Source organism: Pseudomonas sp. G34 (assembly GCF_031119625.1).
GTDB lineage: Bacteria > Pseudomonadota > Gammaproteobacteria > Pseudomonadales > Pseudomonadaceae > Aquipseudomonas.
The window spans coordinates 1-56374 of record NZ_JAVHZV010000018.1 but is presented as its reverse complement, the minus strand read 5'-3'; the positions used below and the strand labels follow the sequence as shown (position 1 = coordinate 56374).

At 59.8% G+C, this 56374-nt stretch carries 61 protein-coding genes (1 of these 61 cut by a window edge); 57 read left to right on the top strand and 4 right to left on the bottom strand.

Annotated elements, in window-relative coordinates; translation table 11 throughout:
• The 12 genes from QYS36_RS12775 to flhB form a co-directional block, all read left to right on the top strand.
• Positions 1-233 carry the 3' portion of an STAS domain-containing protein gene (locus QYS36_RS12775; protein ID WP_013791031.1) on the top strand. Its footprint begins 73 nt before the window's first position, so only the last 233 of its 306 coding nucleotides appear in the window; the start codon falls outside the window, past its left edge; the stop codon is at positions 231-233.
• 6 nt (positions 234-239) lie between these two features.
• On the top strand, positions 240-1937 hold the full coding sequence (locus QYS36_RS12770; RefSeq protein WP_308839832.1) for a fused response regulator/phosphatase: 1698 nt from the start codon (positions 240-242) through the stop codon (positions 1935-1937).
• A 76-nt stretch (positions 1938-2013) separates the two neighbouring features.
• Positions 2014-2370 carry an Hpt domain-containing protein gene (locus QYS36_RS12765; RefSeq protein ID WP_308839831.1) on the top strand — a complete coding sequence of 119 codons (357 nt, stop codon included), beginning with the start codon at positions 2014-2016 and terminating at the stop codon, positions 2368-2370.
• A 70-nt stretch (positions 2371-2440) separates the two neighbouring features.
• Entirely contained in the window at positions 2441-3715 is a 1275-nt protein-coding gene (locus QYS36_RS12760; RefSeq protein WP_308839830.1) for a flagellar hook-length control protein FliK, read from the top strand.
• 251 nt (positions 3716-3966) lie between these two features.
• Positions 3967-4491 (top strand): flagellar basal body-associated protein FliL, encoded by a 525-nt coding sequence (gene fliL, locus QYS36_RS12755; RefSeq protein WP_308839829.1) that lies wholly within the window; start codon positions 3967-3969, stop codon positions 4489-4491.
• 15 nt (positions 4492-4506) lie between these two features.
• Positions 4507-5481 carry a flagellar motor switch protein FliM gene (gene fliM, locus QYS36_RS12750; protein WP_308839828.1) on the top strand — a complete coding sequence of 325 codons (975 nt, stop codon included), beginning with the start codon at positions 4507-4509 and terminating at the stop codon, positions 5479-5481.
• A 62-nt stretch (positions 5482-5543) separates the two neighbouring features.
• A complete protein-coding gene (gene fliN, locus QYS36_RS12745; protein ID WP_111463598.1) occupies positions 5544-6014 on the top strand; it encodes a flagellar motor switch protein FliN in 471 nt (156 codons plus the stop codon).
• A 4-nt stretch (positions 6015-6018) separates the two neighbouring features.
• Positions 6019-6444, top strand: coding sequence for a flagellar biosynthetic protein FliO (fliO, locus tag QYS36_RS12740; RefSeq protein WP_308839827.1), 426 nt, complete (start codon positions 6019-6021; stop codon positions 6442-6444).
• Positions 6444-7229 carry a flagellar type III secretion system pore protein FliP gene (gene fliP, locus QYS36_RS12735; RefSeq protein WP_308839826.1) on the top strand — a complete coding sequence of 262 codons (786 nt, stop codon included), beginning with the start codon at positions 6444-6446 and terminating at the stop codon, positions 7227-7229. Before fliO ends, fliP begins: the two co-directional genes overlap by 1 nt.
• A 10-nt stretch (positions 7230-7239) precedes the next feature.
• On the top strand, positions 7240-7509 hold the full coding sequence (fliQ, locus tag QYS36_RS12730; protein ID WP_308839825.1) for a flagellar biosynthesis protein FliQ: 270 nt from the start codon (positions 7240-7242) through the stop codon (positions 7507-7509).
• Between the two features lie 4 nt (positions 7510-7513).
• Complete coding sequence (gene fliR / locus QYS36_RS12725; RefSeq protein ID WP_308839824.1) at positions 7514-8290, top strand: flagellar biosynthetic protein FliR; 777 nt, start codon at positions 7514-7516, stop codon at positions 8288-8290.
• Complete coding sequence (gene flhB, locus QYS36_RS12720) at positions 8290-9426, top strand: flagellar biosynthesis protein FlhB (RefSeq protein ID WP_308839823.1); 1137 nt, start codon at positions 8290-8292, stop codon at positions 9424-9426. Before fliR ends, flhB begins: the two co-directional genes overlap by 1 nt.
• A 40-nt stretch (positions 9427-9466) precedes the next feature.
• Here the strand turns inward: flhB and sodC are convergent, their stop codons facing one another.
• Positions 9467-9988, bottom strand: a complete 522-nt coding sequence (sodC, locus tag QYS36_RS12715) for a superoxide dismutase [Cu-Zn] SodC (RefSeq protein ID WP_308839822.1) — start codon at positions 9986-9988, stop codon at positions 9467-9469.
• Between the two features lie 249 nt (positions 9989-10237).
• Between sodC and flhA the strand changes: the two genes are divergently transcribed.
• The 14 genes from flhA (at position 10238) to QYS36_RS12645 (ending at position 24476) form a co-directional block, all read left to right on the top strand.
• A complete protein-coding gene (flhA, locus tag QYS36_RS12710; RefSeq protein WP_308839821.1) occupies positions 10238-12346 on the top strand; it encodes a flagellar biosynthesis protein FlhA in 2109 nt (702 codons plus the stop codon).
• 15 nt (positions 12347-12361) lie between these two features.
• On the top strand, positions 12362-13669 hold the full coding sequence (gene flhF / locus QYS36_RS12705; protein WP_308839820.1) for a flagellar biosynthesis protein FlhF: 1308 nt from the start codon (positions 12362-12364) through the stop codon (positions 13667-13669).
• 96 nt (positions 13670-13765) lie between these two features.
• Positions 13766-14596 (top strand): flagellar synthesis regulator FleN, encoded by an 831-nt coding sequence (gene fleN, locus QYS36_RS12700; protein ID WP_177430872.1) that lies wholly within the window; start codon positions 13766-13768, stop codon positions 14594-14596.
• Positions 14593-15336, top strand: a complete 744-nt coding sequence (gene fliA, locus QYS36_RS12695; protein ID WP_111463607.1) for an RNA polymerase sigma factor FliA — start codon at positions 14593-14595, stop codon at positions 15334-15336. Before fleN ends, fliA begins: the two co-directional genes overlap by 4 nt.
• A 201-nt stretch (positions 15337-15537) precedes the next feature.
• Positions 15538-15912: a chemotaxis response regulator CheY gene (locus tag QYS36_RS12690; RefSeq protein WP_308839966.1), complete on the top strand. Its 375-nt coding sequence runs from the start codon at positions 15538-15540 to the stop codon at positions 15910-15912.
• A gap of 19 nt (positions 15913-15931) precedes the next feature.
• On the top strand, positions 15932-16720 hold the full coding sequence (locus tag QYS36_RS12685; RefSeq protein WP_308839819.1) for a protein phosphatase CheZ: 789 nt from the start codon (positions 15932-15934) through the stop codon (positions 16718-16720).
• Between the two features lie 11 nt (positions 16721-16731).
• Positions 16732-18963: a chemotaxis protein CheA gene (locus QYS36_RS12680; protein ID WP_308839818.1), complete on the top strand. Its 2232-nt coding sequence runs from the start codon at positions 16732-16734 to the stop codon at positions 18961-18963.
• A gap of 42 nt (positions 18964-19005) precedes the next feature.
• Positions 19006-20133, top strand: a complete 1128-nt coding sequence (locus tag QYS36_RS12675; protein WP_308839817.1) for a chemotaxis response regulator protein-glutamate methylesterase — start codon at positions 19006-19008, stop codon at positions 20131-20133.
• Positions 20133-20873: a flagellar motor protein gene (locus tag QYS36_RS12670; protein WP_308839816.1), complete on the top strand. Its 741-nt coding sequence runs from the start codon at positions 20133-20135 to the stop codon at positions 20871-20873. The genes QYS36_RS12675 and QYS36_RS12670 overlap by 1 nt, the downstream gene beginning before the upstream one ends.
• On the top strand, positions 20873-21760 hold the full coding sequence (gene motD / locus QYS36_RS12665; RefSeq protein WP_308839965.1) for a flagellar motor protein MotD: 888 nt from the start codon (positions 20873-20875) through the stop codon (positions 21758-21760). Before QYS36_RS12670 ends, motD begins: the two co-directional genes overlap by 1 nt.
• A 40-nt stretch (positions 21761-21800) precedes the next feature.
• On the top strand, positions 21801-22589 hold the full coding sequence (locus tag QYS36_RS12660) for a ParA family protein (RefSeq protein ID WP_308839815.1): 789 nt from the start codon (positions 21801-21803) through the stop codon (positions 22587-22589).
• Positions 22590-22680: 91 nt separating this feature from the next.
• Positions 22681-23511, top strand: a complete 831-nt coding sequence (locus tag QYS36_RS12655; RefSeq protein WP_308839814.1) for a chemotaxis protein CheW — start codon at positions 22681-22683, stop codon at positions 23509-23511.
• Positions 23512-23596: 85 nt separating this feature from the next.
• Positions 23597-24076 (top strand): chemotaxis protein CheW, encoded by a 480-nt coding sequence (locus tag QYS36_RS12650; RefSeq protein ID WP_111463615.1) that lies wholly within the window; start codon positions 23597-23599, stop codon positions 24074-24076.
• A 1-nt stretch (position 24077) separates the two neighbouring features.
• Entirely contained in the window at positions 24078-24476 is a 399-nt protein-coding gene (locus QYS36_RS12645) for a DUF2802 domain-containing protein (RefSeq protein ID WP_027911376.1), read from the top strand.
• A gap of 158 nt (positions 24477-24634) precedes the next feature.
• Here QYS36_RS12645 and QYS36_RS12640 read toward each other — a convergent pair whose 3' ends face one another.
• Together QYS36_RS12640 and QYS36_RS12635 are read right to left on the bottom strand one after the other, a co-directional pair.
• Positions 24635-24973, bottom strand: a complete 339-nt coding sequence (locus QYS36_RS12640; RefSeq protein WP_308839813.1) for an EscU/YscU/HrcU family type III secretion system export apparatus switch protein — start codon at positions 24971-24973, stop codon at positions 24635-24637.
• Complete coding sequence (locus tag QYS36_RS12635; protein ID WP_308839812.1) at positions 24970-26517, bottom strand: flagellar hook-length control protein FliK; 1548 nt, start codon at positions 26515-26517, stop codon at positions 24970-24972. The genes QYS36_RS12640 and QYS36_RS12635 overlap by 4 nt, the downstream gene beginning before the upstream one ends.
• 130 nt (positions 26518-26647) lie before the next feature.
• Between QYS36_RS12635 and ccmA the strand changes: the two genes are divergently transcribed.
• The 14 genes from ccmA (at position 26648) to QYS36_RS12565 (ending at position 38181) form a co-directional block, all read left to right on the top strand.
• Entirely contained in the window at positions 26648-27283 is a 636-nt protein-coding gene (ccmA, locus tag QYS36_RS12630) for a cytochrome c biogenesis heme-transporting ATPase CcmA (protein WP_308839811.1), read from the top strand.
• On the top strand, positions 27280-27951 hold the full coding sequence (ccmB, locus tag QYS36_RS12625) for a heme exporter protein CcmB (RefSeq protein WP_308839810.1): 672 nt from the start codon (positions 27280-27282) through the stop codon (positions 27949-27951). The genes ccmA and ccmB overlap by 4 nt, the downstream gene beginning before the upstream one ends.
• 63 nt (positions 27952-28014) lie before the next feature.
• Positions 28015-28773 (top strand): heme ABC transporter permease, encoded by a 759-nt coding sequence (locus QYS36_RS12620; protein WP_308839964.1) that lies wholly within the window; start codon positions 28015-28017, stop codon positions 28771-28773.
• On the top strand, positions 28770-28946 hold the full coding sequence (gene ccmD / locus QYS36_RS12615) for a heme exporter protein CcmD (RefSeq protein ID WP_027911382.1): 177 nt from the start codon (positions 28770-28772) through the stop codon (positions 28944-28946). Before QYS36_RS12620 ends, ccmD begins: the two co-directional genes overlap by 4 nt.
• Positions 28943-29407 carry a cytochrome c maturation protein CcmE gene (gene ccmE / locus QYS36_RS12610; protein WP_308839809.1) on the top strand — a complete coding sequence of 155 codons (465 nt, stop codon included), beginning with the start codon at positions 28943-28945 and terminating at the stop codon, positions 29405-29407. Before ccmD ends, ccmE begins: the two co-directional genes overlap by 4 nt.
• On the top strand, positions 29404-31377 hold the full coding sequence (locus tag QYS36_RS12605; RefSeq protein WP_308839808.1) for a heme lyase CcmF/NrfE family subunit: 1974 nt from the start codon (positions 29404-29406) through the stop codon (positions 31375-31377). Before ccmE ends, QYS36_RS12605 begins: the two co-directional genes overlap by 4 nt.
• Entirely contained in the window at positions 31374-31910 is a 537-nt protein-coding gene (locus tag QYS36_RS12600; RefSeq protein WP_308839807.1) for a DsbE family thiol:disulfide interchange protein, read from the top strand. Before QYS36_RS12605 ends, QYS36_RS12600 begins: the two co-directional genes overlap by 4 nt.
• Entirely contained in the window at positions 31907-32392 is a 486-nt protein-coding gene (locus tag QYS36_RS12595; protein WP_308839806.1) for a cytochrome c-type biogenesis protein CcmH, read from the top strand. Before QYS36_RS12600 ends, QYS36_RS12595 begins: the two co-directional genes overlap by 4 nt.
• Positions 32389-33594 carry a c-type cytochrome biogenesis protein CcmI gene (ccmI, locus tag QYS36_RS12590; protein WP_308839805.1) on the top strand — a complete coding sequence of 402 codons (1206 nt, stop codon included), beginning with the start codon at positions 32389-32391 and terminating at the stop codon, positions 33592-33594. Before QYS36_RS12595 ends, ccmI begins: the two co-directional genes overlap by 4 nt.
• On the top strand, positions 33591-33941 hold the full coding sequence (locus QYS36_RS12585) for a hypothetical protein (RefSeq protein ID WP_308839804.1): 351 nt from the start codon (positions 33591-33593) through the stop codon (positions 33939-33941). Before ccmI ends, QYS36_RS12585 begins: the two co-directional genes overlap by 4 nt.
• Positions 33942-34153: 212 nt before the next feature.
• Positions 34154-34993 (top strand): IclR family transcriptional regulator C-terminal domain-containing protein, encoded by an 840-nt coding sequence (locus tag QYS36_RS12580; RefSeq protein ID WP_308839803.1) that lies wholly within the window; start codon positions 34154-34156, stop codon positions 34991-34993.
• Between the two features lie 167 nt (positions 34994-35160).
• Positions 35161-35988 carry an SDR family oxidoreductase gene (locus tag QYS36_RS12575; protein WP_308839802.1) on the top strand — a complete coding sequence of 276 codons (828 nt, stop codon included), beginning with the start codon at positions 35161-35163 and terminating at the stop codon, positions 35986-35988.
• Between the two features lie 419 nt (positions 35989-36407).
• Positions 36408-37577, top strand: a complete 1170-nt coding sequence (locus tag QYS36_RS12570; protein WP_308839801.1) for an MFS transporter — start codon at positions 36408-36410, stop codon at positions 37575-37577.
• A 169-nt stretch (positions 37578-37746) separates the two neighbouring features.
• Positions 37747-38181, top strand: coding sequence for a hypothetical protein (locus QYS36_RS12565; RefSeq protein ID WP_308839800.1), 435 nt, complete (start codon positions 37747-37749; stop codon positions 38179-38181).
• Positions 38182-38417: 236 nt separating this feature from the next.
• Here QYS36_RS12565 and QYS36_RS12560 read toward each other — a convergent pair whose 3' ends face one another.
• A complete protein-coding gene (locus tag QYS36_RS12560; RefSeq protein WP_308839799.1) occupies positions 38418-38657 on the bottom strand; it encodes a YheU family protein in 240 nt (79 codons plus the stop codon).
• A 304-nt stretch (positions 38658-38961) separates the two neighbouring features.
• Here QYS36_RS12560 and ihfB point away from each other — a divergent pair, with 304 nt between their 5' ends.
• The 17 genes from ihfB to QYS36_RS12475 form a co-directional block, all read left to right on the top strand.
• Positions 38962-39249, top strand: a complete 288-nt coding sequence (gene ihfB / locus QYS36_RS12555) for an integration host factor subunit beta (protein WP_070886319.1) — start codon at positions 38962-38964, stop codon at positions 39247-39249.
• A 437-nt stretch (positions 39250-39686) separates the two neighbouring features.
• Positions 39687-41189: an MBL fold metallo-hydrolase gene (locus QYS36_RS12550; protein ID WP_308839798.1), complete on the top strand. Its 1503-nt coding sequence runs from the start codon at positions 39687-39689 to the stop codon at positions 41187-41189.
• 617 nt (positions 41190-41806) lie between these two features.
• The gene (locus QYS36_RS12545) at positions 41807-43078 is read left to right on the top strand and encodes a Wzz/FepE/Etk N-terminal domain-containing protein (protein ID WP_308839797.1); all 1272 of its coding nucleotides are present in this window, start codon (positions 41807-41809) and stop codon (positions 43076-43078) included.
• 75 nt (positions 43079-43153) lie between these two features.
• Positions 43154-44458: a UDP-N-acetyl-D-glucosamine 6-dehydrogenase gene (wbpA, locus tag QYS36_RS12540; protein WP_308839796.1), complete on the top strand. Its 1305-nt coding sequence runs from the start codon at positions 43154-43156 to the stop codon at positions 44456-44458.
• 72 nt (positions 44459-44530) lie between these two features.
• A complete protein-coding gene (gene wbpB, locus QYS36_RS12535; protein WP_308839795.1) occupies positions 44531-45481 on the top strand; it encodes a UDP-N-acetyl-2-amino-2-deoxy-D-glucuronate oxidase in 951 nt (316 codons plus the stop codon).
• Positions 45482-45488: 7 nt separating this feature from the next.
• Positions 45489-46073 carry a UDP-2-acetamido-3-amino-2,3-dideoxy-D-glucuronate N-acetyltransferase gene (gene wbpD / locus QYS36_RS12530; RefSeq protein ID WP_308839794.1) on the top strand — a complete coding sequence of 195 codons (585 nt, stop codon included), beginning with the start codon at positions 45489-45491 and terminating at the stop codon, positions 46071-46073.
• Positions 46073-47185: a DegT/DnrJ/EryC1/StrS family aminotransferase gene (locus QYS36_RS12525; RefSeq protein ID WP_308839793.1), complete on the top strand. Its 1113-nt coding sequence runs from the start codon at positions 46073-46075 to the stop codon at positions 47183-47185. The genes wbpD and QYS36_RS12525 overlap by 1 nt, the downstream gene beginning before the upstream one ends.
• Position 47186: 1 nt before the next feature.
• On the top strand, positions 47187-48245 hold the full coding sequence (gene rfbB, locus QYS36_RS12520) for a dTDP-glucose 4,6-dehydratase (protein WP_308839792.1): 1059 nt from the start codon (positions 47187-47189) through the stop codon (positions 48243-48245).
• Between the two features lie 13 nt (positions 48246-48258).
• The gene (gene rfbA, locus QYS36_RS12515; protein ID WP_308839791.1) at positions 48259-49122 is read left to right on the top strand and encodes a glucose-1-phosphate thymidylyltransferase RfbA; all 864 of its coding nucleotides are present in this window, start codon (positions 48259-48261) and stop codon (positions 49120-49122) included.
• Positions 49119-50144 (top strand): TDP-N-acetylfucosamine:lipid II N-acetylfucosaminyltransferase, encoded by a 1026-nt coding sequence (locus QYS36_RS12510; protein WP_308839790.1) that lies wholly within the window; start codon positions 49119-49121, stop codon positions 50142-50144. The genes rfbA and QYS36_RS12510 overlap by 4 nt, the downstream gene beginning before the upstream one ends.
• A gap of 3 nt (positions 50145-50147) precedes the next feature.
• Positions 50148-50720, top strand: a complete 573-nt coding sequence (locus QYS36_RS12505; RefSeq protein ID WP_308839789.1) for an acyltransferase — start codon at positions 50148-50150, stop codon at positions 50718-50720.
• Entirely contained in the window at positions 50707-51837 is a 1131-nt protein-coding gene (rffA, locus tag QYS36_RS12500) for a dTDP-4-amino-4,6-dideoxygalactose transaminase (RefSeq protein ID WP_308839788.1), read from the top strand. The genes QYS36_RS12505 and rffA overlap by 14 nt, the downstream gene beginning before the upstream one ends.
• The gene (locus QYS36_RS12495) at positions 51834-53219 is read left to right on the top strand and encodes an oligosaccharide flippase family protein (protein WP_308839787.1); all 1386 of its coding nucleotides are present in this window, start codon (positions 51834-51836) and stop codon (positions 53217-53219) included. The genes rffA and QYS36_RS12495 overlap by 4 nt, the downstream gene beginning before the upstream one ends.
• Positions 53220-53339: 120 nt before the next feature.
• A complete protein-coding gene (locus tag QYS36_RS12490) occupies positions 53340-54413 on the top strand; it encodes an EpsG family protein (protein WP_308839786.1) in 1074 nt (357 codons plus the stop codon).
• 359 nt (positions 54414-54772) lie between these two features.
• Positions 54773-55036 carry a hypothetical protein gene (locus QYS36_RS12485; protein WP_308839785.1) on the top strand — a complete coding sequence of 88 codons (264 nt, stop codon included), beginning with the start codon at positions 54773-54775 and terminating at the stop codon, positions 55034-55036.
• A complete protein-coding gene (locus QYS36_RS12480) occupies positions 55036-55911 on the top strand; it encodes a glycosyltransferase family A protein (protein WP_308839784.1) in 876 nt (291 codons plus the stop codon). Before QYS36_RS12485 ends, QYS36_RS12480 begins: the two co-directional genes overlap by 1 nt.
• Before the next feature lie 4 nt (positions 55912-55915).
• Positions 55916-56374: GDP-mannose 4,6-dehydratase (locus QYS36_RS12475; RefSeq protein ID WP_308839783.1), on the top strand; the 459-nt coding region annotated here is incomplete at its 3' end.

Sequence of the window (56374 nt, the reverse complement as noted above, 5' to 3'; positions counted from 1 at the left end):
GCGCCCATCAGGAATTTCGCCGCGCCTACGAGCGAGTCGATATCCGTCCCAAGCGTTATACGGTCGATCTGAAGGGGACGACCTACCTCGACAGTTCGGCACTCGGCATGTTGTTGCTGTTGCGTGATCATGCCGGTGGCGACCGTGCGCAGATCCGTCTGCTCAACTGCAACGCCGACGTACGCAAGATTCTCTCCATTTCCAACTTCGAACAGCTTTTCCAGATCGACTGAGGCGCGATGAACGCCTCATCCCTGACCATCCTGATCGCCGAGGACAGCGCCACTGACCGCATGCTGCTGTCGACCATCGTCGGTCGCCAGGGGCATCGGGTGCTGGTGGCCGCCAATGGGCTGGAGGCGGTGGCGCTGTTCGAGTCGCAGCGCCCGCAGCTGGTGTTGATGGATGCGCTGATGCCGGTGATGGACGGCTTCGAGGCAGCCAGGCGGATCAAGGCCATGGCCGGTGAAGCCATGGTGCCGATCATCTTCCTGACCTCTCTGAGCGAAGATGAAGCGCTGGTCAGCTGCCTGGAGGCCGGCGGCGATGACTTTCTCGCCAAGCCCTACAGCCGGGTGATTCTGGAAGCCAAGATCAACGCCATGGACCGCTTGCGGCGCCTGCACCAGGAGGTGTTGCGCCAGCGCGACCAGATCGCCCGGCACAACGAGCATCTGCAGAACGAGCAACTGGTCGCCAAGGCGGTTTTCGACAAGGTGGCCCACTCCGGTTGCCTGGGCTCTGGCAACGTGCGCTACCTGCAGTCGCCCTACGCACTGTTCAATGGCGACCTGTTGCTGGCCGCCTTTCACCCCAGTGGCGACATGCACCTGTTGCTCGGCGATTTCACCGGGCATGGCTTGCCCGCGGCGATCGGCGCCATGCCGCTGGCGGATGTCTTCTACCGCATGACGGGCAAAGGCCATTCACTGGTGGAGATCCTCCACGAAAGCAATGCCAAGTTGCGCCGCATCCTGCCCCGCGGGGTGTTCTGCTGCGCCACCCTGTTGAACATCAGTTTCCGCCGGCGCACGGTCGACTTCTGGGGCGGTGGCCTGCCGGCCGGTTACGTGCTGCGCCAGGACAGTGGCGAGCGCGTGCCGCTGGTCTCGCGCCACCTGCCACTGGGCGTGCTCGAGCCGGACAGTTTTCGCGATGACTACGAGTCCTATTCGCTGGAGCTGGGTGACCGGGTTTTTCTGCTCTCCGATGGCGTACTCGAAGCGCAGAACGAACACGACGAGTTGTTCGGCGAGCAGCGCCTGCTCGAGGTGCTCGATGCCGGCCGTGACGCGGCGCTTCTGTTCGCCGATATTCAGCAGGCGTTGCAGGCTTTTCACGGCGAGGCCCGCGACGATGTCAGCCTGGTCGAAGTGACCATGATCGAGGATGGCGCGGTCAGTCGGCCGCCGCTGCCAGCCGGTGAGTCGCAGGCCGGGCCGGACAACTGGTCGGCGCGCTATGATTTTCGCGGTGCCACCCTGCGCGATTTCTATCCCTTGCCGCACCTGTTGCAGTTGCTGCTCGAAGTGCCGGGGCTGCGCGGCAATGGCGGCAATCTCTACAGCGTGCTGTGCGAGCTGTACACCAACGCGCTCGAACACGGCGTGCTGGCCCTGGATTCCTCGCTCAAGCGCGATGCCGCCGGCTTCGCCGAGTACTATCGGCTGCGCGCCGAGCGGCTCGATACCCTGCAGGATGGCTGCGTCAGCGTGGCCTTCGACGTGCGACAGCGGCCAGGCGGTGGTTGCCTGACCCTGACCGTCGAGGACAGTGGCGCTGGCTTCGACCCGGTGGCGGTGTTGGCGCGCCAGCACTCGGCAAGCGGCTTCAGTGGCCGCGGCATGGGGCTGATCCGCGAATTCAGCGAGCGCTGTGAGTGGTCGCCTGACGGGCGTCGGGTCTGTGTGGAGTTTTCCTGGGCCACACAGGCATAATCCGTCTGCTTTCGCGAGCCAGCTGAGGAGGCGCCGCGATGGCAAACCGTCGTTCGAGGCTGGCCTGGAGTCTAGGGTGTCCGACAATCATCTGGATCGCGATGTACTCAATACCCTGCAGGACATCATGGAGGACGAGTATCCGGTGCTGCTGGATACCTTCGTGACCGACTCCGAAGAGCGCCTGCGCCTGCTGCAGAACGCCCAGCAGGAACAGGATGCCCAGGCCATGCGCCGGGCAGCGCACAGCTTCAAGGGCAGCTGCAGCAACATGGGCGCCAAGGCGCTGGCCGAGTCCTGCCGGGATCTCGAAGAGCTGGCGCGACGGGGGGAGCTGGCCGAGTCGGCGCAGCTGGTCTCGCGTATCGAGCGCGAGTTCGCCATCGTGCGGATCCTGCTGAAGTCCGAGCGGCAGCGTTTCCCGGCCCGCTAGCTTTTTCTTGAATGTTGGCTCGACCCTTGCTTGGAGAGGGCATACGTCATAATTCAAGCGGAGAGCATTCATGCCCGTTGCCCCTGATCTGTTGCTGACCCCGGCCCCGGCTGCCAAGCCCAAGGCCGCGCCGGCAACCACTACGCAGAGCACCGCGCAGCCGCGCAAGCAGGAGGCTTCCAGCTTCTCGCAGGTGTATGCCAAAGAGCGCCAGGCCAAGGCCAGCGAACGCCAGGACGACGCCGTGAAGTCGGCACGCGACGGCAAGGCCGATCCCCAGGCGAGCGCCAGCGATCCGGCAACGGCGGCTGCCGCCGAACCGGCGGTTGCCGATAGCGGCAAGGATTTGCCTGAAGAACCGACGCTGGAAGAGGGCGCCGTCGATCCCCTGTTGCTGCTGGGCTTGTTCCAGCCGGAGCCCGAGGTGCTGGTGGCCGAGCCCGAAGCAGAGTCCGAGGCGGCGACCGCCGTGGTCTCGAGCAGCCTGATCGGCTCCGCGCCGGCGAGCATGACCGAGGCGAGCTTCGATCCGGAAATTGACGCGCTCAACCAGCAGCCCGCCGTGCAATTGGCGCTCGAGGTCGGCGCCCAGGAAAAGGCCGCCGCGCAGTCGACCGCTAACCCGGGTGGCGCAGCGGCGTCCGCTTCGGCCAGCAGTGGCCAGGCGTTTGCCAGCGCCATGGCGGCCATGGGCATGAAGTCCACGGCCGTGGAGGGTGAAACTGCCGAGCTTACCCCGCTGCCGTCTTTCGAGCTCAGCAGCGAAGCGCTCGAGGCGCTCAAGGAGAGTTCGGCCGGTACCGCGCCCGAGCAGTTCGTCAGCAAGCTCAGCGCGCTGAGCCAGGCGATTGGCCAGCAGGCCTCTCAGGTCGGTCGGGTTGCCGTGGTGCCCGGTCAGCCGGTGGCCATGCAGCAGGCCGGCTGGAGTGAAGGGGTGGTGGACAAGGTGATGTGGATGTCCAGCCAGAACCTCAAGTCCGCGGAGATCCAGCTCGACCCGGCTGAACTCGGCCGGCTCGATGTGCGCATCAGCCTGAACCAGGACCAGACCCAGATCAGCTTCGCCAGCGCTCACCCAAGTGTGCGCGAGGCGCTCGAAGGCCAGATGCATCGCCTGCGTGAGATGTTCACCCAGCAGGGCATGAACCTGGCTGACGTGAACGTTTCCGATCAGTCCCAGGGCCGCGCCTGGCAAGGCCAGGAAGGCGACGGGCGTGGCCGCGGTAGCCGGATGGCGGATGAGGGCGGGGCTGCTGGCGAGAGCGAGGAGCGGGTGATCGGCAGCCTCGAGATCCGCGACCCGGCCCAGGGCACTGGCCGCGGCATGGTCGACTATTACGCCTGACCTGCGGTTCGACACCGATTGCGCTGGAGCCATCCCGGTTGCCCGTTGCTGTTCTAGACTCCCAATCACCCCGCTCGACACTGCGAGCGGGGTGATTTGCTTTTTACGGCACGCCTGGAGTCAGGTCAGGCCCCCTGCTTTCGCGTAACATGGCGCGCTCGGTGATTGCAGCCGCGTCGATGAGCTGGCATAACACTTGCTCTTAACCTATTGAAAGCGGAGGGTTCTCCGCTCCGTGACGGATTTTTGGCATGGCAAAGAAGAACGCGCCACCCGCCGCTGCTGCCGAAGCAGGCAGCAAGCCGCCTGGCAAGCTCAAGCTCATCATCGTGATCGTGCTGGCCCTGTTGCTGGCTGTCGGCGCATCGATCGGCGGCACCTGGTTCTTCCTGAGCAAGGACAGCGCCAAGCCGGAGGCCGAGCATGCCCAGGCCGAGAACGCCGCGCCGGTCAAGCAGCCGGCGATCTATGAAGAGCTGACGCCCGCCTTCGTGGTCAACTTCACCCAGAATGGCCGGGCACGCTACATGCAGGTCAGCGTGGCCTTGATGGCCCGTGATCAGGCCGGTCTGGATGCACTGAAAGTGCACATGCCGGTGCTGCGCAACAACCTGGTGATGCTGTTCTCCGGCCAGGATTTCAACGCCCTGATCACTCCGGTCGGCAAGGAAATGCTGCGCCAGCAGGCGACTGCCAGCGTGCAGCAACTGGCCGAGAAGGAGACCGGCAAGGTGGTCGTCGAGCAGGTGCTGTTCACCAACCTCGTGTTGCAATAGGGCGGGAGCTCGCTAATGGCCGTACAAGACCTGCTGTCCCAGGACGAGATCGATGCGCTGTTGCACGGGGTCGACGATGGCCTGGTGGAAACCGAGGAGTTCGTCGAACCCGGCAGCGTCAAGCAATATGACCTGACCAGCCAGGATCGCATCGTGCGCGGGCGCATGCCGACCCTGGAGATGATCAACGAGCGTTTCGCGCGCTATACGCGCATCAGCATGTTCAACCTGCTGCGCCGCTCTGCCGATGTGGCGGTTGGTGGCGTGCAGGTGATGAAGTTCGGCGAGTACGTGCACTCGCTGTACGTGCCGACCAGCCTCAACCTGGTGAAGATGAAGCCGTTGCGCGGCACTGGCCTGTTCATCCTCGACGCCAAGCTGGTGTTCAAGCTGGTCGACAACTTCTTTGGTGGCGATGGTCGCCACGCCAAGATCGAAGGGCGCGAATTCACCCCCACCGAACTGCGCGTGGTGCGCATGGTGCTCGATCAGGCGTTCGTCGACCTGCGCGAGGCCTGGGCGGCAGTGATGGACATCAACTTCGAGTACGTCGGCTCGGAGGTCAACCCGGCGCTGGCCAACATCGTCAGCCCCAGCGAAGTCATCGTGGTCTCGACCTTCCACATCGAGCTCGATGGCGGCGGCGGTGACCTGCACGTGACCATGCCTTATTCGATGATCGAACCCATTCGCGAGATGCTCGATGCCGGCTTCCAGTCCGATGTCGACGACCAGGACGAGCGCTGGATCAAGGCCCTGCGCGAAGACATCCTCGACGTCAGCGTACCGCTCAGCGCCACCGTGGCGCGGCGCCAGCTCAAGGTGCGCGACATTCTGCACATGCAACCTGGCGACGTGATTCCCGTCGAGCTTCCCGAGCACATGATCCTGCGCGCCAACGGCGTGCCGTCGTTCAAGGTCAAGCTCGGCTCGCACAAGGGCAATCTGTCGCTGCAGGTGCTCGACCCCCTGGATCGCCAGCACCGTTAGCCCCCATTATCTGCCGCGCCGTGAGCGTGGCCAAACCGATAGACGCCAGCCGAGGTTGAACGATGGCAGACGAGAACGAACAAACCAGCCCCGAGGAACAGGCGCTCGCCGACGAATGGGCGGCTGCGCTGTCCGAGTCCGGCGATGCGGATGGGCAGGACGATATCGACGCGATGCTGGCCGCCAGTGCAGCCAGCCAGCCCTCGGCGCCCCGCGCGCCGATGGAGGAGTTCGGCACCACGCCCAAGGCCAACAACCCGGTCAGCCTGGAGGGCCCGAACCTCGATGTGATTCTCGACATCCCGGTGTCCATCTCCATGGAAGTGGGTAATGCCGACATCACCATTCGCAACCTGCTGCAGCTCAACCAGGGCTCGGTGATCGAGCTCGATCGCCTGGCGGGCGAGCCGCTCGACGTGCTGGTCAACGGAACCCTGATCGCCCACGGCGAAGTGGTGGTGGTCAACGAGAAGTTCGGCATTCGCCTGACCGACGTGATCAGCCCCAGCGAACGCATCAAGAAGCTGCGCTGACGCCATGCACAGACTCCTGCTCGCGCTGCTGGCGCTACCGTGCTTCGTATTCGCCGCCGAACCGGCTGCCCAGGCGCCTGCCGCCAGCGGCGGCATAGGCGGGCAGCTGGCCCAGCTGGTGATCGGCCTGCTGCTGGTGATCGGCCTGATCTTTCTGCTCGCCTGGATGATGCGCCGCGTGCAGCGCCTGGGGCCCAACAATGGCAAGGTGATCAAGATCGTCGCCAGCCAGGCGCTGAGCCCCCGTGACCGCCTGGTGCTGGTGCAGGTGGGCAACGAGCAGATCCTGCTTGGCCTGACACCCGGGCGCATCAACTCCCTGCATGTGATGGGCGAGCCGGTTCACCTGCCCGATGCCGAGCCGGCATCCACCGAGTTCTCCCAGCGCCTGATGGAGTTGCTGGGCAAGGACCAGAAGGACAAGTCCTGATGCTGCGACTTCTGCTAGTGCTGGTGTTCGCCCTGGGTGCCTCGCTGGCCTTCGCCCAGGAGCCGCCCTCGGTCAACCCGCTGATCCAGCAGGGCAACAACCCGTTGTCGATTCCGGCGATTACCCTGAGCACCGATGCCGAGGGGCAGCAGGAATACTCGGTCAGCCTGCAGATCCTGCTGATCATGACGGCGCTGAGTTTCATCCCGGCGTTCCTCATGCTGATGACCAGCTTCACGCGCATCATCATCGTGTTTTCCATCCTGCGTCAGGCCATGGGCCTGCAGCAGACACCCTCCAACCAGATCCTCATCGGCCTGGCGCTGTTCCTCACCCTGTTCATCATGGCGCCGGTCTTCGACCAGATTAATCGCGAGGCCCTGCAGCCTTATCTGAACCAGCAGTTGCCGGCCCAGCAGGCGATCGAGCGGGCCGAAGTGCCGATCAAGAACTTCATGCTCGCGCAGACCCGTGAGAGCGATCTGGAGCTGTTCGTGCGCCTGTCCAAGCGTACCGACATCGCCACCCCGGAAGCGGCGCCGCTGACCATCCTGGTGCCGGCCTTCGTGACCTCGGAGCTCAAGACCGCGTTCCAGATCGGTTTCATGATCTTCATTCCGTTCCTGATCATCGACATGGTGGTGGCCAGTATCCTCATGGCCATGGGCATGATGATGCTGTCGCCGCTGATCATTTCGCTGCCGTTCAAGATCATGCTGTTCGTGCTGATCGACGGCTGGGCGCTGATCATGGGCACCCTGGCCAGCAGTTTCGGCACCCTGTAGCGAGGCTCACATGACCCCTGAAGTTGCTGTCGATCTATTCCGCGAAGGGCTCTGGCTGATCTCCCTGATGGTTGGCCTGCTGGTCATGCCCAGCCTGCTGGTGGGCCTTGTGGTGGCGATGTTCCAGGCTGCCACGCAGATCAACGAACAGACCCTGAGCTTCCTGCCGCGCCTGCTGGTGATGCTGCTGACCCTGATCGTTGCCGGGCCCTGGATGGTCCAGCAGCTGATGGAATACACGCAGAACCTGATCATGAACATTCCGCAGCTGATCGGCTGAGCCGATGTTCGAGCTGAGCGATGCGCAGATCGGCAGCTGGGTCAGCAGTTTCGTGCTGCCGCTGTTTCGCATCGCCGCCTTGTTGATGGTGATGCCCATCGTCGGCACCCAGCTGGTGCCCACCCGCGTGCGCCTGTACCTGGCCCTGGCCATCAGCGTGGTGCTGGTGCCCACCTTGCCGCCGATGCCGTTGGTCGACTCGATCAGCCTGCAGGCCTTCATGCTGATCGCCCAGGAGATCCTCATCGGGGTGATGCTCGGCTTCGTGCTGCAGCTGTTCTTCCATGTCTTCGTGGTTGCCGGGCAGATTCTGGCGATGCAGATGGGCCTGGGCTTCGCTTCCATGGTCGATCCGGCCAACGGCATTTCGGTGCCGGTGATCGCCCAGTACTTCACCATGCTGGTGACCTTGCTGTTTCTGGCCATGAACGGGCACCTGGTGGTCTTCGAGGTGCTGGCCGAAAGTTTCGTGACCCTGCCGCCGGGCTCCGGCCTGCAGGTCGAGCATTACTGGGAGATCGCCACCAAGCTCGGCTGGGTGATGGGCGCAGCGCTGATCCTGGTGTTGCCGGCGGTCACCGCGCTCCTGGTGGTGAATATCGCCTTTGGCGTGATGACCCGCGCGGCACCGCAGTTGAACATCTTCTCCATCGGTTTTCCGCTCACCCTGGTGCTGGGCATGGTGATCGTGTGGATTTCCATGGCTGATATCCTGGCGCACTATCAGGTGCTCGCCTCCGAGGCGCTGATCATGTTGCGCGAACTGGCGAGGGCCCGCTGATGGCCGAGTCGGACAGCGGTGCCGATAAAAGCGAGGAACCCACGGAGAAACGCCGCCGGGAATCCCGTGAAAAGGGCCAGATCGCCCGCTCCAAGGAACTCAATACCTTCGCCATCATGCTGGCAGGCTCCGGCGGCTTGCTTGCCACCGGCGGGGCGATCGGCAATGCCATGCTGGAAATCATGCGCGGCAATTTCGCGCTGCCACGCGAGGTGCTGATGGACGAGCGCAGCATGGCGCTGTGGCTGGCAGCCTCCGGGCAGGTGGCGCTGGAGGCGCTGATGCCGCTGTTGGTCGTGCTGTTGGTGATGTCCATCGTCGGCCCCATCGCGCTGGGTGGCTGGCTGTTTTCGGCCAAGGCCATGGCGCCCAAATTCAGCCGCATGAACCCCCTGGCCGGGCTCAAGCGGATGTTCTCGATGAAGGCGCTGATCGAGCTGCTCAAGGCACTGGCGAAGTTCATCGTCATTCTGCTGGTGGCCCTGGTGGTGCTGTCGATGGACCGCGACGACCTGCTGGCGATCGCCAACGAGCCGATCGAGTCGGCGATCATGCATTCGGCGCAAGTGGTCGGCTGGAGTGCGCTGTGGATGTCCTTCGGGCTGATTTTCATCGCTGCCGTGGACGTGCCGTTCCAGCTCTGGGACAACAAGCAGAAGCTGATGATGACCAAGCAGGAGGTCAGGGACGAATACAAGGACAGCGAGGGCAAGCCGGAGGTCAAGCAGCGCATTCGCCAACTGCAGCACGAGATGACCCAGCGGCGCATGATGCAGGCAGTGCCCCAGGCCGACGTGGTGATCACCAACCCCACGCACTTTGCCGTTGCCTTGAAATACGACCCCGAGGCAGGGCAGGCGCCGATGCTGCTGGCCAAGGGCAGCGACTTCACCGCGCTGAAGATTCGCGAGATCGCCACCGAGCACAACGTGCTGCTGCTGGAGTCGCCGGCATTGGCACGCTCGATCTACCACACCACCGAGCTCGACCAGGAAATCCCGGCCGGTTTGTATCTGGCGGTCGCCCAGGTACTGGCCTACGTCTATCAGATTCGCCAGTTCCAGGCCGGCAAGGGCAAGCGCCCGGCGCCGCTGAAGGATTTGCCCATCCCGCCGGACCTGCGTCGCGACCCGTAGGCCGCTGCAGCCTGCCCGGTGCAGGCTGCAGCCGGTTGGCTTAGTTGATCACGCCACAGGCAACGCGGGCGCCACCGCCGCCCAGGGGCTTGGGATGATCGGCATGGTTGTCGCCGCCGGCGTGAACCATCAGCGACAGGTCCTTGAGCTCGTCCACGCTCTTGATCCGCGGCGCCAGTACCGGTTGGTTGGCCTTGCCGTCAGCGGTGACCAGCAGGGCGGGGAGGTCGCCCAGGTGGCCCTCACCCCAGGGGAGGCCGTGCTTGCCGGTGTTTTTCGGATCCCAGTGGCCGCCGGCGGCTTCGGCGGCGGATGGCTGGCCATCCTTGGGCGCCGGATCGCAGCTGGGTTTGCTGTGAACGTGGAAGCCGTGCACCCCGGGTTCCAGGCCATGCAGCTCGGGGGTGAACACCACGCCGTAAGGGCTCTGGCTGATCACCACCTTGCCGACCGAGCTGCCGACGCCATTGGCGTCCACGGCATTCAGTTCGACGGTCTTGTCGGCGGCATGCAGGCTGGCCGCGCAGCAACTGGCCAGTGCGGCCATCATCCAACGTTTCATGGTGCTCTCCTTGGTCGGAACGTCTTTGGGTAAAGCCATTGCTCAAGAGGTGTGACTGGCCTTTGCCGGCGGGGTTCGTGTTTTCGTCCCGTGGCTGCCGGAGCAGGGCACGCGATTGCCGGCAGGAGCCGCCTGTTTCGCGGCTTTCAAAGAGTTGGAGAGGTTCTTGCAATACCGGTTGCAGCGACGTCCTCAACGTCAAAAGATTGAATCAGCCGGGGTACCCACGTGGCACTAGATCGCGCTCAAATGATTGGCGATGTTCGCAGCAACCTTTCCGGGCTGCGTAACGGCAATCTCGGTATTCCGCTGTTGCTGCTGGTCATGCTCGCCATGGTCATGCTGCCGATTCCGCCGTTTCTGCTCGACGTGCTGTTCACCTTCAGCATCGCCCTGTCCATCGTCGTCTTGCTGGTGGCGATCTATGCGCTGCGGCCGCTGGATTTCGCCGTGTTCCCGACCATCCTGCTGGCTGCGACGCTGTTGCGCCTGGCGCTCAACGTCGCCTCCACCCGGGTGGTGCTGCTCAACGGGCAGGACGGCCACGACGCTGCGGGCAAGGTGATCCAGGCCTTCGGCGAGGTGGTGATCGGCGGCAACTACGTGGTCGGTATCGTGGTGTTCGCGATCCTCATGATCATCAACTTCGTGGTGGTTACCAAGGGTGCCGGGCGTATTTCCGAGGTGAGCGCGCGTTTCACCCTGGACGCCATGCCCGGCAAGCAGATGGCCATCGATGCCGACCTCAACGCCGGCCTCATCGACCAGGTCGAAGCCAAGAAACGTCGCAGCGAAGTGGCCCAGGAGGCCGATTTCTACGGCTCCATGGACGGTGCCAGCAAGTTCGTGCGCGGCGACGCCGTCGCCGGCCTGCTGATCCTGTTCATCAACCTGATCGGCGGTATTGCCATCGGCATGCTGCAGCACGGCCTGAGTTTCGGCGACGCCGGGCGTATCTACACCCTGCTGACCATCGGTGACGGCCTGGTGGCGCAGATCCCGTCGCTGCTGCTGTCGACCGCCGCGGCGATCATGGTGACCCGCGTGTCCAGCTCCGAGGACATGGGCGCCCAGGTCAACCGGCAGATGTTCGCCTCGCCGCGCGCGCTGGCCGTATCGGCGGCGATCATGATCGCCATGGGCCTGGTGCCGGGCATGCCGCACATGTCGTTCATCAGCCTCGGCCTGGTGGCGGCTGGCGCGGCCTACTGGATCGCCAACAAGCAGCGCAAGACCAAGGAAGCCGAAGTCATCGAAGTGCAGCGCCAGCAGGAACTGCTGCCGGCCCAGCGCGCCCAGGAGGTCAAGGAGCTGGGCTGGGATGACGTGGTGCCGGTGGACATGGTCGGCCTGGAAGTGGGTTATCGGCTGATTCCCCTGGTCGATCGCAACCAGGGTGGGCAGCTGCTGGCGCGCATCAAGGGCGTGCGCAAGAAGCTGTCCCAGGAGATGGGCTTCCTGATGCCCTCGGTGCATATCCGCGACAACCTCGATCTGCAGCCCAACGCCTACCGCCTGACCCTGATGGGCGTCAGTGTCGCCGAAGCCGAGGTGTACCCGGATCGCGAACTGGCGATCAACCCCGGCCAGGTGTTCGGCACCCTCAATGGGGTGGCCGCCAGAGATCCGGCGTTTGGCCTGGAGGCGGTGTGGATCGACCCGAGCCAGCGCGACCAGGCGCAATCGCTCGGTTACACCGTGGTCGACGCCAGCACCGTGGTGGCCACCCACCTCAACCAGATTCTGCACAAGCACGCCCATGAGCTGCTGGGCCACGAAGAAGTCCAGCAACTGATGCAATTGCTGGCGAAAAGCTCGCCAAAGCTGGCCGAGGAGCTGGTGCCGGGGCTGATTTCCCTGTCGACCCTGCTCAAGGTGTTGCAGGCATTGCTGCAGGAGCAGGTGCCGGTACGCGATATCCGCACCATCGCCGAGGCCATCGCCAACGTTGCGCCGAGGAGTCAAGATCCCGCCGCCATGGTCGCGGCAGTTCGTGTCGCGTTGTCCCGCGCCATCGTGCAAAACATCGTGGGACTAGAGCCGGAGCTGCCTGTGATCACCCTCGAGCCAAGGTTGGAACAGATATTGCTAAACAGTCTTCAGAAGGCCGGTCAGGGCTCAGAGGATGGCATCCTCCTGGAACCTGGCATGGCCGAGAAGCTGCAGCGTTCCCTGGTGGAAGCAGCGCAGCGTCAGGAGATGCTTGGCAAGCCGGTGATTCTGCTGGCAGCCGGGCCGGTTCGGGGGATGCTCTCGCGTTTCGCCCGGTTGGCCGTCCCGAGCATGCATGTCCTGGCGTACCAGGAAATTCCGGACAACAAGCAGGTCACCATCGTTGCGACGGTGGGGCAGAACTAATCGAGGGTACGGGCCATGCAGGTCAAACGCTTTTTCGCTGCCGATATGCGCCAAGCCATGAAGCTGGTTCGTGATGAACTGGGCGCCGATGCGACCATCATCGCCAACCGCCGCGTGGCCGGTGGTGTGGAATTGACGGCTGCGCTCGATTACCAGGCCCCGCCGGTTCCGGCGCGGCAGGCCAACCCGGCACTGGAAGCCGAGCTGCGCAAGACCCAGTCGAAGATTGCTTCGGCCCATGCCGAGTTGACCACCCGCAGCCAGGCCGATGCCGGCAAGGACCGTCAGCTGTTTGGCGCGGCGCCTGCCACGCCGGCGGCCGACAGCCTGGATGCCGTGCTGCAGCGCCAGCAGCAGAAGCCGGCGGCGGCGTCGGTCGAGCAGTCGGCGCTGGATTCCATGCGCTCTGAACTGCATGGCCTGCGGGAGCTGATCGAAATGCAGATGGGCTCCATGGCCTGGGGGCAGATGCAGGCCCGCCGCCCGCAGCAGGCCACCTTGTGGCGCCGTCTGCAGCGCATGGGGCTGCCCGCCGAACTGGCACGTACGCTGCTTGATCGCGTGGCGTCGATCGCCGATCAGCGGCAGGCCTGGCGCATGGTGCTGGCGCACCTCGCTCATGCGATCCAGACGCCCAAGCAGGAGCCGATGGAAGAGGGCGGTGTGATCGCCCTGGTTGGCCCGGCAGGCATGGGCAAGACCACCACCCTGGCCAAGCTGGCCGCTCGCTACGTACTCAAGTACGGCGCTGCCAGCATCGCCCTGGTGAGCATGGACAGCTACCGCATCGGTGCCCAGGAACAGCTCAAGACCCTGGGGCGGATTCTTGGCGTCTCGGTGACCCAGGTCGACCCTGGTCAGTCGCTGACCCAGGCCTTGGCGCCTTTGGCCCGCAAGCGCGTGGTGCTGATCGACACGGCCGGCCTGCCTGCCAACGATCCGGCGCTGCGCATGCAGCTCGAGGCGCTGGCCAGTCGCGGCGTCAATGCACGCAATTACCTGGTGCTGGCCGCTACCAGCCAGGCTCAGGTGCTCAAGGCGGCGTATCACAGCTACAAGCGTTGTGGGCTGGCCGGCTGCATTCTGAGTAAACTGGACGAAGCCGCCAGCATGGGCGAGGTACTCGGGCTGGCTATTGGCCACCGTCTGCCGGTAGCCTACCTGGCAGATGGCCCGCGCATCCCGGATGACGTGCACGTGCCGCGCAGCCACCAGCTGGTCAGTCGCGCCGTTGGCCTGCAGGCACCGGATGAACCGAGCGAGGATACGATGGCCGACATGTTCGCCGGGCTGTATCAGAACCCGGCCAGGCAGGCCGGTTGAACGGGTTGAGCGTGGCGAAGCGCTGGTCGTGCTCGCCGCGACAGCGCACAATGGCCCCAGGGCCCACAGTGAAGTTAGATAAGGTGTGTAGATAACATGGGTATGCATCCCGTACAGGTGATCGCGGTGACTGGCGGCAAGGGCGGCGTTGGCAAGACCAATGTGTCGGTGAATTTGTCACTGGCACTCGCCGATCTCGGTCGGCGCGTCATGCTCATGGATGCCGACCTGGGCCTGGCCAACGTCGACGTGCTGCTCGGGTTGACCGCCAAACGCACCCTGGCCGACGTCATCGACGGCGAGTGCGACCTGCGCGACGTGGTATTGCAGGGGCCCGGCGGCATTCGTATCGTGCCCGCCGCCTCGGGCACCCAGAGCATGGTGCAGCTCACACCCATGCAGCATGCCGGCCTGATCCAGGCCTTCAGCGACATCAGCGAGAACCTCGATGTACTGATCGTCGATACTGCTGCCGGCATCGGCGACTCGGTGGTCAGCTTCGTGCGCGCCGCCCAGGAAGTGCTGGTGGTGGTGTGCGACGAACCGACCTCCATCACCGATGCCTACGCGCTGATCAAGCTGCTCAACCGCGACCACGGCATGAATCGTTTCCGGGTACTCGCCAATATGGCGCACAGCCCCCAGGAAGGTCGCAATCTGTTTGCTAAGCTGACCAAGGTGACCGATCGTTTTCTGGATGTTGCGCTGCAATATGTCGGCGCGGTGCCCTACGACGAATCGGTTCGCAAGGCCGTACAGAAACAGCGTGCGGTGTATGAGGCGTTCCCTCGTTCGAAGTGCGCGCTGGCGTTCAAGGCGATTGCCCAGAAGGTCGATGCATGGCCGCTGCCGGCCAACCCGCGTGGTCATCTGGAGTTTTTCGTGGAGCGCCTGGTGCAACAACCGACTGCAGACACGGCTGTATGACGACAGCCTCTGGACTCCGAATGTACAGCAAGGCAACAGCACGAGATTCACAGCATCAGTTGATCGAGCGCCACGCGCCGCTGGTAAAACGTATCGCCTACCACCTGTTGGCCCGCCTGCCGGCCAACGTGCAGGTCGATGACCTGATCCAGGCCGGGATGATCGGTTTGCTCGAGGCTTCACGTAAATACGACGCCGGCAAGGGCGCCAGTTTCGAGACCTTTGCCGGCATTCGTATTCGCGGTGCCATGCTCGACGAGGTGCGCAAGGGGGACTGGGCGCCACGTTCGGTGCACCGCAACAGCCGCATGGTCAGCGATGCGATACGAAAAATTGAGGCCAGAACCGGTCGTGACGCTAAAGATCACGAGGTTGCTGCCGAACTCCAATTGAGTCTCGAAGATTACTACGGCATTCTTGGCGACACTTTGGGCAGCCGCCTGTTCAGTTTCGACGACCTCTTGCAGGAAGGCGAAAATGGCGGACTGCAGGAAGACACGAGTTCCCTGCATCACGGACCGTCGCATGAACTGGAAGATGATCGTTTCCAGGCCGCGCTGGCCGATGCCATCAGTAATCTGCCGGAGCGTGAGCGGCTGGTGTTGTCGCTGTATTACGACGAGGAATTGAATCTCAAGGAAATCGGCGAGGTACTGGGGGTCAGTGAGTCGCGGGTCAGCCAACTGCACAGCCAATGTGCCGCGCGCTTACGGGCGCGGTTGGGGGAGTGGCGCGCATAGGAAATCTGTTCACGGGCCGGAGGTGGTCGAGCCGGGCCGTGAATGGGTCGCAGAATTAGCAGGGCGCTGGACACACAGTGAACGCAGCAAAGCCGAGCGCAATGGTTTGCGGCGTTCAGCCAGGCCGGTTTCACGATTAATAAGCGCTGCACGGTGTTGCAGGCGTTTTGGGACTGTACGGAGGTCGACTTGGACAAGAACATGAAAATCCTCATCGTCGATGATTTCTCGACGATGCGACGGATCATCAAGAACCTCTTGCGTGATCTGGGGTTCACCAACACGGCAGAGGCTGACGACGGCGTCACGGCGTTGCCGATGCTGCAGAGCGGCAGCTTCGATTTTCTGGTGACCGACTGGAACATGCCGGGCATGACGGGCATCGACCTGTTGCGCGCCGTGCGCGCCGACGATCGACTCAAGCACCTGCCGGTGCTGATGGTCACGGCGGAAGCCAAACGCGATCAGATCATCGAGGCCGCGCAAGCCGGTGTGAATGGCTATGTAGTCAAGCCGTTCACTGCTCAGGTGCTCAAGGAAAAGATCGAAAAAATCTTCGAGCGAGTCAACGGCTGATGTCTGCCGCGAGGTTGTTATGGAACACCAAGATTCTAACGAGGTTGACCTCGAGTCGACCCTGAAAAGCAATGCCCGCCAACTGGTCGACAGTCTCGAACAAGGCAACTTTGGCGAAGCCGTACAGCTGATCAACGAATTGAACAAGGCGCGCGACCGGGGGCTTTACCTCGAAGTCGGCAAGCTCACCCGTGAGCTGCACAATGCCATCGTCAATTTTCAGCTCGACCCTCGGGTTCCACATGCCAAGGAAGTCTCGCAGATCGCCGATGCGACCGAGCGCCTGAACTACGTGGTGACCATGACCGAGCGTGCGGCCAACCGCACCATGGACCTGGTCGAGCAGAGCGCGCCGCTGGTCAATGACCTGAGCAGCGAAGCCGATTTGCTCGCCGAGGACTGGGGCCGCTTCATGCGTCGCGAAATGAGCGCCGAAGCCTTCCGTGAGCTCGCCAAGCGCATCGAGCTGTTCCTGGCGCGCAGCCAGCGCGACACCGGCAAGCTGTCGGGGCATCTCAACGACATTCTGCTGGCGCAGGATTACCAGGACCTGACCGGTCAGGTAATCAAGCGCGTCACGCAGTTGGTGACCGAAGTCGAGAGCAATCTCCTCAAGCTGGTGCTGATGGCCAGCCAGGTCGATCGCTTCGCGGGTATCGATCACGACCACGAAGAGCTGCGTGCCGAGCAGAACAAAGAAAAAAATCCGTCCCGCGGTGAAGGTCCGCAGATTCATGCCGATAAGCGTGATGATGTCGCCTCGAACCAAGACGACGTCGACGATTTGCTGTCCAGTCTGGGTTTTTAGGAGCACGTCATATGAGCTTCGGCGCCGATGAAGAAATCCTCCAGGATTTCCTGGTAGAGGCCGGCGAAATTCTCGAGCAATTGTCCGAGCAGTTGGTGGAGCTGGAAAGCCGCCCGGACGATATGAACCTGCTCAATGCGATTTTCCGAGGGTTTCACACGGTAAAAGGCGGTGCCGGCTTCCTGCAGCTCAATGAGCTGGTGGAGTGCTGCCATATTGCCGAGAACGTGTTCGACATCCTGCGCAAGGGTGAGCGTCGTGTTGACGCCGAACTGATGGACGTGGTGCTCGAAGCACTGGACGCGGTCAACGGCATGTTCACCGAAGTGCGCGAGCGCGTGGAACTGACGCCTGCCTCGCCAGCGCTGCTGGCAGCACTCGCGCGCCTGGCCGAGCCGGGTGGCGCTGTGCCTGACGCGGTGGCTGAGCCGGAACCTGCGCCTGCAGAGCCGCTGGCGACAGCGGCCGAGCCTTCAGCAGATATCTCTGACAGCGAATTCGAGCAATTGCTCGACGCCCTGGGCGATGAAGCTCCGGCGCCGGCCAGTGCCTCGACTGACGAGATCACCGATGACGAGTTCGAGTCGCTGCTCGACCAGTTGCACGGCAAGGGCCAGTTCGCTGCGCCGGCCGCTGCTGCAGCGCCAGCGCCGGCTCAAGAGCCGGTGGCGGCGCCAGCAGCCCAGGGCGATGAGATTACCGACGACGAATTCGAAGCGCTGCTCGATCAACTGCACGGCAAGGGCCAGTTCGTCGCGCCTGCCGTAGCGCCCGTCCCGGCGGCAGCGGCGGAACCCGCGCCTGCGGCAAAAGCGGGCGACGATATTACCGATGACGAATTCGAAGCGCTGCTCGATCAGCTGCATGGCAAAGGCCAGTTCGTTGCGCCTGCCGTAGCACCTGCAGCCGAGCCGGCTGCCGCTGCCAAGCCGGCGGCGCCCGCTGCCAAGGCCGAGCCGGCCAAAGTGGCACCTGCAGCCAAGCCCGAGCCAAGCAAGGCGGCTGCCGCTCCCGTCAAGGCAGAGGCCAGCAAGCCGGCCCCTGCACCGGCAGCGGCTGCTGCGCCGGCCAGCGAGGCGGAAACCACGGTTCGCGTCGACACCGCTCGCCTGGACGAGATCATGAACATGGTCGGCGAGCTGGTGCTGGTGCGTAACCGCCTGGTGCGCCTGGGGCTCAACAGCGGCGACGAGGCCATGTCCAAGGCGGTGTCGAACCTCGACGTGGTCACGGCCGATCTGCAGACCTCGGTCATGAAGACCCGCATGCAGCCGATCAAGAAGGTCTTCGGGCGCTTTCCGCGCCTGGTTCGTGACCTGGCCCGCCAGCTCAAGAAAGAGATCAACCTCGAACTGGTCGGTGAAGAAACCGACCTGGACAAGAACCTGGTCGAGGCCCTGGCCGATCCGCTGGTGCACTTGGTGCGCAACGCTGTCGACCACGGCGTGGAAAGCCCCGATGAGCGCGAGGCCGCCGGCAAGTCGCGAACCGGGCGCGTGGTGCTGTCCGCCGAGCAGGAAGGCGACCACATCCTGCTGATGATCACCGATGACGGCAAGGGCATGGACGCCGACGTATTGCGCAGCAAGGCCGTGGAAAAGGGCCTGCTGGACAAGGACGCCGCCGATCGCCTGACCGACCTGGAATGCTACAACCTGATCTTCGCCCCGGGCTTCTCGACCAAGACCGAGATTTCCGACGTGTCCGGCCGCGGCGTGGGCATGGACGTGGTGAAGACCAAGATTTCCCAGCTCAACGGTACGGTGAACGTGTTCTCGCAGAAAGGCCAGGGCTCGAAGATCGTCATCAAGGTGCCACTGACCCTGGCGATCATGCCGACGCTGATGGTGATGCTGGGCAACCAGGCGTTCGCCTTCCCGCTGGTCAACGTCAACGAGATCTTCCACCTCGACCTGTCGCGTACCAACGTGGTCGATGGCCAGGAAGTGGTGATCGTGCGCGACAAGGCGCTACCGCTGTTCTACCTCAAGCGCTGGCTGGTCAGCAAAGCTGCCCATGAAGAGCAAGGCGAGGGGCATGTGGTGATTCTCACTGTCGGCAACCAGCGTATCGGCTTCGTGGTCGACCAGCTGGTCGGCCAGGAAGAGGTGGTGATCAAGCCACTGGGCAAGATGCTGCAGGGTACGCCCGGCATGTCCGGCGCGACCATCACCGGTGATGGTCGCATCGCGCTGATCCTCGATGTGCCCAGCATGCTCAAGCGCTACGCACGGCGTCTCTGATTGTCCACGGCACGGCGACGGCCGTGCCGCTTAGGAGTGTTTATGGTTGTCAAGGTACTGGTAGTCGACGACTCCGGTTTTTTCCGGCGCAGAGTTTCGGAGATTCTCTCCTCGGACCCCAACATCACCGTGGTCGGTACGGCCACCAACGGGCGCGAAGCCATCGATCAGGCGCTGGCGCTCAAGCCAGACGTGATCACCATGGATTACGAGATGCCGCTCATGGATGGCATCACCTCCGTGCGCAACATCATGCAGCGCTGCCCGACACCGGTGCTGATGTTCTCCTCGCTCACCCACGAAGGCGCCCGGGTCACCCTGGATGCGCTGGACGCCGGTGCGGTGGACTTTCTGCCGAAGAACTTCGAAGACATCTCGCGCAATCCCGAGAAGGTCAAGCAGCTGCTGTGCGAGAAGGTCCACAGCATCTCGCGCAGCAACCGCCGGGGGGTCGGCACGGCGTCCGTGACGCCGCCTGCCGGCGGTAGCACGAGCCGACCTGCCAGCGCCCCGAGCACCACCACGGCGGCCGCACGCCCGCAGCCAAGCGTCAGCCAACCGCCGGTCGAGCGGCCCAGCGCCTCGGCCAGTGCGGCGCCCAAGCGCAAGGCCTACAAGCTGGTGGCGATCGGCACCTCGACGGGCGGCCCGGTTGCCCTGCAGCGCGTACTGACCCAGTTGCCAGCCAATTTCCCGACGCCCATCGTGCTGATCCAGCACATGCCGGCAGCCTTCACCAAGGCCTTTGCCGAGCGTCTGGACAAGCTGTGCAAGATCAACGTCAAGGAAGCCGAGGACGGCGACATCCTGCGCCCCGGCCTGGCCATCCTGGCGCCGGGCGGCAAGCAGATGATGATCGACGGCCGCGGTACGATCCGCATCCTGCCCGGTGACGAGCGCCTGAACTACAAGCCCTGCGTGGACATCACCTTCGGTTCGGCGGCCAAGTCGTACAACGACAAGGTGCTGGCCGTGGTATTGACCGGCATGGGCGCAGACGGCCGTGAGGGTGCGCGCCTGCTCAAGCAGGGCGGCAGTCAGATCTGGGCCCAGGATGAAGCCAGCTGCGTGATCTACGGCATGCCCATGGCCATCGTCAAGGCCAACCTGGCCGACGCCGTCTATCCCCTCGATGATATCGGTCGCCATCTGGTCGAGGCCTGCCTCTGATGGATGTGCTGAGTCTGATCGGCGTCATTCTGGCGTTCGTCGCGATTCTTGGCGGCAACTACCTGGAAGGCGGTCATGTCTCGGCACTGCTCAACGGCCCGGCGGCGCTGATCGTGATCGGCGGAACCCTGGGCGCGGCCTTGCTGCAGACCCCCGTGGCGGTGTTCAAGCGCGCCGTGAGCATCCTGCGCTGGATCTTCGTGCCGCCGCAGATCGACCTGCCAGGCGGCATCGACCGGGTGGTCAACTGGAGCATGACCGCGCGCAAGGAAGGCCTGCTGGGTTTGGAGGCGGTCGCCGATGGCGAGCCCGATGCCTACGCCCGCAAGGGGTTGCAGCTGCTGGTCGACGGCACCGAGCCGGAAGCCATTCGCAGCATTCTCGAGGTGGATCTCTACACCCAGGAAAGCCGTGATATCCAGGCCGCCAAGTTCTTCGAATGCATGGGCGGCTACGCACCGACCATCGGCATCATCGGCGCGGTCATGGGGTTGATCCACGTGATGGGCAACCTCGCCGACCCCAGCCTGCTGGGTAGCGGCATTGCCGTGGCGTTCGTCGCTACCATCTACGGCGTGGCCATCGCCAACCTGCTGCTGCTGCCGATCGGCAACAAGCTGAAATCAGTAGCCCTGCGCCAGTCGGCGTACCGGGAGATGCTTCTGGAAGGCATCCTGTCCATTGGTGAGGGCGAGAACCCGCGGTCCATCGAGCTGAAGCTGCAAGGCTTCATGAGCTGATCATGGCCCGCCGACGCCACCACGAAGAACACGAGAACCACGAGCGCTGGCTGGTTTCCTACGCGGATTTCATCACCCTGCTATTCGCGTTCTTCGTGGTCATGTATTCGATTTCTTCGATCAACGAAGGCAAGTACAAGATCCTTTCGGACAGCCTGACCGGCGTTTTCAACCAGCCTGACCGTTCGATCAAGCCCATTCCGGTTGGCGACGAGCGCCCGCGTACCACCGAGCCGGATCGTTCGATGGTTGACGAGGCGGCGCCGCAGCAGATCGCCGCGTCCACTCTGCAGACCATCGCCGACAGCATTCGCGATGCCTTTGGCGGCCTGCTGCAGAGCGATCAGCTCAAGGTGCGCGGCAACGAACTGTGGATCGAGATCGAGTTGAGCTCCGGGCTGCTGTTTCCCAGTGGCGATGCACTGCCGAACGACGAGGCCTTCGCGATCATCGAGAAGATCGCCAAGATCCTGGCACCTTATGGCAACCCGGTGCACGTCGAAGGGTTCACCGACAACCAGCCGATCAAGACCGCGCAGTTCCCCACCAACTGGGAGCTGTCTGCGGCGCGGGCGGCAAGCATCGTGCGTATGCTGGCCATGGATGGCGTCGATCCGTCGCGCCTGGCCGCCGTGGGCTACGGCGAGTTCCAGCCGGTGGCCGACAACGCCACGGCGGAGGGCAGGGCGCGCAATCGCCGGGTAGTGCTGGTGGTCTCGCGCAATCTCGATGTACGGCGTAGTGTGAGTGGTGTGGGAAGCGCCAATGCGCAGCCTGATGCAGCGCTGCAACGCGCTGGCACGCAACCTGCTAAAGAGCTTGCAGCACCGGCGTCCGCCAACGACGCCGTCAATTCCCCGTCGCCAGTCCCTGAAATGGACAACTAGTCTCGGCCAGGCCTAGCCTTTCCCCGGGAGGATGAAGATTATGAGAGTGTGGGCTGTATCGAATCAGAAAGGCGGCGTGGGCAAGACCACTTCCAGTATTGCCCTGGCAGGCCTGTTGGCCGATGCCGGCAAGCGCGTGGTGGTGGTCGACCTCGACCCCCATGGCTCGATGACCAGCTACTTCGGTCACGACCCGGACACCCTGGAGAACAGCAATTTCGACCTGTTCCAGCACCAGGGCAACGTGCCCCAGGGCCTGCCGAAGCAGTTGCTGCTGCCCACCAGCCACGAACAGATTTCTTTATTGCCGTCGAGCACCGCCCTGGCCACCCTGGAGCGTCAGTCGCCGGGGCAGAGCGGCCTGGGCCTGGTGATCGCCAAGAGCCTGGCGCAGCTGTGGCAGGACTTCGATTATGCAGTGATCGACAGCCCGCCCTTGCTCGGCGTGTTGATGGTCAATGCCCTGGCGGCCAGCCAGCAACTGGTGATTCCGGTGCAGACCGAGTTCCTGGCGGTCAAGGGCCTGGAGCGCATGGTCAACACCCTGACCATGATCAATCGCTCACGCAAGCAGGCGCTGCCTTACACCATCGTGCCGACGCTGTTCGACCGCCGCACCCAGGCTTCGCTGTCGACCCTGCGCCTGCTCAAGCAAAGCTACCCCGAGCAGCTCTGGCAGGCCTACATTCCCGTCGATACCCGCCTGCGTGACGCCAGCCGGGCAGGGCTGACGCCTTCGCAGTTCGATGGCAACAGCCGTGGCACCATCGCCTACCGGGCGCTGCTCAAGCATTTGCTGGCGCAGCAGCCCGCCTCCCAGGTGGCCTGATCATGGCGGCTGAATATTCTGCACGAACCGGCTCAAGTCTGCCGCCCCAGCGGCCGATAGCTCATACAGAACTCTTCTGCAGGTTGCCTTCATGAGTCGCTCCACTGCCACCGCAAATCGGCCCCAACTGGCGCTGCAGTCCTATCTCGATGGGCTGCTGCAGGACGCCGCCATCGAACTCGAGCAGACGCTCGAGGAAAGCACCCTGGATGACTTCGAGGCCGCAGTGCTCGAAGAGCAGGTGCGTGATGCGCAGCTGACGCCGCGCGCCGAAGCACCTGCGTTGAGCCTGGTTCAGCCCGCCGCCGCCGAAGTGCCGAGCGAGCCGCTGGCCGAAGTCGTTGCACCGCTCATCGTCGAGCCGATTCCCATGCCGCCGGTTGTCGAACCGGTCGCCGAGGTGCATCGCCCGGCGCCACAGATTTTCCTGACCCAGCCCGATGGGCGCCCCGCGTGGGCGGAAGAGCCCTTCGAATGCCTGTTGTTCGATGTCGCGGGCCTGACCCTTGCCGTGCCGTTGGTCTGCCTGGGCTCGATCTATCCGCTGGCCGGCCAGGAACTGACACCTTTGTTTGGCCAACCGGACTGGTTTTTGGGCATACTGCCATCACAGTCCGGCAACCTGAAGGTGCTCGACACCGCACGCTGGGTCATGCCGGATCGTTACCGGGATGATTTCAAGCAGGGGCTGCAGTACGTGATTTCCGTGCAGGGCTACGAGTGGGGGTTGGCCGTTCATCAGGTCAGCCGCTCGATTCGCCTCAATCCGGACGAGATCAAATGGCGCAGTCAGCGCTCGCAACGACCCTGGCTGGCCGGTACCGTGATCGAACACATGTGCGCGCTGCTGGATGTCGCCGCGTTGGCCGAGTTGATCGCCAGCGGTGCCGCCAAGCGCATGCGCAACGGACAGATACACTGATAACGTTCGTACGCGACAGCGTGCGATCACCTGAATAGCGGGACTCCCGCGCACCGCAACGCGCGGTCAATGACGAGGCTAGGCCATGAAGAAAAGCTCTGCACAAGGCGCTGAAGATCCGATCCTGCAGTGGGTCACGTTCCGTCTGGATAACGAAACCTACGGCATCAACGTGATGCAGGTACAGGAAGTGCTGCGTTACACCGAGATCGCCCCCGTACCGGGCGCGCCGAGCTACGTGCTGGGGATCATCAACCTGCGCGGCAACGTGGTCACCGTGATCGACACGCGCCAGCGTTTCGGCCTCGATTCGTCCGACGTGACCGACAACACCCGGATCGTCATCATCGAAGCGGACAAGCAGGTGGTGGGCATCCTGGTCGACAGCGTGGCCGAAGTGGTTTACCTGCGTCAGTCCGAAGTGGAAACCGCACCGAACGTCGGTAACGACGAGTCGGCCAAGTTCATCCAGGGCGTCTGCAACAAGAACGGCGAGCTGCTGATTCTGGTCGAGCTGGACAAGATGATGAGCGAGGAGGAGTGGTCGGAGCTGGAGAGCATCTGACGTGCTCGAGGCTGCTCTGATCGTTCTGGCGCTGGTCTGTGCCGGGCTGGTAGGCACCTGCGTGTGGCTCGCAGGGCGTCTGCGCCTGGCCAGCCAATTACAGGCCGAACGCGATGCCCAGCGTGACCAGCGCATCCGCGAGCTGGGCAAGCGCCTGGACACCTACCTGACCGGTAGCATCCGCATGGGCGAAGAACTGCACGAGCTGCGCCGTACCGTGGCGCCGTTGCCGGACAAGCTGACCCAGATCGAGCAGCGCGATCCCACCAGCCTGTCGTTCACGCAGGCTGCGAGGCTGGTCGGCATGGGCGCCAGCGCCGACGACCTCACCCAATCCTGCGGCCTCAGCAAGGCCGAAGCGGAACTAGTCGCCAAGCTGCATCAGGCGCGCCGCTCCTGAGCATTTTTCCCCGCGAATCTCGCTCCCGGGTATCGCTTCGCTCCACCCAGGCTACGTCCAGATCTGCAAATGACCAATGCAGTTCCCTGCCGGCGCGTTGCATACCCGTGGCCGGGCGTTGAGCGAAGCGATACTCCGGGCTGCGGTCGGCTGGTGATCTAGCGCTTAGGGTTGTTACCAGCAGGCCCTTCGAGCATCAGCGGCCCCTCCTTGGGCTTGCCGCGCGGGTCGAAGCCGGCCGGGAACTTGCCTTTCAGGTACCAGGCGAAGGCGATGATCTCCGCGATGCAGCGGTACAGCTGCTCGGGAATCGCCTCGCCGAGTTCCAGGCGCGCGAGCAGGCGCACCAGTTCGGCGTTTTCGTAGATCGGCACGTCGTGAGCGCGGGCGATGGCCAGTATCGCCTCGGCCAGCTCATCGTCGCCCTTGGCGCTGAGGTTGGGGGCATTCTGGCCGTCGTAGGTGAGGGCGATGGCCTGGCGGGTGGTCTTACTCATGCGGTTTCATCGACCCAGCGTTGTTCCAGGGAGGTTTTCGGGCCCTGTGGCGGCGTGCCCTGGCTGCACACCAGGTCACTCACCGTCAGGCCGGCGGCGACCAGGCGTTCGCGCAAGTTGCCCAGTTCGCGGTCGATCAGCCCGGCGGTGCTGGCACGCTCGGCCCACAGTTGGCTGGACAGGCTGCCATGGGCCAGCTGCGCCTGCACCTGCAGCGGCCCCAGGGGATCCAGGTCGAATGCCAGGTCGATACGCCACAGCGCTTCCTTGGGATCCTGCTTGCCGGACGGCGCCGGCTCCTCGTGCTGGATCTTCACCTGCAGCGGCACCAGTTCGTGCTGATTGCGCATCGGTAGCTCCATCTGCCAGGTGGTCAACAGCTGGCCCTCGGGGCCGACCTGGCTCTGTGAGAGGCTCGACAACTGGTGGGTCTGCAGGCGCGAGATGGCGGCGGCCGCGAGCTTGAGCAACGCTTCCAGGTCAGCCTCTTCATCCATCGATTGCAGCAGGCGGCTGGGCAGGGGGAAGCTCATCGCCTGCTGGCGGCCGCTGCTCTGGCCGATATTGCCCAGCACGTTGCGGGCGAAGGCCGGCAGCGCCTGGGTCATGGCATTGGCCGAAGCGGTCGCCGCCGCCAGGGGCGCGGCGCCGGGCAGCAAGGGCAGCAACTGGCTGACCAGGCGCAGCAGGTTGGCCTTCATGTCGGTGCCCAGGCCGCTGGTCTGGCCGGCCAGCAGTTTGCTCTCGAGAAACAGCCCGCTGTTTTCCAGTGCTTTCATCAGGCTCTTGCCATCGCTCAGCTGCTCGCCACTCGGCAAGCCGGCCAGCAGTTTGTCGATGCTGCCCTTCAAACCATCGGGCAGGCCACCCTGGCCGCCCATGCCCTTGAGCGCCGCCATCAGGCCTTCCAGCGAGCCTTGGCGGCTTTGCTGGTTGCCGAGCTGCTGGAGCAGGGCGAGCTGGTCGAGACGGCCACTGAGCGGCAGAAAGGCGAGGGACTGGTCACCCTGCACCCGCGCGCTGAGCAGGCTGCCCGGCGGCAGGTCGAGGCTGGTTTCCAGGCTCAGGGTCTTGCCGGCCAGCCCGGTGTTGAGCAGGTTGACCAGCACCTTGAAGACGGTGGTCTGCGCGACCTGCACGGGCATTGCCTCGCGCGAAAGCACCTTGCCTTGCAGCAGGGTGCCAACCGGCAACTGCTCGAGGTCGATGCTGGTCAGCGGTTTGTTGCCGCCGGCCAGTACGGCCAGCGCCAGGCGGGTATCGGAGAGTGCGGTGACGGCCAGCGCCGTGCCCTGGGCGAGCGGCTGCGGGCTGCTGGCCTGCAGGGTTGCCTGGCGGCCGCCGTCCAGGGTCACGCGCAGCATCAGCTGGAAGTTCTGTACGCCTTCCTTGACGCCAACCACCTCGGCCTTGGCGCTTTCCCCCGCTGCCATCAGGCCGTCGAGGGGCTTGAGCAGCTTTACCGCCAGGTCGGCGGCGCTAACTGCCGGTCTGTTGGCCGCCGGCTGGGGGGCAACAGGACGCGATCCACTGATCTCGGTCATTAAGTCTCATACTCTGGGCCCGATGCACACTGCGGGCGAGCAGGGCGGGCATGTATACTCGCGGCCAATCCGAACGTCCGCAAGAGTATAGCGGCCACAATCGTCTCGACTTGAACCAGGTGCCCGCGTTGTGAGCAGTCCCTTTCTCGAAGCCACCGCGCTGTCCTGCGAACGGGATTGGCGGCTGTTGTTCGAGAACCTCGACATCAGGCTGGACGCCGGGCAGATGCTGCAGGTGTCCGGCCCCAACGGCAGCGGCAAGACCAGCCTGCTGCGCGTGCTCGCCGGCCTCAGGCCACCGTCCAGCGGCACCGTCCATCTCAAGGGCCAACCCCTTGCCAGGCGCAGTGGCGAGCTCGCCGATGACCTGCTGTGGATCGGCCACGCCGCGGGGATCAAGGGACTGCTCAGCGCCGAAGAGAACCTCGCCTGGCTGTGCGCGCTGCATCGCCCGGCCAGCCGCGAGCAGATCTGGCAGGCCCTGGAGGCTGTCGGGCTGCGCGGTTTCGAGGATGTGCCCTGTCATACCCTGTCGGCCGGCCAGCAGCGTCGCGTGGCCTTGGCAAGGCTGTATCTGCACGGCCCACCGTTATGGATACTCGACGAGCCCTTCACTGCGCTGGACAAACAGGCGGTCGGTCAACTGGAAGATCATCTGGCCGCACACTGCCGAGAGGGCGGCCTGGTCGTGCTCACCACTCACCATTCCCTGCGCCGCGTACCGGATGGCTACCGGGATCTTGATCTGGGACAGCATGGCGCATGAATAGCCTGTTTATGCTGCTGGTCGTGCGCGAGGCGCGGCTGCTGTGTCGGCGCCCTGCAGAGCTGGCCAATCCACTGGTGTTCTTCGCTATCGTCATTGCCCTGTTTCCGCTGGCCGTCGGCCCGCAAACGCAGTTGCTGCAGAGCCTCTCACCCGGCCTGGTGTGGGTGGCGGCGCTGCTGGCGGTGCTGCTCTCGCTCGATGGCCTGTTTCGCAGCGACTTCGAAGACGGCTCCCTGGAGCAATGGCTACTTTCCTCGCACCCCTTGCCGGTGCTGGTGCTGGCCAAGGTCATGGCCCACTGGCTGTTTTCCGGCCTGGCCCTGGTGCTGCTGTCGCCCTTGCTGGCATTGATGCTCGGCCTGCCGGGGCGCTGCCTGCCGGTGCTTTTGGCGTCCCTGCTGCTGGGTACGCCAATCCTCAGTTTGCTCGGTGCCATTGGCGCGGCGCTTACGGTGGGCCTCAAGCGCGGCGGGCTGCTGTTGGCGCTGCTGATTCTGCCGTTGTACATCCCGGTGCTGATTCTCGGCAGCGGAGCCCTGCAGGCGAGCCTGCAAGGCTTGCCGGTGGCCGGGCATCTGCTCTGGCTGGCCAGCCTCGCCGCGCTGACGATAACCCTGACACCCTTCGCCATTGCCGCCGGCCTGAAAATCAGTGTCAGCGAATGATTGAACCGTGCAACCGGGGCTAGCCTCCCATTTCGGCGCTGACCTCGGAGACAGATGAGTAACCTGATGAACTGGACATGGTTTCACAAGCTGGGCTCGCCCAAATGGTTCTACGAAATCAGTGGCCGCTGGCTGCCCGGGCTGGCCATCGCCGCTGCGCTGTTGCTGCTTGTGGGCACCGTCTGGGGCCTGGCCTTCGCGCCGCCGGACTACCAGCAGGGGAACAGCTTCCGGATCATCTACATCCACGTACCGGCGGCATTCCTGGCCCAGTCGATCTACGTGATGCTGGCCGTGGCCGGGGTGGTCGGCCTGGTGTGGAAGATGAAACTGGCCGACGTGGCCCTGCAGCAGGCCGCCCCCGTCGGCGCCTGGATGACCGCCATCGCGTTGATCACCGGCGCCATCTGGGGCAAACCGACCTGGGGCACCTACTGGATCTGGGATGCGCGCCTGACCTCGATGCTGATCCTGCTGTTCCTGTATTTCGGCGTCATCGCCCTCGGCCAGGCGATCAGCAACCGCGACAGCGCTGCCAAGGCCTGCGCGGTACTGGCGGTGGTCGGGGTGATCAATATCCCGATCATCAAGTACTCGGTGCAGTGGTGGAACACCCTGCACCAGCCGGCCACCTTCAGCGTCATCGAAAAACCGGCGATGCCGGTGCAGATGTGGCTGCCGCTGCTGATCATGGTGCTGGGCTTCTACTGCTTCTTCGCCGCGGTGCTGCTGATGCGCATGCGCCTCGAAGTGTTGCGCCGGGAAGCGCGCAGCAGCTGGGTGAAAAATGAAATCCGCGGGCTGGTGGAGGGCAAACGATGAGTTTCGCGTCATTCGCCGACTTTCTCGCCATGGGCAACCACGGCGCTTACGTCTGGTCGGCCTACGGCATCTGCCTGGTGGTGCTGGTGCTCAATGTGCTGTTGCCGCTGCAGGCCAAACGCCGTTACCTGCAGGATGAGGCGCGCCGTATGCGCCGGGAGGAGTCACGTTGAACGCCGTTCGCAAGAAGCGCCTGTTTATCGTGCTGGCCATCGTTGCCGGCGTCGGTATCGCCGTGGCGCTGGCCCTCAGCGCCCTGCAGCAGAACATCAATCTGTTCTACACCCCCACCCAGATCGCCAACGGCGAGGCGCCGCTCGATACCCGCATTCGCGCCGGCGGTATGGTGGAAAAAGGCTCGGTGAAGCGCTCCAGTGATTCGCTGCAGACCGACTTCGTGGTCACCGACTACGTAGCGCGGGTGACCATTCGCTTCCATGGCATCCTGCCGGATCTGTTTCGCGAGGGGCAGGGCATCGTCGCCATGGGCAGGGTCGACGACGGCGGCATCCTGCAGGCCGACGAAGTGCTGGCCAAGCACGACGAGAACTACATGCCGCCCGAGGTCAAGCAGGCTTTGGAGCAGAGTGGCATGAGCAAGCAATACGAGAAAACCGGGGAGGCCGCGCGATGATTCCCGAACTCGGCCACCTGGCGATGATTCTGGCGCTGTGCCTGGCCCTGGTGCAGTCCACGTTGCCGTTGATGGGTGCCTGGCGCGGCGATCGCCAGTGGATGAGCCTGGCGCAACCGGCGGCCTGGGGACAGTTCGCCTTTCTGGTGTTCGCCTTCGCCTGCCTGACGTACTCCTTCATGGTCGATGACTTCTCCGTGGCCTACGTGGCGCAGAACTCCAACACCGCGCTGCCCTGGTACTACAAGTTCAGCGCGGTATGGGGCGCCCACGAAGGCTCGCTGCTGCTCTGGGCCTTGATTCTCGGCGGCTGGACCTTTGCCGTGGCGATCTTCTCGCGGCAGCTGCCCGAGGAGATGCTCGCCCGGGTGCTGGGGGTGATGGGCATCATCAGCGTCGGCTTCCTGCTGTTCCTGATCGTCACCTCCAACCCCTTCACCCGCCTGCTGCCCAACGTGCCGGCCGATGGTCGCGACCTCAACCCGCTGTTGCAGGATTTCGGCCTGATCATCCACCCGCCGATGCTGTACATGGGCTACGTGGGCTTCTCGGTGGCCTTCGCCTTCGCCATCGCCGCGCTGCTCGGCGGCAAGCTGGACGCCGCCTGGGCGCGCTGGTCACGACCCTGGACCATCGTCGCCTGGGCCTTTCTCGGCATCGGCATCGCCCTGGGCTCCTGGTGGGCGTATTACGAGCTGGGCTGGGGCGGCTGGTGGTTCTGGGATCCGGTGGAGAATGCCTCGTTCATGCCCTGGCTGGTCGGCACGGCGTTGATCCACTCGCTGGCCGTGACCGAAAAACGCGGCGTGTTCAAAAGCTGGACGGTGCTGCTGGCTATCGCCGCGTTCTCCCTCAGCCTGCTCGGTACCTTCCTGGTGCGCTCCGGCGTGCTGACCTCGGTACACGCCTTTGCCAGCGACCCGGAGCGCGGGGTGTTCATTCTCGCCTTCCTGCTGCTGGTGGTCGGCGGCTCGCTGACCCTGTTCGGCCTGCGTGCGCCGGTGGTGCGCAGCCAGGTCGGCTTTGGCCTGTGGTCGCGGGAAACCCTGCTGCTGGCCAACAACCTGATTCTGGTGGTGGCGGCTTCGATGATCCTGCTCGGCACCCTGTATCCGCTGGTGCTCGATGCCCTGAGCGGCGCCAAGCTGTCGGTCGGCCCGCCGTATTTCAACGCGCTGTTCGTGCCGCTGATGGGGCTGTTGATGGCCGTGCTCGCGGTTGGTGTGCTGGTGCGCTGGAAAGACACGCCGCTGCGCTGGCTGCTCGGTATGCTCGCACCGGTGCTGGTCGCCAGCGTGATGCTGGCATTGCTGGCCAGCCTGGCGTGGGGCGATTTCCATTGGGCGGTGCTTGGCGTCTGCCTGCTGGCCGCGTGGGTGGTTCTGGCCGGGCTGCGCGACATTCAGGACAAGACCCGCCACAAAGGCTTTTTCAAGGGCATGACCAGCCTGGGCCGCAGCTACTGGGGCATGCAGCTGGCGCACCTGGGCCTGGCGGTCTGCGCGTTGGGGGTAGTCCTCACCAGCCTTGGCAGCTTCGAGCGCGACCTGCGCATGGCGCCGGGCGAGGCGGTGGAACTGGGCGGCTACCGCTTCGTGTTCGAAGGGGCGGCGCATCATGAAGGGCCGAACTTCATCTCCGACCGCGGCACGGTGCGCATCTTCGACGGCGAGCGGCAGATCGCCGTGCTGCACCCGGAAAAACGCCTGTATACCGTGCAGCAATCGGTGATGACCGAAGCGGGTATCGACGCCGGGCTGACCCGCGACCTCTTCGTCGCCCTCGGCGAGCCGCTGGGGCAGGGCGCCTGGGCGGTACGCATCCATATCAAACCCTTCGTTCGCTGGATCTGGCTGGGCGCCCTGATGATGGGCTTCGGCGGCTTTCTCGCCGCTGCCGACAAGCGCTACCGGATCAAGGTCAAGACCCGCGTGCGTGACGCGCTTGGCCTGCAGGAGACACAGGCATGAGACGACTGATCCTGTTGCTACCGCTGGTGATCTTTCTCGGCGTGGCGGTATTTCTCTATCGCGGGTTGTTTCTCGACCCGTCCGAGCTGCCGTCGGCGCTGATAGACAAACCCTTTCCGGCATTCTCATTGCCGGCGGTGGAGGGCGATCAGTTGATCACCCAAGAAAACCTGCTGGGCAAGCCCTCGCTGGTCAACGTCTGGGCCACCTGGTGCGTGGCCTGCAAGGTCGAGCACCCGGTGCTCAACAAGTTGGCCGCCCTGGGCGTGACCATCCATGGCGTCAACTACAAGGACGACAACGCCGCCGCGCAGAAATGGCTGGGCGAATTCCACGACCCGTATCAGCTCAATATCAGCGACCCCAAGGGCACCCTGGGCCTCGACCTTGGCGTGTACGGCGCACCGGAAACCTTCTTCGTCGACGCCAAGGGCATCATCCGGCACAAGTTCGTCGGCGTGATCGACGAGGCGATCTGGCGCGAGAAGCTGGCGCCGCTGTACCAGCAGATGGTCGACGAGGCGGACCAATGATGCGCCTGCTGAGCGGCCTGGTTCTGCTGCTGGCGCTGGGTGGCGTTGCCCAGGCGGCCATCGATACCTACGAGTTCGCCAGCGAAGCCGAACGCGCCCGCTACCGCCAGCTCACCGAAGAGCTGCGTTGCCCGAAATGCCAGAACCAGAACATCGCCGATTCCGACGCGCCGATCGCCATGGACCTGCGCGCCGAGATCTACCGCAAGCTCGAGGCCGGCGAGAGCAACGCGCAGATCATCGATTACCTGGTCGCCCGCTATGGCGACTTCGTGCTCTACAAACCACCTGTCAGCGGTCGCACCCTGTTGCTCTGGTATGGCCCGGCGGCCTTGCTGGTCGGCGGCTTCGTGCTGCTTGGGGTGATCGTGCTGCGCCGTCGCAAGGGCGGCGGCGTGGCCGCTACTGGCCTGTCGAGCGATGAACAGCAACGTCTGGCGCAACTGCTCGAGCAGACGCCTGAGGATAAGAAGGCCCCATGATCGAATTCTGGTTGTCCGCCGGCCTGTTGTGTCTGCTCGCCGTGAGTTTTCTGCTTATCCCGTTGCTGCGCGGGCGCAAGGTACAGGCCGAGGAAGATCGTACTGCCCTCAACGTCACCCTCTATCAGGAGCGTTTGCGCGAGGTGGAGCAGCAGCACCTGGCCGGCACGCTGGATGCCACGCAACTGCAGACGGCGCGCGACGAAGCCGCCCGCGAGTTGCTGGCCGACACCGAAGGCAGCGAAGCCCGCCAGGGCCGTCGTCTCGGCCGCGCCGTGCCGCTGCTGGCGGTGGTGCTGATCCCAGTTTTGGCGGTGCTGCTGTACCAGCAATGGGGCGCTATCGACCAGGTCGAGCAGGCGCGCACCCTGGCGGCCGAGCCGCGCAGCATCGAGGAGATGACCACGCGCCTGGAGCAGGCCGTGCAGAACAATCCAGAGTCGGCCGAGGGTTGGTACTTTCTCGGCCGCAGCTACATGGCCCAGCAGCGCGCCGCCGATGCGGCGCGTGCCTTCGGGCAGGCGGTCAAGGTAGCCGGCCGTGAACCGGAGCTGCTCGGGCAATGGGCTCAGGCGCTGTATTTTGCCGCCGACAAACAGTGGAGCCCGCAGCTGGAGGCCCTGACCAGCGAAGCCTTGAAAGCGGACCCGGAGGAGGTGACCAGCCTGGGCCTGCTGGGCATCGCCGCCTATGAGGAGCAGCGTTTCGCCGATGCCATCGGCTACTGGGAGCGCCTGGTGGCCGTGCTGCCCGAGGGCGACCCCTCACGCCAGGCAATTGCCGGCGGTATCGAGCGCGCCCGCCAGGAGCTGGGCTCCCAGGGCGGTGAGGTCAGCACCGCTCAGCCGCAAGCGGCTGGCCTGCAGGTGCGCGTCGAGCTGGCGCCGGCGCTGCGTGGCAAGGTGCAGTCCGGCGATGCGGTGTTCGTCTTTGCCCGCGCCGCTTCCGGGCCGCCGATGCCGTTGGCGGTCAAGCGCCTGACCGTGGCCGAGCTGCCGGCCACGGTCAGCCTGTCCGACAGCGATGCGATGATGCCGCAACTGAAACTTTCCGCGTTCGACCAGGTTCAACTGGTAGCGCGCATTTCGCGCGCCGGCGATGCAAAGAGCGGCGAGTGGATCGGCCAGGGGCAACCGCTGGCCAGCAGCACCCAGGACGTGCAACGCCTTGTCATCGATAGCCCTGACGGCACACCACCATGAACAGACTGATTTCCGCTGCCGTGGCAGCCACTTTGTTGAGCCTTGCCGGCTGTACCTTGCACAGCCCGGCGCCCGGTAGCCCCGATGGCGGCCCATCGGGCTCCGCCGGTTCGCCGCCGGTGAGCAAATCCCACCCACGCTTCGCGCCGCCACCGGGCGTCTCCAGCCACTGGAATGGCACGCTGGGTGTCTACCAGATCGACTCCGAGCGCAACACCTACTACCGCGAGCGCACCTTCTACCGCTGGCAGGACGGCTGGAGCTGGGCCGGCACCCTGCAAGGCCCGTGGCAGCCGGTGGACAGCACCGGCGTGCCGCCAGCCCTGTATCGCCATCATGCGCAGTAGGGCGTCGCTACTCAAGTACGCAGCATCGCACCGATAAATCGAGCCGCCCTGGAGACCTTGTCCCAGGGCGGTTTGCTTTCTGCTGCCCATTTCGCGTGCTACTACGCCGTTTAGCTTCTGGGCGAGCGCACAGGCTTTGGCTGTTCGTCGTCTTGCGATTATCGAACCGCAGTTCGATAATCGCGCATACCCTCTGGACGAGTGACAGTGCCATGCCCGAATCCCGTTCCGTGCCCAGTTCCATGGCCCCGCCGATCATCGCCTCGCCGGCCAAGCGCATCGAAGCCTTTACCGGCGACCCCAATTTCATGACCTCGCTGGCCCGCGGCCTGGCGGTGATTCATGCCTTTCAGGAGCGCAAGCGCCACCTGACCATCGCCCAGATCAGCCACCGCACCGAGATCCCCCGGGCGGCGGTGCGCCGTTGCCTGCACACCCTGATGAAGCTCGGCTATGTGACCACCGATGGGCGGGTCTACTCGCTGCTGCCCAAGGTGCTGACCCTGGGCCACGCGTACCTGTCGTCCACGCCGATGGCCGTTACCGCGCAGCCGATTCTCGACCGTCTCAGCGAGCAGCTGCACGAGGCCTGTTCGATGGCCACGCTGGAGGGCGACGAGATTCTCTATATCGCGCGCTCGGCGACGCCGCAGCGGCTGATTTCGGTTGACCTGAGCGTGGGCAGCCGCCTGCCGGCGTATTGCACCTCGATGGGCCGTATCCTGCTGGCCGCGCTGGATGACGCGGCGCTGGACGATTACCTGAGCCACGCGGATCTGCAGGTGAAAACCAGCCGCACCCTGCATACCCCGCAAGACCTGCGCGCCAATATCGAAGAGATCCGCCGCCAGGGCTGGGTGATCATCGACCAGGAGCTGGAAGTCAGCCTGCGCTCCATTGCCGTGCCGCTCAAGGACTCCGCCGGCCAGGTGCTGGCGGCCCTCAACGTCGGCACCCACGTGGGCCGCGTGTCCCGCCAGGAGCTGGAGAACCGCTTCCTGCCGATCCTGCTGGAAGCCAGCCACGAACTGAGCAGCCGCCTGTTCCAGTAGCCATCCACCGCGTAGCCCGGGTCGAGCGCAGCGACACCCGGGGCCAGCGAATCTGCGCCATACCCACCCCGCGGTGCGCCCATTCAACAAGCTGATGATGGCTGGGAGGCGCCTGCGCCTTCGCTACACTCGGGCTGTCTTTCATTGGCCAGCAGGGCAGGTTGAGCATGAGCAATCGCATGATGATCACGGGGGCCGGATCCGGCTTGGGGCGCGAACTGGCACTGCGCTGGGCGCGCGAGGGCTGGCGCCTGGCGCTGTCGGACGTCAACGATGCAGGGCTGGCGGAAACCCTGCGCCTGGTGCGCGAGGCGGGCGGCGACGGTTTCACCCTGCGCTGCGACGTGCGTGACTACAGCCAGTTGACCGCCCTGGCGCAGGCCTGCGAAGAGAAGTTCGGCGGCATCGACATCATCATCAACAACGCCGGCGTGGCCTCGGGTGGCTTCTTTGCCGAGCTGTCGCTCGAGGACTGGGACTGGCAGTTGTCGATCAACCTGATGGGCGTGGTCAAGGGCTGCAAGGCGTTCCTGCCGCTGCTCGAACGCAGCCGTGGGCGCATCGTCAATATCGCCTCCATGGCGGCGCTGATGCAGGGCCCGGGCATGAGCAACTACAACGTCGCCAAGGCCGGTGTGGTGGCGCTGTCGGAAAGCTTACTGGCCGAGCTCAAGCCCCTGCAGGTCGGCGTGCACGTGGTGTGTCCGTCGTTCTTCCAGACCAACCTGCTTGATTCCTTCCGCGGGCCGACGCCAGCCATGAAGGCCCAGGTCGGCAAGTTGCTGGAAAGCTCGCCGATCAACGCCGAGTTCATTGCCGACTATATCTTCCAGGCGGTGGCCGCCGGCGAGTTCATGATCCTGCCCCACGAGCAGGGCCGCCAGGCCTGGGCGCTGAAGCAGAAGAACCCGCAGCTGCTGTATGACGAGATGACCCTGATGTGCGAGAAGATGCGCGCCAAGGCTGCCGGGCAACGCGAAGCGAAGACGCCTTGAACCTGTTCACCAGCTGATGCCGCGCGCGGCCGGAGCGCCTTGGCCTGAGCTACCACGCTGGAGCGTGGAAGCCATCGTGAAATCGACTGCAATAAGGCAGAAGCGGACGGTGGGCATGGTGCTTTTGTGGGAGAGGCTTTAGCCTCGAGTCTTTTTCAAGGCAAACAAAGAGCTCGGGGCTAAAGCCCCTCCCACGAGTTCGCGAACGGCCGCTTGCCCGGGCAAAGGCAACCGTCAACGATCCATTGTGGGAGCGCGCCATGCGCGCGAATCGCGGGCATGGCCCGCTCCCACAGGTACTGCACCGATGTCCGCTTCCGCCACGTTGCAGTCAAGCACGCGGTCACGCTTGCCCTAATCGAAACGCACGAGTAGGGTTGCCGCCTCGGCTAAACCTGGCCACCTGATCAGGAACTCGTGTGAAACCCGTCTCCCGCGCTTTGCTGCTGCTGGCCCTGGTGGTCGCTGCGGTGAACCTGCGACCCGGCATTACCTCGCTGGCGCCGCTTATCGAACGCATCGCTCAGGAACTGTCCCTGAGCCGCGGCTTTATCAGCCTGACCACCGCGCTGCCGGTGTTGTGCATGGGCCTGCTGGCGCCGCTCGCGCCCCGGCTGGCGGTGCGCCTTGGCCTGGAACGCACCATTACCCTGTGCCTGGGCGCCATTGCCGTGGCGCTGACGCTGCGCCTGGTTGGCCACTCCAGCACGATGCTGGTCGGCAGCGCGGTGCTGCTGGGTGCCGCCATCGCCATTGCCGGGCCTTTGCTGTCGGGCTTCATCAAGCGCCATTTCGCCGGGCGCATGGGCCAGGTGCTGGCCTGGTATTCGCTGAGCATGGCCGTTGGCGGCGCCATCGGCGTGGTATTGACCATGCCGGTTGCCCAGCTGTTTGGCGATGACTGGAGCTATGGCCTGGCCGTCTGGGCGCTGCCGGCGATATTGGCCGTGGTGATCTGGTGCTGTCTGCCCAAGCAGCACGCCGAACCACTGAGCAGCGAAGACGCTTCCGCCGGCTTGCCCTGGCGCGAAGGGCGGGCCTGGTTGATCAGTGCCTACTTCGCTCTGCAGGCCGGCCTGTTCTACGCCGTGGCGACCTGGACGGTGGCGCGCTACCAGGAGGCGGGCCTGTCGGCGATGCACAGCAACACGCTGTTCAGCCTGGCCATGCTGATGGGCTTGCCCAGTTCCTTCGTGCTGCCAATGCTGGTGCAGCGCATGAACCGCTACCTGCTGATGGTCGCCTGCGGCTCCCTGACCCTGGTCAGCCTGAGCATGATCACCTTCGTGCCCACCTTCATCCCGGAATTCTGGGCGTTGACCCTGGGTTTCGGCATGAGCGGCTCCTTCGCGCTGTCGTTGTTGCTGCCCATCTACGAGGCCGGCTCGCCCATGGCAGTCAGTCGCTGGACGGCGATGATGCTCGGCTCGGGCTACAGCGTGGCGTGCCTGAGCCCGGTGCTCAGCGGCCTGGCGCGGGATCTGTCGGGCACCTACCAGGTGCCGTTCATGGTGCTGACGGGCATGGCGGTGGTGATGGTGCTGCTGGCCTGGTCGATGCGCAAGGGCCCGCGCCGGCCTTCGGCGTGACTACCTGGTAGCCCGGGTAGAGTGCAGCTCAACCCGGAAGCATGGCTAACCCGTGAATCCGGGCGATTGAATGATCTCCATCACCGTCCTGACCGACCGTTCTGCCCGCAGCATTCCCCTGCATCGCGGGCTGTGATAGAAGGCTGCCAGTTTTTAGCGGAGTGCCCCCGTGGAATCGGAATCCATCGTCTACGGCAACATTCGTGACTGGCCGTCGGACAGCCCGGCGGAGAGCCGCTTGCGGCGCCTGCTCAACAAGCAGGTACTCGACGCCTTGCCGAGCGGCGACGCCTGGCCGTTTCTGGGGCGCGAGATGTTTTCGTGCTGCCAGCAACCGGGCAGTGGCCTGTACCAGACCCAGGTGATCCACTTCGGGGCCAGTTACCAGACCATCGAATACGAGTGGAAACTGTGGGTCGCCGAGTTCGAGGCGCTGCTCAAGCGCCTGTACTGGGCCAGTGCCGTGGTGCACCTGGAAACCGAGCTGAGCGGTACCCACACCTTTCGCTGGGAAGCGGAGTCGGAGAATGGCCTGCACAGCCCGCAGGACGGCGCATTACGTGTGCGCTGTGCCTGGGAGCGGGAAGGGGGATTGCGTGGATAGGGCGTTGAGCAAACCACTCGGCGCGGGTCGCGGCTCATACATACTCGCGGGTGCGCCGCCAGCTGCGTAGGGCGGACCGGGATGCCGGCCACTCGTAGCGAAGCGAACAGTTTGCCTGTCGGAGGCGGCGACCTACCCGCAAAAGCATGCTGCCAGCCTCGCGGCGTACTGCCTTCGGCGAATACGCCCAGCAGTCAGTACAAAATGACGCGCAATCAATGACAAACCACGGCTAACTAGCCCTCATCCTGGTCCAGCCACTCCTTCGGTACGTCGCGCTTGAGCGCCAGTTGGCATTGCTGGCTTTCCGGGTCGAACACGATTACCGCTTCGCCCTTGTCGAGCGCCCGGCGTACGCGAGCAACCCGCGTTTCCAGCGGTGTTTCGTCGCCATTGTCGGTGCCGTCGCGGGTGACGAAGTCTTCGATCAGGCGGGTGAGGGTATCTGCTTCGAGCAGAGTGGCGGGGATCAGCACGGTTTTCTCCTGAGGCGCTGGCGGTCTCTAACCATCGAGTGCGTGGATTTGCTTGGACGGCGCCCGCGGGCATTTGATCACCTTTCGTGCCTCGTGCCTGCCGGTATCGAGGGCGAATCAGCACGTTTGCCAACAATGCTGCACAGTCAACGACTTACATTCACATAGCGGAATCAGCGGCAATCGATTCAAGACGCCAAGCACATTTTCGAAGCTGGTGATTTTTTAGGCTGTTCAAAAGCTGATCAGCGTGCTACAACCTTCCCATCGAGTGACATAGCCGCTTGAAAACGAAGGGAAAAGTATGACCAAGTCGGAGTTGATCGAAAGAATCGTCACCCACCAAGGGCAGCTTTCAAACAAAGATGTCGAGCTGGCCATCAAGACCATGCTGGAACAGATGTCCCAGGCGCTGGCGACTGGCGATCGCATCGAGATCCGTGGCTTCGGCAGTTTCTCCCTTCATTACCGCGCCCCGCGGGTGGGCCGTAACCCCAAGACGGGCCAGTCAGTGCGTCTGGATGGCAAGTTCGTCCCGCACTTCAAGCCGGGCAAGGAGTTGCGTGATCGGGTGAACGACGAGGACGAGTGATTCTCCTGGCTTGTGCTGACATCCGCATCAGTTGCCCTTTGAGCACCCGGCGCCATGCGAATGGCATTGGCGCGCAATCCTCAGCCTGCAATAGGCCGCGGTGAAATTACCGATTTTTTCCTTCAAGTAGTTATTTTGAGCATGTAAGGCATTTGGGTCTCTGTCTCTACGTAACAGATGTCGCCAAAGGCATCTATCCTCGGGTTCCTGTTGTGGGAGCGGGCCATGCCCGCGATTTGCCGAGTGACGCTCAGCTTGCAAACCTGGCCACTAGCTTGCCTGAGCCGCTGTAGCCTGGGTTGAGCGCAGCGATACCCGGGGAATCAAGCGCAGATTTAGCAAAACACTATATGCCCTGCCTCTTTATTCAATGCGCCCCATAACGCATCATTACGCCCCCTCAAAAATTCACCTGCCAGACGTTAAGGGATTAACCGATGGAGTACCCGTACATCAGCCACCATGGTGCCCAAGACGGCGTAACCGGCTCCTGCCACCAACTGCATATCACCCAGCACAGCAGCGTCCTCATCGACTGCGGCCTGTTCCAGGGCGCCGATGCATCGCCACTCGGTGCGCGGGCCGACCACCAACTCATCGAATTCTCGCTCGAGGGCATTCGTGCCCTGATCGTCACCCATGTGCACGCCGACCATGTGGGGCGCATTCCCTATCTGTTGGCCGCCGGCTTCAAGGGGCCGATCCTCTGCAGCGAGCCCTCGGCCAAACTGCTGCCCATCGTGCTGGAGGACGCCTTCAAGCTCACCTGCAGCCGGGACCAGAAGCAGGTAGAGCGCTACCTCAAGCAGGTACAGGAGCGAATCATCGCGCTGCCCTACGAGTACTGGTTCACCCTGCACAATGATCAAGGCCTGGAGGCCAAGGTGCGCCTGCAGCGCGCGGCCCATATGCTCGGCTCTGCCTACGTGGAAATCGATGTGCAGTACCGCCCAGGCGAAGCCAGCACGCGTGTCGTCTTCTCGGGCGACCTTGGCGCCCCGGGCGCGCCGATCCTCAAGCCCTGCGTGCCGCCACGCCGTGCCGATATCCTGGTGCTGGAAAGCACCTACGGCGACCGCCTGCACGAAGACCGCAGCACCCGCCGCCAGCGCCTGGAGCAGGTCATCGAGCATGCCCTGGCCAACAACGGTACCGTGCTGATACCCGCCTTCAGCGTCGGCCGCACCCAGGAACTGCTCTACGAACTGGAAGACATCATCCACAGCAAAAAGCTGGACACCGCCGCCGCTCCAGAAGCCCCTGTGGGAGCGGGCCACGCCCGCGAAAATCTTCAAGCCGCACCAAATGCCCCTGCTGAACCCGACTGGCCACGCCTGCCCATCATCCTCGACTCACCCCTGGCCAGCCGCTTCACCCAGGCCTATCGCGAACTTAAAGACCACTGGAACGACGAAGCCCAGGCCCGCGTGCAGTCCGGCAGAAGGCCGCTGGCGTTCGAGCAACTAATCACCGTCGACAGCCACGCCGCTCATCAGAAAATTCTCAATCATCTGGTCAGCAGCGCCCGGCCCGCCATCGTCATCGCCGGCAACGGCATGTGCACCAGCGGCCGTATCGTCAACTACCTCAAGGCCATGCTCGGCGACCCACGGCACGACGTGCTGTTCGTCGGCTACCAGGCCCGCGGCACGCCCGGCCATGCTATCCAGCGCTTCGGCCCGCGCAACGGCTATGTGGAATTCGATGGCCAGCGCTACGACATTCGTGCAGCCGTGCATAGCATCGGCGGGTACTCGGCACATGCCGATCAGGCGGGGTTGGTCGGCTTCGTGACAGCGATGGAGCAGTGGCCGGGGGAGATTCGGTTGGTGCATGGGGAGGAGGGGGCCAAGTCGGCATTGCGGCAAGCGCTGCTATGTCGATATGCGAGCGCGGGGCTGTCAGCGGTCATTGGCGGCGCGACTAATGGTGCGGGTTAGTGACGTCGGGACAAAGAGCGCTCTGGTAAACTATCCAACCGCGCCGCCTCGGCAGTAGCGGCGGGGCGTGAGCGATCCTAAGGCTGCTTATATACAAACGGTATGAGATTTTCGTCACACAGATGGCAAATTCTCAGTGAATAATGAGTAGAATGCGGTGCTCGACAGCGCCTGGCTCGGCATTCGATGCTATGGCCATCAGGAGCTACTTCTCGGGAGCGAATACGTAGGCATTCGTGCTCCCGGGTGTCGAGCGATGGTGAAGATCACAGCCTGCCTCAATTGCAGGCTCAAGAGGAATGTAGTGAAGGCAACGGTTTGCCTGAACCCGCGAAATGATGCCTGAAATTCAAAAAAGCCAGCGCTGCCATACCCCGTTCACTCGCTTGAGCTTGCGCATGCGCCTTCCTCTTCCTCATGCGTTTGGCGGCTCCGCCCGCTTTCTCCGTGCTCCTGGTTGGCCTCGTTGCAGCGCTGCCTTGCATGGTTCTCACCTGTGCAAATGGGGCATATACGAGTTTTCAGCCCACACTTCCTTCATTGCGAACTTACGGCCTTGCGCCGTTAGCGCTCGCCGTATGTCTTTTCTACCGCTTTGAAACAGGATGACTGAGTCTATGTCGCAAGCTCCCAATACTAGCCAGCAGAACGATGAAATCGATCTGGGCGAGCTCATACGTGCGCTATGGGCACGCAAGCGGCTGATCTTAGGCGTAACAGCAGTTGTCACCCTGATCGCAATCGCCTATGCCCTCTTTGCGACCAAGTATTACAAGACTCAGAGCGTGTTACGTCCGGTGGCAATGAACGTACTTGATGAGTTGAATGCCTCCCAAGTGTACAAGCTCACCCCAGATGAGGCGCTGCAGCGCGTGGGCTCGGGTATCAGCTCCTATGAATACCGCTTGGCCTTTTACCGTAAGCATCAGGATCTGTTCGGGCCGGACGCCATCAGCGACGATCAGACCTTGGAGCAGGGTTTGAACCAGATAAATGAAAGCTTCGCGATTCTTCGGCCAGACCCGAAGAAAAGCGACGGTGGTTTTCCTTACATAGGCTTGGCTTATACCTACCCTTGGGGAGTTAAGGGCGCAGATGTAGTCAATGGCTTGATCGAATATGTGATCGAGCAGGAGCGTATCGCTATTGCCAAGGATGTCGAGGTGATCATCCAGAACAGGTTGGAAAAGCTCGAGCAGAATATGGCTGCCGAGCGAGCGGCCTACCAAGCCGATAAGCAGGCGCAAATCGCTGGGCTGGAAGAGGGGGATGCACTCAAGCGCGCCCAACTCAATGATGAACTCAGTGCGTTGCGCAAACAGCTTCGCACCCGCCGCGACGATCGAATTGCGCAGTTGAACGAAGCTATTCTTATTGCCAAATCACTAAGCATCGAAAAGCCCAGCACGCCGTCCTCTTTGGGCGAAACCGCACAAGTTCCTGCGTCGGGCAATGTGATTCGCACCGAGGTCAACAACCAGCAGATTCCATTGTACTTCATGGGTAGCGAGGCCTTGGAAGCTGAACGTACCGCTCTGCAGAAACGCCGCTCGGACGATTTTACCGAGCCGCGCATCGCCAAGATTCAGACCGAACTGCGGCTACTGGAGCAGAACAGGCAGATTCAATTGCTCAAGCAACGCGAGGAAGAGGATCTGTTTATCGGCGACTATGCGAAATGGAGCAAAGAAGCCGCCGCGTTAAAAGCGCTGAATTTAGATTTGACTAAGTTGGAACTTGTAAATATTGATCAGCAGGCTATTTATCCACGCTCTTCAATTAAACCTAAGAGAATTATGATTTTGTTGTTTGGCATATTGGGTGGGGCTGTGCTGGGCGTCATTATAGCGCTCGGTACAATTATTCTGGCGCCACGAGCTATAGAGTGACTAATGAGCTGCTTGGCTATGGGTGTGCAGCTGATAAACGCAGTGCTCAATTAAAGCAACTCTTATGAGGTTTTTGTGAAGAAGATAGTTATTAATAAGTTTTCATCGAAAGAAGCGGTTGTGGGCATCGTCGGGTTAGGTTATGTAGGCCTTCCATTGATGTTGCGCTACAACGCTATTGGCTATCGCGTTCTCGGCATAGACATCGACAGTGAAAAGGTCAGCAAGCTGAATGCAGGCGAGAGTTATATCGAGCATATCTCGTCTGATTTGATCGGAAATGCGCTATCTAATGGCTTTGAGGCAACTGCCGATTTTTCACGAGCCGCGGAATGTGATGCTTTGGTGCTCTGCGTACCTACTCCTTTGAACAAATATCGCGAACCGGACATGAGCTTCGTGATCAACACCACCAACGCCATCAAGCCTTACCTTCGAGCGGGCCAAGTTGTGTCGCTGGAAAGCACTACCTATCCCGGCACCACCGAGGAGGAGCTCCTGCCCCGTGTTCAAGAAGGCGGCCTAGTTGTTGGCGAGAATATCTTTCTCGTCTACTCCCCAGAGCGAGAAGACCCAGGTAATCCGAATTTCGAAACTCGCACTATTCCTAAGGTGATTGGTGGCCACACGCCGGCATGCCTGGAAGTGGGCATTTCGCTCTATGAGCAGGCGATTGATCGAGTCGTTCCAGTGAGCTCCACGAAAGCCGCGGAAATGACCAAGCTGCTGGAGAATATCCATCGTGCAGTCAATATTGGCCTAGTCAATGAAATGAAGGTCGTTGCTGACCGGATGGGTATTGATATTTTTGAGGTGGTGGATGCGGCAGCAACCAAACCGTTCGGTTTTACCGCCTACTACCCGGGGCCGGGCCTAGGGGGGCATTGCATTCCCATCGATCCCTTTTATCTGACCTGGAAGGCTCGTGAATACGGTCTGCACACTCGTTTCATTGAGCTGTCCGGTGAGGTCAATCAGGCGATGCCGGAGTATGTCCTGAGCAAGCTGATGGACGGGCTTAATGAAAGCGGCAAGGCGCTCAAGGGGAGCCGAGTCTTGGTGCTGGGCATCGCCTACAAAAAGAATGTGGATGATATGCGCGAATCTCCCTCTGTGGAGATCATGGAACTGATCGAAGCTAAGGGGGGGCTTGTCGCCTACAGTGACCCCCATGTGCCGGTCTTCCCGAAAATGCGCGAACACCATTTCGAGCTGAGCAGCGAGGCATTGACGATAGAAAACCTGGCCAGCTTTGATGCGGTGGTGCTAGCCACTGATCACGACAAGTTCGACTATGAGCTGATCAAGCAGCATGCCCGCCTGATCGTTGACAGCCGTGGTAAATACCGTAGTCCGGCCGAGCACATCATCAAAGCCTGATCGGTCGCCATGCAGTTCCTGCCCTGCGAGGCTCTAGTGCTTAGTAGGGCGACTGTTTCATAAGGAATATCCATGAAGAATTTCGCCCTGATCGGCGCAGCCGGTTACATCGCCCCCCGTCACATGCGGGCCATTAAGGACACCGGCAATGTGCTGGTTTCTGCCTACGACATTAACGACTCAGTCGGTATCATCGACAGCATCTCTCCCCAAAGTGAGTTCTTCACCGAGTTTGAGCGTTTTCTTGAGCACGCTCACCGTATCAAGCGTGACCCGGCAACCGCACTCGATTATGCATCTATCTGTACGCCGAATTACCTACACCATGCCCACATTGCCGCGGGTCTGCGCTTGGGGTGTGATGTGATTTGCGAAAAACCATTAGTGCCAACTCCGGAGGTCTTGGATGAGCTGACGCTGATCGAACGAGAAACCGGTAAGCGCGTCTACAATATTCTACAGTTGCGCCATCATCAGGCGATTCTCGACCTGAAAAGTAAGGTTGCCCGTGAAAACGCTAGCCATAAGTACGACGTTGAGCTGACTTACATCACCAGTCGCGGGAGGTGGTATATGGAGAGTTGGAAAGGCGATCCGCGTAAATCCTTCGGCGTTGCAACCAATATTGGTGTGCATTTTTACGACATGCTGCATTTCATTTTCGGCAATCTGCAGCGCAACGTGGTGCATTATTCCACTGAGAACAAAGCCGCTGGTTACTTAGAGTATGAGAAGGCTCGGGTCCGCTGGTTCCTATCTATTGATGCGAATGACTTGCCTGATTCGGTAAAAGGCAAGAAACCTACTTACCGTTCCATCACCGTTAACGGTGAGGAAATGGAATTCTCTGAAGGCTTTACGGACCTGCATACCACCAGTTATCAAGAAATACTCGCGGGCCGTGGCTATGGCATCGAGGACGCTCGGCATTGTGTGGAAACTGTCAACACGATCCGCTCCAACGCTGTTATTGGTGCTCAGAATGATGAAGGCCATCCATTTCTCAAGAACCTGAGTTACTGAGGCGTCCATGGACTATCGGGTACATCCATCCGCCATTATCGATGAGGGCGCCCAGATCGGCGATGGTTCTCGGATTTGGCACTTCGTACATGTCTGTGGCGGTGCGCGCATTGGTAAGGGCGTGTCACTGGGTCAGAACGTGTTCGTTGGCAATAAAGTGGTAATTGGCGACCATTGCAAGGTGCAGAATAACGTTTCGGTCTACGACAATGTGACCCTTGAAGACGGAGTGTTTTGCGGACCGAGCATGGTATTCACTAACGTCTACAACCCACGATCACTGATTGAGCGCAAGAACCAATACCGGGATACCTTGGTTCAGCAAGGCGCAACGCTAGGCGCCAACTGCACCATCGTCTGTGGCGTGACCATTGGAGAGTTTGCTTTTGTCGGGGCCGGTGCGGTGGTCAACAAGGATGTACCTGCTTACGCATTGATGGTCGGCGTGCCGGCGCGCCAAATAGGCTGGATGAGCGAGTTCGGCGAGCAACTGGGGCTACCGCTTCACGGAGAGGGGCAGGTGGTATGTCCGCATACTGGTGCGCGTTATGTGCTGAGTGGCAATAAACTGAATAAAGTGGATGCGCAGTAATGATTGAGTTCATCGACCTGAAAGCTCAGCAGGCCCGTATCAAAGACAAAATTGATGCCAGTATTCAGCGAGTTCTGGCGCATGGTCAATATATTCTCGGCCCTGAAGTGGCTGAGTTAGAGGAAAAGCTTGCCGCTTATACCGGGGCTAAGCACTGTATTACCTGTGCTAATGGCACCGACGCTCTGCAGATTGCCCAGATGGCTTTAGGGATCGGTCCGGGTGATGAGGTCATTACCCCGGGATTCACGTATATAGCAACGGCAGAAACCGTCGCCCTGTTAGGTGCAAAGCCTGTTTACATAGATATTGATCCACGGACATTTAACCTCGATCCGATATTATTGGAAGCATCCATCACTCCTCGTACCAAGGCAATTATCCCGGTATCTCTCTATGGTCAGTGTGCCGACTTCGATTCCATCAACGCTATTGCCGCTAAATACGGTATCCCGGTAATCGAAGATGCTGCACAAAGCTTTGGTGCCACATACAAGGAAAAACGTTCTTGTAACCTGACCACTATTGCTTGCACCAGTTTCTTCCCTAGCAAGCCCTTGGGTTGTTATGGCGACGGCGGTGCGATTTTCACCAATGACGACGAGTTGGCAAAGGTACTGCGCCAGATCGCCCGGCATGGCCAGGATCGCCGCTATCACCATATCCGAGTGGGAGTGAATAGCCGCTTGGATACCCTGCAGGCTGCCATTCTATTGTCCAAGCTGGATATCTTCGAAGACGAAATTGCTCTACGCAAGCAGGTTGCAGCTCGCTACAACGAGCTACTGGCACCTGGCAGGGCTGATGGCCTTGCGAGCAGGGCTTCTGGCATCATTGCAATCCCCCACATCGAACCTCACAACACAAGTGCTTACGCCCAGTACACCATTCGCGTCCGTGATAGGGAGGTCGTTCAGGAACAACTGAACAAGGTCGGCGTCCCCACTGCTGTGCATTACCCGATTCCGTTGAATAAACAGCCGGCTGTGGCTGACAGGGCTGCTAGTTTGCCGATAGGTGATGAGGTGGCAGAACAGGTGATGAGTCTCCCTATGCATCCATATATGAATGCTGAAGTGGTCGAGAAAATTGTGCGGAGCCTGGTTAAATAGAATGAAAATTATCGTAACGGGTGGCGCTGGCTTCATCGGTTCGGCTGTCATCCGCCACATTATTCGTAACACCGACGACACTGTGGTCAACCTCGACAAATTGACTTATGCCGGAAACCTTGAATCGCTTATCGAAGTAAGCGACAGCGAACGTTATGTTTTTGAAAGAGTAGATATTTGCGACCGTGCTGCGCTAGAGCGTGTGTTTCGCGAGCAGCAACCAGATGCGGTAATGCATTTGGCTGCAGAGTCCCATGTTGATCGTTCAATCGACGAGCCGGCCGCTTTCATCGAAACCAACATCGTCGGCACCTACACGATTCTGGATGTCTCTCGCCATTACTGGCAAGGCCTGGATGAAGCGCGCAACGCGGCTTTCCGCTTCCATCACATCTCAACTGATGAGGTGTACGGTGACCTGGAAGACCCCAAAGAGCTGTTCTCCGAAATCACCCCTTATGCCCCGAGTTCACCCTACTCGGCAAGCAAGGCCAGTTCCGACCACTTGGTGCGCGCTTGGGGTCGTACCTACGGCCTACCGACGTTGGTTACCAACTGCTCGAACAACTACGGACCCTATCACTTTCCTGAAAAGCTCATCCCGCTGATTATCCTCAATGCTTTGGAGGGCAAGGCACTACCGGTTTACGGCAAAGGTAATCAAGTGCGCGATTGGCTCTATGTGGAGGACCACGCCCGTGCCTTGTACAGAGTGGTGACCGGGGGAAAAGTGGGGGAGACTTACAATATCGGTGGTCACAATGAGAAGCAGAACATCGAGGTCGTGCATACCCTTTGCGAGTTACTCGATGAATTATGCCCCGACTCACTGTATTGCCCGCACGCCTCATTGATCACTCATGTTCAGGATCGCCCTGGTCACGACCTGCGTTACGCCATCGATGCCAGTAAGATCCAGCGAGATTTGGGCTGGACGCCAGAGGAAACCTTCAATTCGGGTATTCGCAAAACCGTCGAGTGGTACCTGAAGAATTTGGAATGGTGCCGTCGCGTACAAGACGGTAGTTATCAGCGCGAACGCCTAGGCGTCTCGGCATGAGGATTGGCAACCTATGAAAGGTATTATTCTCGCCGGTGGGGCGGGTAGCCGGCTGTATCCTATTACCAAAGGTGTGTCCAAGCAGTTACTGCCGATCTACGACAAACCTATGGTGTATTACCCGCTGTCGGTACTTATGCTCGCCGGCATTCGTGACATCCTGTTGATCAGCACCCCTGATGACATTGGTGGTTTTCAGCGTCTGCTTGGTGATGGCAGTGAATCCGGTATTCGGCTCAGCTACGCCGTACAGCAAAACCCTGATGGACTGGCGCAAGCGTTCATCATTGGCGAAGAGTTCATTGGTAGCGATTCGGTATGCCTGGTGCTGGGCGACAATATCTTCTACGGACAGGGTTTTGGTTCTTTAGTGCGCGATGCAGCCAGCCGTGGCAAAGGTGCGACCGTGTTCGGTTATCACGTCAAGGATCCAGAGCGTTTTGGTGTGGTTGAGTTCGATTCCGATAAACGTGCCATCTCCATCGAGGAAAAGCCGCTTAAGCCCAAGTCTAACTATGCAGTGACTGGCCTGTATTTTTATGACAACGACGTAGTCGAGATCGCCAAACAGGTAAAACCATCTGATCGTGGTGAGTTGGAAATCACCAGTATCAACCAGGCATATTTAGAGCGTGGTGATCTAAGCGTCCAACTACTCGGACGCGGTTTCGCCTGGCTCGACACTGGTACACATGAAAGCTTGCTAGAAGCCAGTCATTTTGTCGAGACTATCGAAACACGGCAGGGCTACAAGATCGCATGCTTGGAAGAAATCGCTTTTTATAATGGCTGGCTAAGTGTCGACGAGCTGCGGAAAATCGGCCGGGCTTTAAGTAAGAACAGTTACGGTCACTATCTGTTGTCCTTGATAAAATGAAGATTCTTCACATTGCTGAACCCCAAACTTTTACTAAGCCGTTTTTTGAACTTATACAGAGGGAAGTTGACCCAGCGCAACATTTTATATTGAGCCATACACGGGTTGGTGAATGGCCGAGGGGGCTTAATATAAAAAAATATAGTGCGACTGGTGTTTCCTGGGTTTTAGCATTTTTCCGGCATGCGAATAGTGCGGAAAAAATTATACTGCATGGTCTTTGGGATTTTTATGTAATAGTCCTTCTTTTTTTTCAACCTTGGCTTCTGAAAAAATGCTATTGGATGATTTGGGGAGGGGATTTATATGACTATATGTCTAATTGCAGAGGCTGGAAGTGGTGGTTGAGGAACCTATTTAAGCGCCCTGTAATTAGAAGTATTGGTAATTTGGTTACATATCTTGAAGGTGATGTTGAGCTTGCGCGTAAATGGTACGGTGCCACCGGAAAGCATCATGATTGCGTTATGTATACAAGCAATGTATATCGAAATTACGGTGTAAAGACCAAGCCGCATAGTGGGATCAATATTCAGATTGGTAATTCGGCAGACTCAAGTAATAATCATTTAGAGATTCTTGAAATGCTTGCTCCATTTTGTGGAGAAGATATCGCGATCTATGCTCCTCTCTCTTATGGTAATGAAGAATATGCTCGATCTGTGATAAGGGCGGGAAAAGAAAAGTTTGGGGATAAGTTCAAGCCGCTTACTGAGTTTATGCCGGTTGACCAGTATCTGGAATTTCTCGGAAGGGTTGATATTGCCATTTTTAACCACAGGCGGCAGCAGGCTATGGGCAACATCATAACCCTTTTGGGGCTGGGTAAGAAGGTTTATATGAGAAGTGATATTACTCCGTGGTCGATGTTCAAAAAGATAGGGGTAAAAGTTTATGATATTTCAGGTCTTGAGTTGGTAGCAATGGATGATTATTTCGCTAAGTCTAATAGTGCGATGATTGAAAGTGTTTTTTCTAAAGAAAAAATGGTGCATCAACTGAAAAAAATATTTGAGGGGTGATCCATGGCTTACTACTCAGATGAGCAGCTCAATCAGATGGGCTTTCGACATCTTGGCAAAAATGTCAAGGTCAGCGATAAAGCAAGTATCTATAATGTTGATCAAATTGAGATTGGCGATAACTCCAGGGTTGATGACTTTTGTGTCATATCAGGCAGGGTTCGAATTGGTAAGTTTTGCCACATAACGCCCATGTGTCTGGTGGCTGGCGGAACTCCCGGTATATCCTTTTCTGATTTTTGCACGCTAGCATATGGGGTAAAAGTATTTTCCCAGTCAGATGATTATAGTGGCGCAACACTGACCAATTCTTTGGTTCCTCGTAAGTTTAAGAGAGAGGTATTCGAGGAAGTTACATTGGGTAAACATGTCATCGTTGGTGCCGGCTCTATAATATTTCCAGGGGTTCATGTTGCTGAAGGTTGCTCTTTTGGCGCTATGACTTTAATCAACAAAAGTACCCTGCCGTGGGGGGTCTATGTCGGTAATCCGGCACGCCGGCTCAAAGAAAGAAAGCAAGATCTACTCGCGCTGGAGCAAAAATTTCTAGAAGAGATTTACAATGATCCCATTTAACAAACCGCCCTATACCGGTAACGAAGATCAGCATGTGCTCGCTGCTATGCGTAGTCCGAAAATCTCGGGCGATGGAGAGTTCAGCAAACGCTGCCAGGCATGGTTTGAGGAAAAGTTAGGATGCAAAAAAGCACTTCTGACGCCTTCCTGCACGCACGCGCTAGAGATGGCAGCGTTACTTATTGATGTGCAAGCTGGCGATGAAATCATCATGCCAAGCTACACGTTTGTCAGTACAGCCAACGCCTTTGTCTTGCGTGGTGCGAAGATCGTTTTCATCGATATTCGCCCGGATACGATGAATATTGATGAACGCCTGATCGAAGCGGCGATTACATCCAAGACTAAAGCCATCGTGCCTGTCCACTATGCGGGTGTAGCCTGCGAGATGGACGCCATCATGGACATAGCCTCCCGTTACCAGCTCTTTGTCATCGAAGATGCTGCTCAAGGCATGATGGCTACTTACAAAGGCCGTCCGTTGGGCAGCATCGGTCACATGGGGGCTTTCAGTTTCCACGAAACCAAGAACTACACTAGCGGCGGAGAAGGTGGCCTACTGATCATCAACGATGAGCGCTTTATAAATCGCGCTGAAATCATCCGCGAAAAAGGCACTAACCGCAGCCAGTTTTTCCGCGGGATGGTAGACAAATACAGCTGGGTTGATATTGGTAGCAGCTATCTGCCCTGTGATATTCAAGCAGCCTTTCTGTGGGGGCAGTTAGAAAAGTCTGAAGAGATCAATCAGAATCGCTTGCAGATATGGAATGCGTACTGCGAGGCTCTATCTCCATTAATCGCAAGTGGTAGAGTCATAGTGCCCTCTATACCGGAAGGTTGTGTTCATAATGCACATATGTTTTACGTAAAGGTTCACGACCTTTATGAGCGAACAGCTTTGCTTGAACATTTGAAGGGGCGAGAGGTGTTTGGTGTTTTTCACTATGTACCGCTTCACTCAGCTGTCGCTGGTCCACAATTCAGCCGTTTTCATGGTGACGATCGATACACAACCAAAGATAGCGAGCGTCTGATTCGTCTGCCCATCTGGTACGGAATGAAAGAGCACGAACTGGTTCAGGTTATTGACTCGGTTTTAGAGTTTTTCTCTTGAACGCAAAGAAAGTTGTCTCTTTTGCCGTTGGTCCCATCGGTGGAGCCGCTTTAGGCTTTATCACGCTACCGGTTGTTACCTGGTTTTATTCGGCCGAGGATATCGGTCGGATTGCCATGCTACAGGTGGTTTCCAGTTTCTGCGTCCTGCTATTTAGTCTAGGCTTGGATCAGGCATATGTCCGTGACTACCACGAATCGGTAGATAAGCCTGCGCTACTCAAGGCTGCCTTGTTGCCGGGCTTGCTACTACTTGTTGTGGGCTTAGCGTTTTGCTTTATAGTGCCAGATTTTATTTCGCAAGCACTCTTTTCCGTGGACAGTGTACTGATCAGTGTTTTAGTTGCATTGTGTTTTGGAGCCACGTTTGTTTCGCGTTTTCTATCCTTGATCTTGCGCATGCAGGAAAAGGGCTTGGCATTTTCGATGAGTCAAGTTTTGCCTAAGTTACTTTTTCTTTCTGTGATCGGTTTTTATATCCTCTTTTCATTTGGCTTTGATTTTCTCTATCTGATAATTGCTCAGACGCTTTCAGTTGTGGCTGTTACCCTAGTTTATGGTTGGAATACCCGTCAGGAGTGGTTGGCAGCATTAAGTCGAAAGATTGATAGAGAAAAACTGAAACCCATGCTGCGCTTTGGCGCGCCTCTGATAATGGGCGGAGTGGCGTTTTGGGGGTTGACGGCTATGGACAAACTATTTTTGCGTAGCCTCTCCACTTTCGAAGAACTGGGTATCTATTCAGTGGCATCTAGCTTTGCCGCTGTCGCTGTCATTTTGCAGAGCATATTTTCGACAGTCTGGGCTCCAACGGTCTATAAATGGGCTGCAGAAGGTATCAATACCGAACATATAGATCAGATTACGGAGTATGTGTTGGTTGCAGTGGTTATTCTATTTTCGCTGGCCGGAATTTTTTCTTGGGTCGTCACCTATTTGTTACCGCCCTCGTATGCAAGCGTTCAATATGTTCTTGTTCCCTGCATGGCTTACCCACTGTTCTACACCCTTTCGGAGGCAACGGGCGTCGGCTTAGGTATTGCCCGGAAAAGCGCCTATACGATGATCGCATCGATTTTGGCGGTCGTAATCAATTACATAGGGAACTATTGGCTCATCCCAATTTTTGGAGCGGCAGGAGCGGCTATAGCAACGGCCTCAGCTTTTTGGGTCTTCCTTGTCGTTCGTACAGAGTTCGCAATTATAGTGTGGCGCAGGATGCCGAGATTAAAGCTATATTGTCTGACTTTAACTTGTTTAGTGGTGTCAATTTTTTTCGTGTTTCTAGGGCGTGAGCATTATTCGTTATTTGTTTTGTTGTGGTGTGGCGGGCTTTGCGTGTCTTTGTTGAGTCTTTTTTTGAAAAGGGGGGTAAAGGTGTAGTGTTCAATTTTCACTTTCCATAATATGATGGCTCTGATTGGTTTCTGCTTTTTTGTGTATGATTTTAGTTTAATGGTTTTGAGGTTGTCTTTTTAGGTTTTTAATGTTGTAGGTTGAAGCATGCTAGTATATATGTTGTTTTTCTTTTTTGTTGTTGGGGCGGCGCTTGTTGCTCGCAAATTACCTGATTATCAATCATCTATTCTACTCGGGGTGATTTTTTTTGTTTTGCTTTTGTTTGCAGGACTTCGAGGATTGGTCGGGTCTGATACAATTTCTTATCTAAGTGCTTATAAAAATATATCCGACAAAGATTACTTTCTTTATTCGGTCGGGAGGATGGAGCCTCTATTTGTTATTTTCATGTGGCTGCATAAGAATGTTTTTGATAGTGGTCTTGCTTATATTTTTACAATGTCTTTGATTCAGGTTGTTTTGCTTTGGAAGGTTTGTAAGTATAGTTCTGATAAATGTCTTTTTTTGGTTGCGTATGTTTTGATTTTCTATTTGAACTTCCATTTCAATATTGCTAGGGCTGCAATTGCATCTATGTTGCTTCTATATTCCCTATGTAGCAGGTCTCGTGCTGCAAGCGTTCTTGCAGCAATTTTGGCGCCGGGGTTTCATGTCTCTGTTTTGTTATTTTACCCACTGTTTTTTTCTCGCTTAAGTTTGAAGGTTTTTTCTCTTTTTCTGCTGTTTTGTTTTTTTGCTTTAGTTGTTTTTTATGAAGATTTTTATGAGTTCTCATTAAAGTTTAGGTATTATATAGACTACTTGCAGGGGGCTGTAGGGTTTTCTTTGTATGGGTTCTTGATCTCTATAAATGTATTGGGTTCTGTTCTTTTTCTCCCGAGAGTTGGGCGCTTGTTTCTCTTTAGCGCCTTCTACTTAATTGTTGCAGTGGTTGCTTATAGTTTTTATCCTATCGCCTATAGGTTCATAACAATTGCTTTGTTGGTTTACTTGTTCTTTCTTTTGGAGACGCTTTCTAGGTTGAGGTACTCATGGGGGTATATGTTTTTTTGGCTCCCTGTTATCTTGAGTTTTGGTATTTTAGTGTATGGCATTTCAGAGGAGCGCATTATTTTGGAGCGTAGGATCGCTTCTGGTGAGCCGCTCGAGAATGCTCTGGAGTCAACATATTTGCCGTATGAGTTTTATTGGTTGGATAGTGGTATCGATAGTCTTTAGTTTTAGTATCTCCTATTGAGCTCTGCTTCCTTCTAGGGCAGTGGCGGGAAAACCTAAGTGCAACACCTAATCCATTCGTCAAGGGGCTGCACCATGACCTATACTGCGCCACCATTCAGGTTGGTCGCAGGCAAGGCGCAGTTTCTGCTGCATGAACTTGAAGAGGAGAGTACGCTGACTTATCTTCTTAATACGATCATTTGAGTGTCCTTTGTTATGATTTATTATGTTTTTTATTATTGGTAGGGGACCTATTGCGCGATTTTTTGTTTTCTGTTAGCCGGTATCTGTCTGCGCTCTTTGGCTTCGATTATGCTGATCTGGAGCGTAATGTATTTCGATGTCACTATGGTTCTAGTATGGATTTCACAGGCAATGCAGATGCCTCTTACATAGCTGAGGCTTATATAGGATTTGGCTTGACGGGTGTTATTTTGTTTTCCACGGTGCTTGGTGCAGTATTTGGCGTTATTGTAAAGTCCGGGGTTAAACCATTCGTTTGCTCTCTGCCTATCAGTGCTATAGGGTTGCTCCAGTGCTTCTTTTTTATCAATATTGTTCAGCGGTGGGTTATTGTTTTTTTTGATTTTATTTGTGTTTTTACTAAAAAGGATTGGGGTTGATGTGTTTGGTTAGTTTTTTGGTTCCGGTTAAGAACGAGCAAAGCTATATTTGCGATGCTATTGACTCGCTACTTGCGATAACCACTATTGAGTACGAAGTTCTTTTTGTTGATGATGGCTCAACTGATGATACTGTTGCTCTTATAGAGTCTTACGATGATCCACGTATAAAATGCTTTTTGGGTGGTGGGAAAGGCAAGGTTGCTGCCTTGAATTTGGCTTATGAGCAGTCATCTGGGCAGTTTTTTATTTTGTTTGCTGGTGACGATATCTTATGCCCTGATGTGGTTGTGGATCGGATTGCTCCATTTGCTGCTGTGGATATGGCTGCAATTAGCTTGTGTAAAGTCCGAATGTTTTCCTTGGATGAGCGTTACAATAATATTATTATTCCAAAGTCTCCTGGTCGGGGCGCCTCAACTGGTGGAGGAATGGCGTTCAATAAAAAGTTTGCAGATTGCATTTTTCCGATTCCCGACGGTCTTCCAAATGAAGATACTTGGATTAAAGCATTCGTAGACTTCGGGTTTTGTAAGGTTTTTCATGTTCCTCTAGTCGGGCTGAACTATAGAATTCACTCCGGGAACTCTATTCGGCGAGATGTTGATTTTCATAAATTCTCAAACCAATTGCATGTTCGCGAAAGAGCAAACAAATTGTTTGAGGAGCGTCATGCGTTTGGTTTGTCGTTGCGCTCTAGACGTTTGCTTCGGCAACGCTGCTCTGCTCAAGATGATCGTTATCATGGTCGATGGATTAAAATATTTTTTTACTTTTCTCTTCCGCTCAAAGAACGGGTTTCTTTAATTTTTTATTCTAATAGTGTTTTCTATTATTTTAGGCAGCGCTTTTATAGTTTTTTTAGCGGAAGGTAATTTCATGAAAAAAGCTCTCATCACCGGTATCACAGGTCAGGACGGTTCGTACCTCGCCGAGTTCCTGCTGGAAAAGGGTTACCAGGTGCATGGCATCAAACGCCGCGCGTCGTCCTTCAACACCCAGCGTGTGGATCACATCTACCAGGATCCGCACGTCGATAACCAGAACTTCATCCTCCACTACGGCGACCTCAACGACTCGTCGAACCTGACCCGCATCATCCAGGAAGTGCAGCCTGACGAGGTCTACAACCTCGGCGCGCAGTCCCACGTGGCGGTCAGCTTCGAAGCCCCGGAATACACCGCCGACGTCGATGCCATGGGTACCCTGCGCATTCTCGAGGCCATCCGCCTGCTGGGCCTGGAAAAGAAAACCCGTTTCTACCAGGCCTCGACCTCCGAGCTGTACGGCCTGGTGCAGGAAACCCCGCAGAAGGAAACCACCCCCTTCTACCCGCGC

Coding starts and splice junctions, on each gene's coding strand:
- QYS36_RS12770 (WP_308839832.1), top strand. CDS start 240: ATGAACGCCTCATCCCTGACCATCCTGATCGCCGAGGACAGCGCCACT.
- QYS36_RS12760 (WP_308839830.1), top strand. CDS start 2,441: ATGCCCGTTGCCCCTGATCTGTTGCTGACCCCGGCCCCGGCTGCCAAG.
- fliL (WP_308839829.1), top strand. CDS start 3,967: ATGGCAAAGAAGAACGCGCCACCCGCCGCTGCTGCCGAAGCAGGCAGC.
- fliM (WP_308839828.1), top strand. CDS start 4,507: ATGGCCGTACAAGACCTGCTGTCCCAGGACGAGATCGATGCGCTGTTG.
- fliN (WP_111463598.1), top strand. CDS start 5,544: ATGGCAGACGAGAACGAACAAACCAGCCCCGAGGAACAGGCGCTCGCC.
- fliO (WP_308839827.1), top strand. CDS start 6,019: ATGCACAGACTCCTGCTCGCGCTGCTGGCGCTACCGTGCTTCGTATTC.
- fliP (WP_308839826.1), top strand. CDS start 6,444: ATGCTGCGACTTCTGCTAGTGCTGGTGTTCGCCCTGGGTGCCTCGCTG.
- fliQ (WP_308839825.1), top strand. CDS start 7,240: ATGACCCCTGAAGTTGCTGTCGATCTATTCCGCGAAGGGCTCTGGCTG.
- fliR (WP_308839824.1), top strand. CDS start 7,514: ATGTTCGAGCTGAGCGATGCGCAGATCGGCAGCTGGGTCAGCAGTTTC.
- flhB (WP_308839823.1), top strand. CDS start 8,290: ATGGCCGAGTCGGACAGCGGTGCCGATAAAAGCGAGGAACCCACGGAG.
- sodC (WP_308839822.1), bottom strand. CDS start 9,988: ATGAAACGTTGGATGATGGCCGCACTGGCCAGTTGCTGCGCGGCCAGC.
- flhA (WP_308839821.1), top strand. CDS start 10,238: ATGATTGGCGATGTTCGCAGCAACCTTTCCGGGCTGCGTAACGGCAAT.
- flhF (WP_308839820.1), top strand. CDS start 12,362: ATGCAGGTCAAACGCTTTTTCGCTGCCGATATGCGCCAAGCCATGAAG.
- fleN (WP_177430872.1), top strand. CDS start 13,766: ATGGGTATGCATCCCGTACAGGTGATCGCGGTGACTGGCGGCAAGGGC.
- fliA (WP_111463607.1), top strand. CDS start 14,593: ATGACGACAGCCTCTGGACTCCGAATGTACAGCAAGGCAACAGCACGA.
- QYS36_RS12690 (WP_308839966.1), top strand. CDS start 15,538: ATGAAAATCCTCATCGTCGATGATTTCTCGACGATGCGACGGATCATC.
- QYS36_RS12685 (WP_308839819.1), top strand. CDS start 15,932: ATGGAACACCAAGATTCTAACGAGGTTGACCTCGAGTCGACCCTGAAA.
- QYS36_RS12680 (WP_308839818.1), top strand. CDS start 16,732: ATGAGCTTCGGCGCCGATGAAGAAATCCTCCAGGATTTCCTGGTAGAG.
- QYS36_RS12675 (WP_308839817.1), top strand. CDS start 19,006: ATGGTTGTCAAGGTACTGGTAGTCGACGACTCCGGTTTTTTCCGGCGC.
- QYS36_RS12670 (WP_308839816.1), top strand. CDS start 20,133: ATGGATGTGCTGAGTCTGATCGGCGTCATTCTGGCGTTCGTCGCGATT.
- QYS36_RS12660 (WP_308839815.1), top strand. CDS start 21,801: ATGAGAGTGTGGGCTGTATCGAATCAGAAAGGCGGCGTGGGCAAGACC.
- QYS36_RS12655 (WP_308839814.1), top strand. CDS start 22,681: ATGAGTCGCTCCACTGCCACCGCAAATCGGCCCCAACTGGCGCTGCAG.
- QYS36_RS12650 (WP_111463615.1), top strand. CDS start 23,597: ATGAAGAAAAGCTCTGCACAAGGCGCTGAAGATCCGATCCTGCAGTGG.
- QYS36_RS12640 (WP_308839813.1), bottom strand. CDS start 24,973: ATGAGTAAGACCACCCGCCAGGCCATCGCCCTCACCTACGACGGCCAG.
- QYS36_RS12635 (WP_308839812.1), bottom strand. CDS start 26,517: ATGACCGAGATCAGTGGATCGCGTCCTGTTGCCCCCCAGCCGGCGGCC.
- ccmB (WP_308839810.1), top strand. CDS start 27,280: ATGAATAGCCTGTTTATGCTGCTGGTCGTGCGCGAGGCGCGGCTGCTG.
- ccmD (WP_027911382.1), top strand. CDS start 28,770: ATGAGTTTCGCGTCATTCGCCGACTTTCTCGCCATGGGCAACCACGGC.
- QYS36_RS12605 (WP_308839808.1), top strand. CDS start 29,404: ATGATTCCCGAACTCGGCCACCTGGCGATGATTCTGGCGCTGTGCCTG.
- QYS36_RS12600 (WP_308839807.1), top strand. CDS start 31,374: ATGAGACGACTGATCCTGTTGCTACCGCTGGTGATCTTTCTCGGCGTG.
- QYS36_RS12595 (WP_308839806.1), top strand. CDS start 31,907: ATGATGCGCCTGCTGAGCGGCCTGGTTCTGCTGCTGGCGCTGGGTGGC.
- ccmI (WP_308839805.1), top strand. CDS start 32,389: ATGATCGAATTCTGGTTGTCCGCCGGCCTGTTGTGTCTGCTCGCCGTG.
- QYS36_RS12585 (WP_308839804.1), top strand. CDS start 33,591: ATGAACAGACTGATTTCCGCTGCCGTGGCAGCCACTTTGTTGAGCCTT.
- QYS36_RS12580 (WP_308839803.1), top strand. CDS start 34,154: ATGCCCGAATCCCGTTCCGTGCCCAGTTCCATGGCCCCGCCGATCATC.
- QYS36_RS12575 (WP_308839802.1), top strand. CDS start 35,161: ATGAGCAATCGCATGATGATCACGGGGGCCGGATCCGGCTTGGGGCGC.
- ihfB (WP_070886319.1), top strand. CDS start 38,962: ATGACCAAGTCGGAGTTGATCGAAAGAATCGTCACCCACCAAGGGCAG.
- QYS36_RS12550 (WP_308839798.1), top strand. CDS start 39,687: ATGGAGTACCCGTACATCAGCCACCATGGTGCCCAAGACGGCGTAACC.
- QYS36_RS12545 (WP_308839797.1), top strand. CDS start 41,807: ATGTCGCAAGCTCCCAATACTAGCCAGCAGAACGATGAAATCGATCTG.
- wbpB (WP_308839795.1), top strand. CDS start 44,531: ATGAAGAATTTCGCCCTGATCGGCGCAGCCGGTTACATCGCCCCCCGT.
- wbpD (WP_308839794.1), top strand. CDS start 45,489: ATGGACTATCGGGTACATCCATCCGCCATTATCGATGAGGGCGCCCAG.
- QYS36_RS12525 (WP_308839793.1), top strand. CDS start 46,073: ATGATTGAGTTCATCGACCTGAAAGCTCAGCAGGCCCGTATCAAAGAC.
- rfbB (WP_308839792.1), top strand. CDS start 47,187: ATGAAAATTATCGTAACGGGTGGCGCTGGCTTCATCGGTTCGGCTGTC.
- rfbA (WP_308839791.1), top strand. CDS start 48,259: ATGAAAGGTATTATTCTCGCCGGTGGGGCGGGTAGCCGGCTGTATCCT.
- QYS36_RS12510 (WP_308839790.1), top strand. CDS start 49,119: ATGAAGATTCTTCACATTGCTGAACCCCAAACTTTTACTAAGCCGTTT.
- QYS36_RS12505 (WP_308839789.1), top strand. CDS start 50,148: ATGGCTTACTACTCAGATGAGCAGCTCAATCAGATGGGCTTTCGACAT.
- rffA (WP_308839788.1), top strand. CDS start 50,707: ATGATCCCATTTAACAAACCGCCCTATACCGGTAACGAAGATCAGCAT.
- QYS36_RS12490 (WP_308839786.1), top strand. CDS start 53,340: ATGCTAGTATATATGTTGTTTTTCTTTTTTGTTGTTGGGGCGGCGCTT.
- QYS36_RS12485 (WP_308839785.1), top strand. CDS start 54,773: ATGGATTTCACAGGCAATGCAGATGCCTCTTACATAGCTGAGGCTTAT.
- QYS36_RS12480 (WP_308839784.1), top strand. CDS start 55,036: ATGTGTTTGGTTAGTTTTTTGGTTCCGGTTAAGAACGAGCAAAGCTAT.